This is a genomic window from Pseudomonas sp. P5_A12, assembly GCF_056400685.1.
The window spans coordinates 1-52262 of sequence record NZ_JBFUKU010000014.1 but is presented as its reverse complement, the minus strand read 5'-3'; the positions used below and the strand labels follow the sequence as shown (position 1 = coordinate 52262).

The following is a 52262-nucleotide window of genomic DNA, read 5'->3' as shown; positions in this document are numbered from 1 at the left end:
ATTCAGGCCATGGCGCTGAAGATCCAATCCCGTAGGAATGTTATGAAACTCGATAAAAAGCAGGCCATTGCCCGCAGAAACCAGGAACTTGGCGGTGCCGTGCTTGGCGTCAACAACTGCCATTTCACCGAATTGAACCGCAACCGCAACATCTGGTGGTTCGATATCCCGGTCGCGCGCCTGGCCGTTGGTCAGTACGAATGGATTCACTTGCTTATGCACACGCCGGACACCGACGAACTGCTGCACCTGAAAGTGCCAACCGTGTTCCTGCGTGAAAAGCTTGAAGGTCTGGTGGTGCGTAATGAAGGCAAGCGCAAGGCAGCATTGAGCCTGGAACTGAGTGCCGACAAGGACTCGTACCTGCAAGACATGCGCCCGGCGGGCACCAACGTCAACTTCGCGCCGTTTCGCCTGTAACAGCAAAAGCTAAAAGCTTCGCGAGCAGGCTCGCTCCCACATTTTTGACCGAGTTCCTTCAGAAGGAATGCAATCAACTGTGGGAGCGAGACCGGCTTGCCGGCGAAGGCGGTCTGATAGGCGACGAAGACCTGCCAGAAGCCCAAAAAAAAGCCCCGCATCCGCGGGGCTTTTGTTTGTTACGCGCCGACTTTTTTCGCGGCGATTTTCTTCAGCTCTTCGTCGCGCAGTTCGCGGCGCAGAATCTTGCCGACGTTGGTGGTCGGCAGTGCATCGCGGAACTCGACAGCACGCGGCACCTTGTAGCCGGTGACATTCGCACGCATGTGCTCCATCACTTGCTCTTTGGTCAGCGTCACGCCTGGTTTGGCAACGATGAAGATCTTGATCGCCTCGCCCGATTTTTCGTCCGGCACGCCAATGGCCGCGCATTGCAGCACGCCCGGCAGGGTCGCGAGCACGTCTTCCAGTTCGTTCGGGTACACGTTGAAACCAGAAACCAGGATCATGTCTTTCTTGCGATCGACAATGCGCAGGTAGCCATCCGGCTGGATCAGCGCGATGTCACCGGTCTTCAACCAGCCTTCGCTGTCGAGCATTTCATCAGTGGCATCCTGGCGCTGCCAGTAGCCCTTCATGACCTGCGGGCCTTTCACGCACAGTTCGCCGATATCACCCAGCGGCTGCTCCACGCCGGCATCGTCAATGATTTTGCAGCGGGTCGATGGAACCGGGATACCGATGGTGCCGATCTGGATGTTCTGGATAGGGTTGACGGTGGCCACCGGGCTGGTTTCGGTCATGCCGTAACCTTCGCAGATGGCGCAACCGGTGACCGCTTTCCAGCGTTCGGCGGCGGCCAATTGCAGGGCCATGCCACCGGACAGGGTGACTTTCAGCGCCGAGAAGTCGAGCTTGCGGAAGCCTTCGTTATTGCACAGGGCCACAAACAAGGTGTTGAGGCCGACGAAACCGCTGAACTTCCACTTCGACAGTTCCTTGACCATTGCCGGCAGGTCTCGCGGGTTGCTGATCAGGATGTTGTGGTTGCCGATCAGCATCATCGCCATGCAATGAAAGGTGAATGCATAGATGTGGTACAGCGGCAGCGGCGTGATCAGGATCTCGCAACCTTCATTAAGGTTGGCGCCCATCAGGGCCTTGCATTGCAGCATGTTCGCCACGAGGTTGCGGTGGGTCAGCATCGCACCTTTCGCCACGCCAGTGGTTCCACCGGTGTATTGCAGCACGGCGACATCACTGCTGGCCGGGTTGGCTTCAGCCACTGGCTGGCCATGGCCCTTGCTCAGCACGTCGTTGAACTTGATGGCTTTGGGCAAGTGATACGCCGGGACCATTTTCTTCACATACTTGATGACGCTGTTGACCAACAGACGCTTGAGTGGCGGCAACAGGTCGGCCACTTCCGTGACGATCACGTGCTTGACGCCGGTTTTCGGCACGACGATCTCGGCCAGATGGGCCATGTTGGCCAGGCAGACCAGGGCTTTGGCACCGGAGTCGTTGAACTGGTGTTCCATTTCCCGCGCGGTGTACAGCGGGTTGGTGTTGACCACGATCAGACCGGCGCGGATGGCACCGAAGACCGCAACCGGGTACTGCAGCACGTTAGGCAATTGCACGGCGATTCGATCGCCTGGCTGCAAGTCAGTATGCTGTTGCAGGTAAGCGGCAAACGCACCGGACAATTCGTACAATTCACCGTAGGTGATTGTTCTGCCCAGGTTGCTGAATGCCGGCTTGTTGGCGAAGCGTTGGCAGGATTGCTTCAACACTGCCTGAATATTCGGGTACTCGTCTGGATTGATCTCAGCAGCAACCCCAGCTGGGTACTTATCYTTCCAAAAGTCTTCAATCATGGAAGCCCACTCCTCAGCAACGCGAATTCAGTACCGCATTTGATGCGATTATTATTGGTGTGTGTTTTTTATTGGTGAGTCTGGCTGTTTACTAGGCCGAGAAGTCCCAAAGCGCGCCGAGAGTAGCAGCTTTGCCAAGGGTCGACCAGAGCCAAAAGCGGCCTCTACGGTCACAAATGTGACTCAAGAACCTCTAGCGGTCATTTTAGAGCAAAAATTCTATACACCCTTGAAAGCCCCTGAATCCGGGGCTTCTACAAAAAAAATCGCGAGCAGGCTCGCTCCCACAGGATCACCGAAAACCCTGTGGGAGCGAGCCTGCTCGCGATCGCGCGAAGCGCGGCCATTCAACGATTAAGCAATATCACGCAATTCCCTCCGCAAAATCTTCCCGACCGGCGTCATCGGCAACGACTCACGCAACACGATGTGCTTGGGCACTTTGTACGCCGTGAAGTTTTCCTTGCAGTAGGCCTTCAGCTCTTCAAGGCTGACCCCGGCTTCACGGGCCACGACAAACAACTTCACCGCCTCGCCCGAACGCTCGTCCGGCACACCGATGACCGCGCAATTGGCGACGTTCGGGTGAGCCATGACCACGTCCTCGATCTCGTTCGGGTACACGTTGAAACCCGACACGATGATCATGTCTTTCTTGCGATCGACGATGCGCACAAAACCGTCCGGGTCGATCACCGCAATGTCGCCGGATTTGAACCAGCCCTCGGCATCCAGCACTTCAGCGGTGGCCTCGGGCTTGTTCCAGTAGCCCTTCATGATCTGCGGGCCTTTGATGCACAGTTCGCCGCGCTCGCCCAATGGCTGCTCGACGCCTTCATCGTTGATCACTTTCAGCGTTGTGCCCGGCACCGGCAGGCCGACCGTGCCGATCCGCGATTGGTCCCCGTAAGGGTTGGTGCACGCCACCGGCGACGTTTCGGTCAGGCCGTAACCTTCGGTGATGCGGCAACCGGTCATTTTCTCCCAGCGCTCGGCGGTGGCCTTGACCAACGCAGTGCCGCCGGAGTTGGTGAGCTTGAGACTGGAGAAATCCAGGGTCTTGAAGTCCGGGTGATCCATCAACGCAACGAACAGCGTGTTGAGCCCCAGCAACGCCGAGAAACGCCAGTTCTTAAGCTCCTTGATGAAGCCGCCAATGTCCCGCGGATTGGTGATCAGCACGTTGTGATTGCCGGTCACCATCATGCACATGCAGTTAGCCGTGAAGGCATAGATGTGGTACAGCGGCAGCGGCGCGATCATCACCTCCTGCCCTTCACGCAGCAGTGACTGGCCGTCAGCGCCGAATTGCCCCAGGCACGCCCGCGCCTGTTGCATGTTCGCCACCAGGTTGCCGTGGGTCAGCATGGCACCCTTGGCCAAACCGGTGGTGCCGCCGGTGTACTGCAGGACGGCGATGTCGTCGAGGCCGACTTTCAGCGGCTTGATGCCCAGACCTCGCCCCATGCCCAGCGCGTTCTTGAACGAAATGGCCTGCGGCAACGAATACGCCGGGACCATTTTCTTGACCTTGCTGACCATGGTATTGACCAGCCAGCCCTTGGCGGCCGGCATCAGGTCGCCCATTTTCGCTTCGATCAGGTACTGGATGTCGGTGTCGGGCAGCACTTCCTGGACTTTCTGCCCGAACATGTTCAGGTACACCAGCGCCCGGGCGCCGGAATCCTTGAACTGATGACGCATCTCCCGCGCGGTGTACAACGGGTTGGTGTTGACCACAATCAGCCCGGCGCGCAAGGCACCAAAGACGGCAATCGGATAATGCAGGACGTTGGGCATCTGCACTGCGATGCGATCCCCCGGCACCAGGTCGGTGTGGGCTTGCAGATAAGCGGCGAATGCCAGGCTCTGGCGTTCCAGTTCGGCGTAGGTCAGGGTCACGCCCATGTTGCTGAATGCCGGGCGGTCAGCAAATTTCTTGCAGGAACGCTCGAACACCTCAATCACCGACTTATAGGCCCCTAGGTCTATGTTCAGGGGCACGCCGGCCGGGCGTTTGTCATTCCAGAAATCAGGTTGCATTATTCTTGTCCTCTTTACCTGAGCCTATCCGGGCCGCTTTTCTGTCACTTCTGAAAAAAGCGGGCTTCACGGACACTAGCAGTTATGGCGATTCAGGCAAATACAGCCACTGCCGTCATTGACCGCGTGAATCTTCCTGCCGTGGCGTGGCCTGATCAGACGGCGAGCACGGGATGCGCTATACAATGCGACCACGCCCATGCCACATGCAGCCCCATGCACAGGAATCGCCATGATCCACGACACGTTCTGGCTGACCGCGATGGACCACAGCCGCCTTTTCGTCAACCAGTGGTTGCCCTCCTCGCCTTTAAAAGCCGTGATCCTGCTGGCCCATGGCATGGCCGAGCACAGCGCTCGTTACGCCCGACTGGCTGAAAAATTCTGCGAACAGGGTTACGGCGTGTACGCACCGGATTTGCGTGGACATGGCAAAACTGCCGAAAACGGGACCCTGGGCCATTTCGCTGACAACGACGGCTGGTGCAAGGTCGTCGGCGACCTCGCCTGCCTCAACCAACACATCGGCCAACAGCATCCTGGCGTGCCGATCGTGTTGCTCGGTCACAGCATGGGCAGTTACATCGCGCAGGCCTATTTGCTGCATCACAGCGCCAGCCTGCACGGCGCGGTGCTCAGCGGCTCCAATTTTCAATCGGTGGCGCTCTATCGCGCGGCGCGACAGATCGCCCGAGTCGAAAAGTTGCGTCAGGGCCCCAAGGGGCGCAGTGCACTGATTGAATGGCTGTCCTTCGGTTCGTTCAACAAACAGTTCAAACCGGCACGCACCCGGTTCGACTGGCTCAGCCGCGACCCGGCGGAGGTGGATTTGTACGCCAACGACCCGCTCTGCGGCTTTCGTTGCACCAACCAGATGTGGATCGATTTGCTGGGTGGGTTGCAGCAAATCAGCAAAGCGTCCAATCTCGCGCAGATCGATCCGGGCCTGCCACTGCTGGTGATTGGCGGCGAATGTGATCCGGTGAGCGAAGGCAAACGTCTGAAAGATCTGGCCAACGCCTTGCGCACGGCAGGCAGCCAGAACCTGCACCTGACGATTTACCCGCAGGCGCGTCATGAATTGTTCAATGAGAGCAACCGAGATGAAGTGGTCAACGACGTGTTGCACTGGATCGCCGACGCACTCAGCCACCGCCGGCCACCCCGGTCGGAATAGTTTTTTTGTGGATTTATTTATTCGTCACAGGAACCGAGACAGATGACCCAGGTTACCAACACCCCTTACGATGCCCTCGAAGTCGGCCAGACCGCCAGCTACAGCAAGACTGTCGAAGAGCGCGACATTCAACTGTTCGCCGCCATGTCCGGCGACCACAACCCGGTACACCTGGACGCCGAATTCGCGGCAGGCACCATGTTCAAGGAGCGAATCGCGCACGGCATGTTCAGTGGCGCACTGATCAGTGCAGCTGTTGCTTGCGAGCTGCCTGGGCCGGGGACTATTTATATTGGCCAGCAGATGAGCTTTCAGAAGCCGGTGAAGATTGGCGATACCCTGACCGTGCGTCTGGAAATTCTCGAAAAAATGCCGAAGTTTCGTGTGCGCATTGCCACGCGCGTGTTCAACCAGCGTGATGAGTTAGTTGTGGACGGCGAAGCGGAGATCCTGGCACCGCGCAAGCAGCTGACCGTGACGCTGCCGACACTACCTGCGATCAGCATCGGCTAATCAACAGATCGAGTAGGAGGCGGATTTACATCCGCCGTCCTCTCACACCACCGTACGTACGGATCCGTATACGGCGGTTCAAGCTATGCGGCTAAGCCGGTTTATCGTATCCAGTACCGAGACCAACCCAAGTTGATCCCATAGCTTCTTCGGCAGCACCTGATTCATATGAGATGCTCCCGAGCTCCACCATGGGCCTCGGCCATTGAAGGCTGATTTGCAGGCGCGAGCTTCGCTAAGCCCCAGGCGCATCAAGTTACGTGCCCTCGTTGAGGGCCGCTTCCATTGACGCCAGACGACGCAGCGAAGTTTGCGCCGCACCCAGCCGTCAATTTCCTCAAGTGGCCGTTTGCTCTGACTGAGCTTGAAGTAGCCTGCCCACCCGCGCAGCACAGGGTTTATCCGTTCGATGACATTCGCCATCTTGTGGCCCCGCGCCCCGCGCAGCAGGTCTCTTAACCGGTCGTGCAAGCGACCCAGACTCATCGTCGCCACTCTCAGCCTCGGTTGCTGATGCCAGCTCATCCCATAACCCAGATAGTCGCAGACCCAAGGCCGTGCTACGTGGCTCTTTTCCCGGTTCAGCGTCAGTTTCAGGCGCTGATTCAGGAAACGCTCAACACCGGTCATCACCCGCGTGCCAGCTCGCTGACTGCACACATAGATGTTCGCGTCGTCGGCATAACGCACGAAGCGATGGCCTCGCCGTTCCAGTTCGCGGTCGAGTTCGAGTTCGAGTTCGTTGAGCAGGATGTTCGACAGCAACGGCGAGAGCGGGCCGCCTTGCGGCGTCCCTTCCTGCCGTCGGCTGACGAGTCCGCCCGACATCGTTCCCGCTTCGAGGTAACGACGGATCAGCGTGAGCACACGCTTGTCTTCGATTTGACGCACCACGTAGGCCATCAGGACATCGTGGTTGACCCGATCAAAGAACTTCTCGAGATCAAGTTCCACGCACCRGCGGTGACCCGCTGCCACGTGGCCGCGAGCGGTTTCGATGGCTTGGTGAGCGCTTCTACCCGGACGAAAGCCGTAGCTGTAGTCCGAGAACAGAGGATCGAAGATTGGCGTGAGCTGTTGCAGCAGTGCCTGTTGGATCAAGCGATCCACGACGCTGGGAATACCCAGTTGCCGTGTTCCGCCTTTGGGTTTGGGGATGTCGACGGCGCGTACACCCTGCGGGTGATACTCGCCGGCCAGCAACCTCACCTTGAGGGTCGGCCAATACTGTTTCACGTAGTCCGCCAAGTCGTCGACCGTCATGCCATCGGCACCCGGTGCGCCCTTGTTGCTGACCACACGTTGATACGCACGCCTAAGGTTGGCCGGTGCAAGCACCCGCTCCATCAGCGTGTCCGGCTCCGCGTTCGTCCACGTCACAGACGCCGCCGATACCTGTGCGCTGTCAGCCGTCATCCTCGGATACTGTCCGGGACTCGGAGTAACAGTCTTCTCTTGGAGAAATTTCTGCATTTCGGTATTCAACGAGACTTTGACGCCTACTGGCGGCATAACTTGTTCGGCCCTTGGTGACGGGGTTATTCGCCACTTACTACGGCCTCGGCTGACTTCTGCACGTTCATCCCGTCGCCTCTCGACGCTCGGTAGCACTGTGGCAAACGTGCAGATCTCCCAGGGTAATTCGCGCGACCTTCCTGCTTATGCCTGTCGGATCTACGTCGCAGCGTCCCGTGCAAGTATTGGGCTTTAGGGAAACACGCCCCTTTACCCCGCTGCGCCGCCTCTATCCGCTTGCTGTTCGTCAGGCCAGCATTTTGCCTCGGGCTTCCTTCAGATTCGCGGTCACCCGCGACACCCTTGCCTCTGGCTAACACTTCCCCTTGCCGGGTGTGTAGAGGACTTTCACCTCCAAGTCACCAGCGAGGCCACCACAGCCAAGCTGGTTGCGCTTGCGCGCAACGCGCCATGCCTGGCGCACGTATAAAAAAACGCCAGACTGGCTGGCGTTTTTGGCAGGCAACGAACGCTTACGAGCGTGCGCGAGCCTGGTTGCGCAGGGCTTTTACCTGATCGTGATTGCGTTGCACGCCGTGGTACTGGCGTTCAACCAGATCACGAATGCCCACCAGGTTGTGTTTGTTGATTTTTTCCATGGCCTCTCTGTAAGCCTTCAGCGCATGGTCTTCACCGCGTTCGGCTTCGTTCAGCACCGCTTCTTCGTCCTTGCCGGTAAACATTGCCTTTACGTCGACCCAGCGACGGTGCAAGTCACCGCTGACACTGGTAGACGTTTCCGGATCACCACCCATCGAACGCACGGCGGCTTGCAGTTCAGAAGCAGCAGTGGCGCAGTCGGCAGCACGCTGAACGAACAGCGTTTTCAGTTCTGGGTGTTTAATGTCTTCAGCGCATGTCTTGAACCCTTCCTGACCGTCTTTACTGGTTTCGATCAGGTCGTTGAGTACAGAGATCGCTTCTTTATTCATGTCGGTCATTTTCAATTCCTCGCGGGTTGATGAAAGATGTAATGACTATTGCACCCTGCATGCCAGCTTCGAATTGATAACTTATCCGTTAAATATCATACGGTTAGATTAAACAGCGAAATCTGTATCCGTTTTTTTTGCATGATCTGTCAATTGGCCTGCATGCAGAATGCCTGTATTTTCCAGACCGATAGAATCCAGACGACCAACTGATGAACCCTGAAAAACTCGAACTGCTGATCACCCGCGAAATGCCCTTCGGCAAATACAAAGGCCGGATCATTGCCGACTTGCCCGGCCAGTACCTGAACTGGTTCGCCCGGGAAGGATTTCCACATGGCGAACTGGGTGGTTTGTTGGCCCTGATGCAGGAAATCGATCACAACGGCTTATCGGAATTGCTTGAGCCCCTGCGCGCCAAACATGGCAAACCTGCCCCCCGCCATTGATCCCGACCGAGTAGCCCATGCCCGATAAAACCCGCCGCGCCCGTGATGAAACGTTCTGGCAGACTTTTGCCGATCGCTATGCTGTCGAACCCGGCCCGATAAACCTGGAGAACGGTTACTTCGGGCGCATGTCGCGCACGGTGGTCGAGGAATACCAGCGCCACGTCGAGTTCATCAACCGCAGTAACTCGGTGTATGTGCGTCAGCGATTCGAACAGGACGAAACGCTAAAGATCACCGCGCAGTTGGCCGAGCTGGTGGGTGTGCCTGCCGACTCTGTGGCCCTGACCCGTAACGCCTCGGACGGTTTGCAATCATTGATCCGCAACTACAACCGTCTCCAGCCGGGCGATCAGGTGCTGATCTGCGACCTGGAGTACGACACCGTCAAAGGGGCGATGCGCTGGCTGGCGCGCAATCGCGGCGTGGAGGTGATCGAAATCGACCACGCGCACCCCGCCACTTTCGACAGTTTGCTGGCCTGTTATCGCGAAGCGTTTGTGCGTTACCCCAAACTCAAGCTGATGGCCCTGACTCACGTCACCCACCGCACCGGTCTGGTCATGCCGGTGCAGGCGATTGCAGCCGCGGCCAAAGAACACGGGATCGATGTGATCCTCGACGGCGCCCATGCATTGGGGCAGATCGAATTCAGTCTCGATGAACTGGCTATCTCCTTTGCCGGCTACAACCTGCACAAATGGATCGGTGCACCGCTGACGCTGGGGTTCATCTACATCGCGCCCGAACGCCTGGCCGATATTGACCCGGACATGGGTGAGACGAGTTTCCCGGTCACCGACATTCGCGCACGCACGCCGCACAGCACCCCCAATATCCCGGCGCTGCTGACCTTGCCGCTGGTGTTTGAGGAACATCGCGTCATGGGCGGATCCGCCGCCAAGGGCGCCCGGCTCAATTACTTGCGTAATCTGTGGGTGCGCGCGGTGCGCGAACTTCCGGGGATCGAAGTGATGACGCCGGATGATCCTCGTCTATATTGCGGCATCACGTCGATGCGCTTTACGCGACAAGCCGATCAACAGTCCATGGTCGAGCGGCTGCTTCGCGACTACAACCTGTTTACCGTGATGCGCAGCGGCGCCGCGAGTGGCCCGTGCATTCGTATCACACCGGGCCTGACCACCAGCGCCGCGCACATGGAACTGCTGGCCCGGGCGCTGAACGAATTGCGCTGAGCTCACACGGTGTACTTGTCGAAGTCCTCAGGCTTGATGTGCGATGACACCGCGAAGGTGTCGATGCCGATGGTGGTGAAACCGAAAAAACCATCTTCATTCGAGTCCCGTCCGAGGTTGTGAACGCTTAAGGTCGAGGCTTCGCCTCCGTGCTGCTTGTAGTAAAGGTCTTCATCGTTGGTCAGCGCCAAGGCCTTTCGACCGCTGTATTCACGGCTGTTGAGCACCGATCGCGAAGCCACCTGCGGAAAGTAAAACTGACCGACCCAGGCAACATGCCGTTCTTCCAGATAATTGTTACCGGCCGTGATGCGCACAGCGACGTGAATGTGCAGCGCACGGCCCGCGTAGAATCCCGGATAGATCGTGGTAAACCGCACGACGCCTTTCCTGTCCGTGAATTGCCCGCCACGCAGGTAAGTGTCATCGTCGGTGCGCGGGATCGAGCCGATTTCATCGACATCGACTTCTTTGTCCGGATCGATCTTGCTCCAACCCGAATAAGCGCCACGCGCATTGCAATGCCAGATATCGACCAGCGCGCCCGTGACAGGCTGCCCAGTCATGGCATCGACGATGGCCAGGCGCAGCACCAGAGGAACGCCATCGACGCCTTCGCTGATGTTGCGCCTGATCAGTTTCGGATTGCGGAAATACGGGCCGGCGATCTGTTCGGGAGACAGCAGGTAAACCGGGTGTGAGGGTGCAACTGAGGGGGTGTCGTCCATGACGTTCTCTCTTCCATAAGATGAACGCAGGTTAGCATCGGCTGACAGTCGTCATGCGGTAACTATGTATCGCCTGCAGCCGACCTGTAGCAGCTGSCGAAGSCTGCGTCCGGCTGCGCAGCAGTCGTAAAATCTGCGTCCACGGTGCATCAGGTAGGCCGCGCTCGCTTGATTACGWCTGCTGCGCAGCCGGACGCAGGCTTCGCCAGCTGCTACAAGGGAACTCACCTGTCAGGTTGGTTTTCTTCAGGCAAAAAAAAACGGTGCACCGACCAAGTGCACCGTAAAGCCGTAGAACACACAACGAGGTGTCAGGTAAAGCGGATCAGTCCAGCAGCGCCAATGCCTCGGCGGTGCACTCCTGAATGCGGGCCCAGTCGCCGTTCTTGATCCACTCGGGATCAAGCATCCAGCTACCGCCCACGCACATGACGTTTTTCAACGCCATGTAGCTCTTGATGTTGGCCGGGCCGACGCCGCCCGTCGGGCAGAATTTCACTTCGCCGAACGGACCACCCAGGGCCTTGATGGCGGCGACGCCACCGCTCACTTCCGCCGGGAACAGCTTGAAGCGGCGATAGCCCAGGCCATAGCCTTCCATGATGCCGGAGGCGTTGCTGATGCCGGGCAACAGCGGGATCGGGCTGTTGACGCTGGCTTCGAGCAGATCACGGGTGATGCCCGGCGTGACGATGAACTGCGAGCCGGCCGCTTCGGCAGCGGCGAGCATGTGGCGATCCAGCACGGTGCCGGCACCGGTCATCAGCTCCGGGCGCTGTTCGCGCAGGATCTGGATGGCCTTGAGGCCGAACTGCGAACGCAGGGTCACTTCCAGGGCGGTCAGGCCACCGGCGGCCAGGGCGTCGGCCAGCGGCAGCACGTCCTGTTCGCGAGCGATGGTGATCACCGGCAGAATCCGCGCCTTGGCGCAGAGGCTGTCGATCAGGGCAACTTTGTCCGCCATGGAAACGGTCGGGGATGGGATTGTCATAGCGGCTGTTCCTTGGCTCATGGGCACCAGTAAATCTCTAACGTAGGTTGCAAAAACGCGCGAATCGGCATGGCGGCGACATCGTCACCGGCCAATGCGGTACGCAGGGTGGTCAGTTTCGATTGACCGGAAACCGATAGAACTTTGTGTTTGGCCGAGGCCAACAGCGCACGGCTCATGGTCAAACGCTGATGCGGCACGGTGGGCGCCAGCATCGGATAGCACCGACGTGTACCGTCGACTTTCAAGGCGTCAGCCAGGTTCGGGCTGTTCGGGAACAACGATGCGGTGTGGCCGTCATCGCCCATGCCCAGCACCAGCACGTCGATCACCGGCAGTTCGGACAGCAAACGGTCGGCCTGCTCGGCGGCCTGTTCAAGGTTGGTGCTGGCGCTGTACAAACTCAGAAACTGAGCCTTGGCCGCCGGGCCTTGCAACAGATAACGCTTGAGCAAACCGGCATTGCTGTCGGCGTGTTCTACCGGCACCCAACGCTCGTCGGCCAGGCTGACCACCACGTTCGACCAGTCCAGCGCCTGTTTGGCCAGATGCTGGAAAAACGCCACCGGACTGCGACCACCGGACACCACCAGCGTGGCGGTGCCTTGGGTATCGATCGCTTCGCTCAGTTGCTTGGCGACCGTCAGTGCCAAAGCTTCAGCCAGCAGCACCGGGCTCTTGAACCCATGGGCGCTGACGCCCTGAGGGAATTTCAGTTCAGATATCGCCATACCACGACCTCCCATCCCGCGTGATCAGAGCAATGGAGCTCATCGGTCCCCAGGACCCGGCCGCGTACGGCTTGGGCGCATCACCGGATTTTTTCCACCCGGCGATCAACTGGTCACACCACTTCCACGCGGCTTCGATTTCATCTTTACGGACAAACAGGTTCTGATTGCCGTTCATCACTTCCAGCAGTAACCGCTCGTAGGCGTCGGGAATCCGCGCGCTGCGATACGTGTCGGAAAAGTTCAGTTGCAACGGCCCGCTGCGCAGCTGCATGCCCTTGTCCAGGCCTTGTTCTTTGGTCATCACGCGCAAGGAAATGCCTTCGTCAGGTTGCAGGCGGATAATCAGCTTGTTGCTGATTTGCAGACGCTGCTCAGGGGCGAAGATGTAATGCGACGGTTCCTTGAAGTGTATGACGATCTGCGACAGTTTCTGTGGCATGCGCTTGCCGGTGCGCAGGTAAAACGGTACGCCGGCCCAACGCCAGTTGCGGATGTCGGCACGCAAGGCGACGAAGGTTTCGGTGTCGCTCTGGGTGTTCGAATTCGGCTCTTCCAGGTAACCCGGCACCGACTTGCCTTCGCTGTAGCCGGCGATGTACTGACCGCGCACCACCTGAGTGGTCAGGCCTTCGGCACTGATCGGCGCCAGCGCCTTGAGGACTTTGACTTTCTCGTCGCGGATGCTGTCGGCGGACAGGTCGGCCGGCGGGTCCATGGCGATCAGGCAAAGCAGTTGCAGCAGGTGATTCTGGATCATGTCCCGCAACTGCCCGGCCTTGTCGAAGTAACCCCAACGGCCTTCGATCCCGACCTTCTCGGCCACCGTGATTTCCACGTGGGAGATGTAGTTCTGGTTCCACTGGGTTTCGAACAGGCTGTTGGCGAAACGCAGCGCGATGAGGTTTTGAACCGTCTCTTTGCCCAGGTAATGGTCGATACGGTAGGTGCGGTTTTCCGGGAAGAACTGCGCCACGGCGTCGTTGACCTTGCGCGAGGATTCCAGGTCCGAGCCGATGGGTTTCTCCAACACCACACGGGTGCTTTCAGCCAGACCAACCTTGGCAAGGTTCTCGCAAATCGCGCCGTAAACCGCCGCGGGTGTCGCAAAGTAGGCAATCACTCGCTGAGCGCTGCCGGCCATTTCGGCCAGGGCGATGTAATCGTCAGCATTGAGAAAGTCGACGTGCAGGTAACTCAGTCGCGCCAGAAAGCGCTCGGCCACCGCTTCGTCCAGCTCTTTGGCACCCACATAACGACGTAACTCCGAGGCGATGAATGCCAGGTGCTGCTGCTCGGTGCCGGGCTCCCGGGCCAGCGCGATAACGCGCGTATCCTCGTGCAAGAGGCCTGCGCCATCGAGTTGATAGAGGGCAGGAAACAGCTTGCGCAAGGCCAAATCGCCGAGGGCGCCGAACAAGGCAAAGGTGCACGGTTCAACCGTAATCGAAGGCATGATGTTTGTTCTTTTATCAAGTTAAGCTACAAATACCTTTTTTCAAGGCATCGCTCAAGAGAAAATGTAGTAATAACCACAACATTTTCGCAAAATACAGATTCCGAGTGGTGGTCGGTCGGGGCCATCAGTAGGATAGGCCACCGTTTGGGGCCGCATCCAAGGCCCTTTTGGCATAGCCGAACTCTAATTTGCGCAGCTGACCCAAGGAACATATATGGACCGCATGCGAAATTTACTGGAACAGATCCAGAATCGCCTTGAAGACCTGAACAAGGCTGAACGTAAAGTCGCCGAAGTAATCCTGCTCAACCCACAGCAGGCCACCCGGTTCAGCATCGCCGCGCTCGCCCAGGCCTCAAAGGTCAGCGAGCCGACGGTCAATCGCTTCTGCCGTTCGTTCGGCGTCAGCGGCTATCCGGAACTCAAACTTCAGTTGGCCCAGAGCCTGGCCAGTGGCGCGGCGTATGTCAGCCGTGCGGTCGAAGCCGATGACAATCCTGAAGCGTATACAAAAAAGATTTTCGGCAGCGCCATCGCCTCTCTGGACAGTGCCTTGCAGGCGCTGGACCCGAACCTGATCAGCCGCGCCGTCGATCTGTTGATTCAGGCCCGGCAGATCCACTTCTTCGGCCTAGGCGCCTCGGCCCCGGTGGCGCTGGATGCGCAGCACAAATTCTTCCGTTTCAATCTGGCCGTCACCGCCCATGCCGACGTGCTGATGCAACGCATGATTGCGTCCGTGGCGCACACCGGCGAACTGTTTGTGATCATTTCCTACACCGGCCGCACCCGCGAACTGGTGGAAGTGGCGCGCATCGCCCGTGAAAACGGTGCATCGGTGCTGGGCCTCACTGCCGAGGGATCGCCCTTGGCCAAGGCCAGTACACTGAGCCTGAACATTCCATTGCCGGAAGACACCGACATCTACWTGCCGATGACCTCGCGCATCATCCAGCTGACGGTGCTGGACGTGCTGGCGACCGGCATGACCTTGCGTCGCGGCGTGGATTTCCAGCCACATTTGCGCAAGATCAAAGAAAGCCTGAATGCGAGCCGGTATCCGATTGGGGATGAATTTAATTAATTGAAGACCGATCGTTCCCACGCTCTGCGTGGGCATGCAGCCCGTGACGCTCCGTGTCACTGGACGCGGAGCGTCCCTTGAGGCATCCCCACGCAGAGCGTGGGAACGATCACCCCACCCGCGCCTGCAAACTCAAATGCGCCCTCTGCCCCGGCGCCAGGCTCAGGCTGTCGGTGCCGCCGCTGGCCGCCTCCACACACACAAACTCTGAAATCTCATTCCAACTCACACCCAGCAATGGCCGCGAGCCCGGATGCCAGACCACCGTGTCCGCACAGTCACCGGTATCGATGCATAACTCACGCTGCCAAGCGTGGTCCTTTAACTGCAATTCGCCGTCGTGCTGGAACACTCGCTGACACCCGCCATCGACCCGCAATTCACCTTCCTGCTGACAAATTTCGCGATTCAAGTGGTCATAACCCTGCGCGCCTTCCAGCCCGGACAGCGCTATCTCACCCACATCACCAATACGCCAGTAAGCGTGCAACGCCTGACTCAATTGGCACGGCAGGCTGTCCTGATGCTCGGTGCTCAGGCGCAAATCCATGCGCTCGCCAAGGTGGGCATGCAAGTCCACTTGCCAGTCGCACAGCTGGAGTTGCCAGTGCAATCGCACGCCATCGTCGTCATGGCTGCTGTCGAGCAGCTTCCAGTCGATCAACCGCGCCCAACCATGGGAAGGCCAGGCATTTTCGCTCGGATGACGGCCGTACCACGGCCAGCACACCGGCACACCGCCACGAATCGCGCCGACCTGTGGCCACCTCGCTGCACACCAGAGCCAGGGTTTTTGACCCGTTGGCTGGAAGTGCAGCAACTGCGCGCCCTGGCGACTGAACACCGCCTGACACAGCGGATGGTCGATCACCAACACGTCGCGCTTCTGATAGCGCTCCCACGCAAACACCGGACGTTCACGCAGGGATTTGAAGAAGCGTTGTAGCGGATGCTCATGCATGTGCCGCAGTCCTGAAATCATCTGTCACCCGGGGTGCGCCACCCCAAAAAAAACGGACAGCCTGGGCTGTCCGCAAATATGCGCACATAGAGAGGAGCTTATCGCAACAACGTTAGAACACCGACTGAATTTTCAGGCCGGCCACCAGCGCGTTATCAACCTCATCCACACCGCCTGGATGAGTGACGTATTGCAGGTTGGGACGCACGGTCAGCCAGTTGGTAACGTGGAAGCCGTAGTTGATTTCGTAGTTGTACTCGGTGGTCTGCAGCGGCGTGAACAGTGGGTTTTCGTATTCTGTGACACCGTTGGCAGCGTTGATCGCTTCTTCGTTTTTCTTCACGTCATCGTTGACATGGATACGGGCGAAACCAATACCCATGTCATCTTTAGGACGCGCATCGAACGGCCCCTTGTACACAAACATCAGCGACTGGTAGTTGTCGACGATGTTGGTTTCCTTGTCGTGGAAAGTGGCGTTGGCCGCGACGTTCAGACCGCGAGACTTGTCACCGTTGTGGCTGGTGAGTTGTTGTTGTGCAACGAACCAGTAGCCGTGCTTGCTGCTGTGTTCGCGATAAGGTTGGCCGGTCGTTGCCGCATCCGTACCGCTGGCGTCTTTAAGGACGTCATTGGCCTCGGCCGTGCTCTTGTAGTAACCGACACGGTATTCGCCCGGCAGGTTGTTAGGGTTCGGCAACCAGACCAGCTCGACAGGCAACACGGTACCGGCGGTGCCACTGCCGCTCAACTTGAAGCCGTTACCGTGTTCCAGTTGCGACGGGTTCTGGTTGTACGCGCCGATCTGCGCATAGAACTCAGGCGAGATGTTGTACTTCACGCGGATCGCGGCCTGCATGATCGGCCAGTTGTACCAGATGTTGGTGGCCCAGTTACCCACTTGGGAACCGCAGAACGCCAGGTTCTGGAACTCGCACGGGAAGGTGTTGAAGTCTTCGCCTTCGCCGAAGTAACCGGCCTTGATGTCCAGTTTATTGTCGAGGAACTGGTGCTTGATCCACAGTTGGGTCAGACGGACCATATGGCCACGACCGTAGACTTCCTGGGAGGAGCTCAATGTGCCAGTACGCGGATCGCCGACACGGTCATTGGAGATGTTTTCGCCATTACGGTTGGTGAACTGGACTTTGGCCTGGGTGTTATCCCAACCAAACAGTTTCTGCAGGTCCAGCGCGGCCCCCAGGCCGAACTGATCGGCGTAACGAGCCGTGGTGTTGTCGTTGAAGCCGCCGTGAAGGTTGCTGCCGACTTCACCGACGTAGTCCATTTTGATGTCGATGCCTTGCTCGATCAGCCTGGTCCGCTCGCCACCCCAATCGCCGGTCATCCATTCGGAGTCGGCGCTGAACGCGTCAGCTGCATGCACACTACCGGCCARCATCATGGCTGCAACTGCTGACAACTGGCAGATAAGCTGAGCGTTGTTGTTCTTCTTCATCCCTACTTCCTCGTTTTATTGTTTTTACTTTTTCTTTTTGCTAACGCGACGACATCGGTCGCAGCGGACAACAGGCCACCCGCCGGACATCCCCCTGTGGGAGCAAGGCTCTCCCCCCACACATGTGTTCTTTAGCGGCCTTTGAATTGGGCCACGTTGGCGCTGTGTGTCTCGGCTACAGGCTGACCGGCAACACCAAGACGCTCCCCGGTCTTGGCATCGAACAGCAGCACTTTCGACGGATCGAATTGCAGGGTCAGGGTTTCGCCCGGAGCCGGTGCGACGTCCGGTGCCAGACGGCAGCAGACTTTGGTTTCGTTGAGATTGACGAACACCAGGGTGTCGGGACCGGTCGGCTCGGTGACCTGAACTTCCGCGCGAATGGTCGGCAATCCGTTCGGCTCGCCGTTCGCCAACACGATTTGCTCAGGGCGCATGCCGAGAATCACTTCGCGGTCTTCGAGGCCGGCATCCTGCATGCCCAGCGGCAATTCACAGCGTGCCTGACCGCTGTCGAGCAGTGCGACCAGACGACCGTCCTTGCGCTGCAAACGCAGGGGGATGAAGTTCATCGGCGGCGAACCGATGAAGCTCGCCACAAACAGGTTGGCCGGGTTGTTGTAGATGTCTTTCGGCGTGCCGAACTGCTGAATGATTCCGTCCTTCATCACCGCCACTTTGTCGCCCAGCGTCATTGCTTCGATCTGGTCGTGGGTCACGTAGACCGTGGTGGTTTTCAGACGCTGGTGCATCAGCTTCATTTCGGTACGCATCTCGACTCGCAGCTTGGCGTCGAGGTTGGACAGCGGTTCGTCGAACAGGTAAATCTTCGGCCGACGCGCCAGGGCACGGCCCATGGCCACGCGCTGTTGCTGACCACCGGAGAGCTGACCCGGCTTGCGGCTCAGCAGATGTTCGATCTGCAGCAATTTGGCGACGCGAGCGACTTCTTCGTCGATTTCGGCGGTCGGCATTTTGCGAATCTTCAAACCGAAAGCGATGTTGTCGCGCACGCTCATGGTCGGGTACAGCGCATAGGACTGGAACACCATGGCGATGTCGCGATCTTTCGGACTCATGCCGCTGATGTCGGCATCGTCCACCAGAATGGCGCCGCCGCTGATGTTTTCCAGACCGGCAATGCAGTTCATCAGCGTGGATTTACCGCAGCCCGAAGGACCGACCAGGATCAGGAACTCACCGTCATTGATCTTCAGTTCGATGTTTTTCAGGGTGTCCGGCAAACCGGCACCGTAAGTCTTGTTGACGTTGCGTAATTCGAGAGTTGCCATGTTCTACCCCTTGACCGCGCCGGACGTCAGCCCACGCAGGAAATACTTGCCAGCGAATATGTAGACCAGCAGTGTCGGCAGCCCGGCGATCATCGCGGCGGCCATATCAACGTTGTATTCCTTGGCCCCGGTGCTGGTGTTGACCAGGTTGTTCAGGGCCACGGTGATTGGCTGGGCATCGCCACTGGCGAAGACCACGCCGAACAGAAAGTCATTCCAGATCTGGGTGAACTGCCAGATCAGGCAGACCATCACGATCGGGATCGACATCGGCAGCAGGATCTTCCAGAAAATCGTGAAGAAGCCTGCACCATCCAGGCGTGCCGCCTTGACCAGTGCATCCGGGATGCTCACGTAGTAGTTGCGAAAGAACAGCGTGGTGAACGCCAGGCCGTAGACCACATGCACCAACACCAAACCGGTGGTGGTGTTGGCCAGGCCCATCTTGCCGAGGGTGAACGAGGCCGGCAGCAGCACGGTCTGGAACGGCAGGAAGCAGCCGAACAGCAGCAGGCCGAAGAACAGTTGCGAGCCCCGGAAGCGCCACATCGACAGCACATAGCCGTTCATGGCACCGATGAAGGTGGAGATCAGAACCGCCGGTATAGTGATTTTCACCGAGTTCCAGAAATACCCGCCGACAACGTCCCAGGCCTTGATCCAGCCGATACCGTCAATCACGGTCGGCCAGCTCAGCAGGTTGCCGGTGCGGATGTCTTCCGGGGATTTGAAACTGGTCAGCAGCATCACCACCAGCGGGATCAGATAGACCGCAGCCGCCAGCAACAGCGTTGCGTAGATCGCGATACGGCTGAAGCTCAAGGCTGGTTTGCCAAGTTGATTACTCATGGCGTTTGCCTCGCAATTCGGAGTACAGGTACGGCACCAGAATCGCCAGGATCGCGCCCAGCATCATCATGGCGCTGGCCGAACCAATGCCCATCTGGCCACGGCTGAAGGTGAAGGAATACATGAACATCGCCGGCAGGTCGGACGAGTAGCCAGGACCGCCAGCGGTCATCGCCGCCACCAGGTCGAAGCTCTTGATCGCAATGTGCGCGAGGATCATGAAGGCACTGAAAAACACCGGGCGCAGGCTCGGCAGGACGATCTTCATATAGATGGTCGGCAGATTTGCGCCGTCGACTTGCGCGGCACGGATGATCGATTGATCGACACCCCGCAGGCCGGCCAGGAACATCGCCATCACAAACCCGGAGGCTTGCCACACGGCGGCGATCACCAGGCAATACACCACGCGATCCTGATCCACCAGCCAGTCGAGACGGAAGCCTTCCCAGCCCCAGTCACGCAGCATCTTGTCCAGGCCCAGGCCCGGGTTGAGCAGCCATTTCCATGCCGTACCGGTGACGATCATCGAGAGCGCCATCGGGTACAGGTAAACGGTGCGAATGAAGCCTTCCTTGYGAATTCGTTGGTCTAGCAGCACGGCGAGGAACACGCCGAGCACCAGGCTGATACCGATGAACATGCCACCGAAGACCGCGAGATTTTTGCTCGCGACCCACCAGCGATCGTTGTCCAGCAAACGGGTGTACTGCTGCAGGCCGACCCACTTGTAGCTCGGCATGAAGCTGGAACTGGTAAAGGACAGTACAAATGTCCAGATGATGTAACCGTAGAAACCAACCAACACGATCAGCATGCTCGGCGCCAGTACCAACTTGGGTAACCAGCGTTGCAGCGCATCGAACGGTGAGGCTTTGCTGAAAACCGCCACAGAGCTCATCGGGATAATCCAGGTGTAGAGAAATGAAGTCCCACGCAGATCCCTTGTGGGAGCGGCTTTTTGTGGGAGCCGGGCTTGCCCGCGATGCTGACGACGAGGTTTAACGTCGAACCGCGTTGATGCCATCGCAGGCAAGCCAGCTCCCACAAAAGCCCGCCCCCAACAGGGTCAGGCTGTGTGAGGGATTACTGGGCCGCTTTGACAGCCGATGCCAGTTGGGCGCTGGCCTTGGCCGGGTCAGCGTTTTTGTCGTTCATGAAGTTGGTGACCACATCGAAGATCGCGCCCTGCACGGCCAGGGAAGTGGCCATGTTGTGCGCCATGCTCGGTTGCAGGCCGCCGTTCTTGTCGTCTGCCAGGAAGTCCTTGGCCGACGCTTGAGCGCAGGAATCGAAGCCCAGTTTTTCCATGTTGTTCAGCATGTCCGTCCGCACAGGGATCGAGCCTTTGTTGATGCTGAATACTTTCTGGAAGTTTTCACCCAAGGCGACCTTGGCCAGGTCTTGTTGAGCAGCGATAGTGCCCTTGTCCTTGACGTTGAACACGGCCAGGGAGTCGATGTTGTAGGTGAAGGCTTTTTCGGTGCCTGGGAACGGCACGCACAGGTAATCGGTGCCAGCTACTTTCTTGGCGGCAGTCCATTCGCTTTTCGCCCAGTCGCCCATCATCTGCATGCCGGCCTTGCCGTTGATCACGTCGGCAGCAGCGATGTTCCAGTCACGACCGGCGCGGTTCGGGTCCATGTAGCCGGTGAGTTTTTTCAGCTCGGTGAACGCCTTGGTCATCTCAGGACCGGAGAGGGTTTTCTGATCCAGGTCTACCAGGGCTTTTTTGTAACCGTCGGCGCCCATGACCGAGAGCACCACGTCTTCAAACACGGTACTGTCCTGCCAAGGCTGGCCACCGTGGGCGAGCGCGATGAAGCCTGCGGCCTTCAACTTGTCGCCAGCGGCATAGAATTCTTCGAGGGTGGTCGGGGCTTTGTCGATGCCGGCTTTCTTGAAGACTTCCGGGTTGATCCACAGCCAGTTCACACGGTGAATGTTCACCGGAACGGCGACGTAGTCACCTTCGAACTTCACGGTGTCGGAAACTTTCTTCGACAGCAGGCCATCCCAGCCTTCGGATTTGGCAACGTCTTTCAAGGTGTCTGGAGCGAGCAAGCCAATGCTGCCCCACTCCTGAATGTCCGGTCCCTTGATCTGCGCAACACCCGGCGGGTTACCCGCCACGGCGCGACTTTTGAGTACGGTCATGGCTGTGGCACCGCCACCGCCGGCAACGGCACCGTCCTTCCAGGTGAAGCCGTCTTTTTCGACTTGAGCCTTGAGCACATCGACCGCTGCTTTTTCACCACCCGACGTCCACCAGTGAACGACTTCCACGGAACCTTTGGATTCGGCGGCAAGCACACTGAGAGGGAGCGCAGACAGGGAGGCGAGAGAAATGACAGTAGCGAGGCGAGAAATCGCATTCATCTAGAAGTACCTTTCTTGTTGTTATGCATGCAAGTCTGGTGCTTGCGCTGCATAGGATTTTAAACAGGAGTTATCCCCTCGCAGGTAACGAAGGGACGCGTGAATGTCACTGCATGGTTACACAGGAGTGCTCTGGGATAACCGCTCCAAAGCCGTGGCCATGCTTGGCGCCAAGGGTAAACGCGGGATCAGCACGGCTTGCCAGGCGTGGTACAGGTCAGGTTTACCGGCCCAGATATCGGCGCTTGGGCGGTTTTGCGGATCAAGTTCGTGGTGCCAACTGCCGTCGCAACGGTCAATGAAATGATGGTCACAGAATTCCCAGAATTGTCGGTACCAGTGCTCGTATTGCTCGTCGCCAGTGCGTTTAAGCAACGCGCTGGCGGCAGCGCTGGCTTCGCAATGGGTCCAGTGCAAGCGATGGCGAACCACCGCGCGGTTGTCCCAATCCAAGGTGTAGACAATCCCGGGTAGCCCGTCGACATCCCAGCCATGACGGCAGTTGTGGTCGAACAGTTTTTGCGCGTCGGTGGCCAGCCAGCCCGGCGTGAGCATCCCGGCCTGAACCCGCGCCGCTTCGAGGTGCAGCAACAGCCGCGCCCATTCAAAACCGTGACCGGGCGTGGTGCCGTAGGGGCGAAAACCGTCGGCCGGGTTGTCGAGGTTGTAGTCGCGCAGCGGTTGCCAGGCGCGGTCGAAGTGCTCGATCACCAAGTATTGGTTGGCGGCCGCATGACCATGGATCACCCGCTCGACAATGCGCTGGGCGCGGCACAACCAGCGGTTGTCTGCCGTGACATCGGCCAGGGCGAGGAAGGCTTCGGTGGCGTGCATGTTGCTGTTGGCGCCACGGTAGGCTTCTTCTTCGCTCCAGTCGCGATTGAAGGATTCGCGCATCGCGCCTTCCTCCTCACTCCAGAAATGCCTGTCGATGATGTTGATCGCATCATCGAGCAAGGCTTGTGCGCCGGGACGTCGGGCGACCACGGCGGAACTGGCGGCCAGGGCGACGAAGGCATGCAGATAAGCCGCCTTGCCAGTGTTGCCATCCAGTGCATGGGCCACTGCAAACCAGCCACCGGACTCGGCATCGCGCAACGGACCACTGAGCGCCTTGACCCCGTGATCCACCAACTCGGCAAACCCCGGCAAGCCCTGAATATGGGCCATGGCAAAACTGTGGGTCATGCGTGCGGTGTTCATGGTTTCGGCGTAGGCATTGGCCGGGAGTCGGCCTTTTTCATCCAGATTGCCAAAACCGTCGGCAAGCTTTGAAGCCTTGGCAAACGCCAGCAGGCGCAGGCCTTCAGCGGCGAGCCATTGCTGGTGGACAGGCGCGTTCAGCCAACTGCTGAAGTCCGGTTGGAAGGTGTCCATGGGGTGCCTTTTTTGTTGTTTTGACTGCGGGCAGTCTAAACAACGGGCGGTGGCGGGCTTGTAACGAAGGGGGCGAGTTGTGTCACCAGGCTGTGACATTCGACTTGATATATTTGTTTAATGGTCTGACGCCTTCGCGAGCAAGCCCGCTCCCACATTTAATCGCATTCCACGGGGATGAACTCGATCAAATGTGGGAGCGGGCTTGCTCGCGAAGAACGATAACGCAGTATTACTATTCAACACTGCGGGGCAATTGAAGCGTTACCCGCAACCCACCCTCACGCAGGTTTTGAAGGCTGACTTCCCCGCCATGGCTATGCGCAATATTGCGCGCAATCCCCAGACCCAACCCATACCCCTGCTGCTGCCCGGCCAGGCGGAAGTGCGGCTCGAACACTTGCTCCAGCCGTTGCTCCGGCACGCCCGGCCCTTCGTCATCGACGTGCAGGACGAACGCGCTGTCATCGTCATCGATGTGCAGGTGTGCGTTCTGCCCATACTTGAGGGCATTGTCGATCAGGTTGCCAATGCAGCGCTTGAGCGCCAGCGGTTTGCCAGGGTACGCCGCCATCGCCCGCCCCTGCTGAGTCACGCGACCATTGCCATGGGGCGCCAGATACGGCTCCACCAGGCAATCGAGTACGTGATTGAGGTCCACCGCTTCGATGTTTTCGTGAATGTCGGTGTCTTTCACACATTGCAGCGCACCTTTGACCAGCAGCTCCAGCTCATCCAGATCACGACCGAACTTGGCTTGCAGCTGCTCGTCTTCCAGCAATTCCACGCGCAATCGCAGCCGGGTAATTGGCGTGCGCAGGTCATGGGAAATCGCGCTGAACAACTGACTGCGCTCGGTCAGGTAGCGGCTGATGCGTTCGCGCATGGCATTGAACGCACGGCTCACTTCGACCACTTCACTGCCACCCACTTCGGCCACCGGCTCTACTTCCGCCCCCAGCGACATGTCCCGCGCAGCCCGCGCCAGCCGCTTGAGCGGCCGGCTCTGCCAGTGCACCAGCAGGCCGATGAACAACAGCAAAAAACCGCTTGTGAGGACGATGAACCAGACCTGCTGTGCCGGCAGACCTTGTTCTTCAAGGCTGGTGTAGGGTTCGGGCAACAGCGAGGCGATGTACAGCCATTCGCCCGGCGCCATCTGGATTTGCGTGACCAGCACGGGCGGGTTCACGGGCTCCAGCGTCAAGGCGTAGTGCGCCCAGGAGCGCGGCAATTCGTCGAGTTTCAAGCCGCCGTTAAAAATCCGCAGGTCGTCGGGGCTGACGAAAGTCACCGAGATATCGGTGTCCTGGCCCAGCGACTGGCGCAGCACTTCATCCACCGCTTTGAGCACAGCTTCCTTGCGCGGGGTGATCGGCAGCACTTCCATGCCCAAGGGTTTATCGTTGAGCGTCACCACGAATCGGGTGCCACCCATGCTGCGCAACTGGTCCAGGACCAACGGCCTGAAGGCCACCGGCAACGAGCGGAAGTAACTGACGCTGGCCGTCATCGAATGCGCCAGGCTGCGCGCACTGGTGACCAGGCCTTGAAGCTGCGTAGCACGCAGTTGCGAGACCCAGATCACGCTCGACAACGTCTGCGCAAACAACACCGCCAGCAATGTCAGAAGCAACATCCGCCCGAGCAGCGAACGGGGCACCGGCACGCGGTCGGCGAGCTTGCGCAGGAACTCAGTGGCCATTGCTGGCGACCACATTGGCGGCCAGTTGGTAGCCGCTGCCGCGTACGGTGCGGATCAGTCGCGGCGGTTTTTCCGTGTCACGCAGACGTTGGCGCAAGCGGCTGACGGCCATGTCGACGATGCGATCCAGCGGCATCAGATCGCGGCCACGGGTGGCGTTGCCGATGGTGTCGCGGTCGAGGATTTGTTGCGGGTGATCGAGGAACAGTTTCAGCAGCGCGAAGTCGGCGCCAGAAAGAATCACTTCTTCGCCATCGGTGTGGAACAGCCGATGGCTGACCATGTCCAGACGCCAGTCGTCAAAGGCCAGCACTTCACCGCCGCTTCGCTCCTGACCGAACTGCGCGCGGCGCAACAGGGCTTTGATGCGCGCCTGCAACTCACGTGGGCTGAAGGGTTTACCGAGGTAATCGTCAGCACCGAGCTCCAGGCCAATGACCCGGTCGGCCTCGTCGGAACTGGCGGTGAGCATGATGATCGGCACCTGAGCCTGACGCGGGTGCTGACGAACCCAGCGGCAGAGGCTGAAGCCGTCTTCGTCCGGGAGCATCACATCGAGGATCACCAGATCGCTCGGTGCCTCGTTCAACGCCTGGCGAAAACCGGCGCCATCGGGCGTGGTACGGACCTGGAAACCGGCGCGAGTCAGGTAGGTATCCAGCAACTCGCGTATCTCTTGATCGTCATCGACCAACAATATCGACTTGTTGACTGAGCTCACGGGGCGGCGTCCTTGTTGTTTGAATTGGGCGGATTATGCCTTAAGCGCGGAATCTACAAACACCACAGAAACAATGTGGGAGCGGGCTTGCTCGCGAAAGCGGTGGGTCAGTCGACATCAATGTTGAATGTCAGTCCGCATTCGCGAGCAAGCCCGCTCCCACATTTGATTGCATTTCAACTCGGGTGGGATTGTTCCAGCGCCACACCCGCGCCCATCAGGCCGGAATACGGCGCCGTCACCAGCCACACCGGGATGCCTTTGAAGTAATCGCTCATGCAGCCCTTGTCGGCAAAGCACCGGGCAAATCCGCTTTCGAGGAAGAAATCGGCAAACCGCGGGATCACGCCACCGACGATGTACACGCCACCGCGCGCCCCGGTGGTCAGCACGTTGTTGCCGGCCACGCGGCCGAGCCAGCAGCAGAACTGCTCCAGCACTTCCAGTGCAATCGGATCGCCCGCCAGCCCGGCAGCGGTGATCGCTTCCGGTGTTTCGAGCACTGGCGTGTGGCCGTCCACGGCACAAATCGCCCGGTAAACCCGTGGCAACCCGCCGCCGCTCAACGCGGTTTCAGCGCTGACATGGCCGATCTCATTGAAGATGTGCTGCCAAAGCTGCGTTTCCCGCGGGCTGCTCAGCGGCAGATCGACATGACCGCCCTCCCCCGGCAACGCGGCAAAACGCCCTTCACCGAGATCAAGCAATGTGCCGACGCCAAGGCCCGTACCCGGACCAATCACCACCGCCGGCCGCAACGGTTCCGGGGTGCCTTCGCAAACCACCCGAAACTCGCCCGGCTGCAAACGGGTCATGCCCAGTGCCATCGCCGAGAAATCGTTGACCAGCAACAGTTGCTCGACCTGCAAAGTCTTGCAGAACCCCTTGCGACTCAATCGCCAGTGATTGTTGGTGAACTTGAATTCATCGCCACTCACGGGACCTGCCACCGACAGGCACACCGATCCGATCGAACCCAACGCCAGATCGAGCCCGCTCAGATAGAGGGCGATCGCCTCCTCCGGGCTGGCGAAATCTGCCGTCGCCAGCACCTGGACTGATTCCAGTTGCTGGTTTTTCCACAACGCGAAACGAGCGTTGGTCCCACCGATGTCACCGACCAAAGCCAGTTTCAATTAAGCGTCTCCAGGGCAGAAGTAAAGGCGCTGGCGCCCTGCTCTGCGGAGCTGAAGGCCATGCGCATGAAACCAAACAGTTCGCGTCCGCTGCCAATGTTGTTGCCCAACAGGCCCTTGGCAGGTTCGCGCGCTGCAAATTCTTCGGCGTCCACCTTAAGCTCCAGGGTGCCTTTGACGCCATCGACGCGGATGATATCGCCCTCTTGCACCCGCGCCAAAGCGCCACCGACATAAGCTTCGGGGCTGACGTGAATCGCTGCCGGGATTTTCCCCGAGGCGCCGGACATGCGCCCGTCCGTCACCAGCGCCACTTTGAAGCCGCGATCCTGCAACACGCCGAGGAACGGCGTCATCTTGTGCAATTCCGGCATGCCATTGGAACGCGGGCCCTGGAAGCGCATCACCGCGACAAAATCCTTCTCCAGCAAACCGGCCTTGAACGCATCGGCCAGGTCCTGCTGATCCTGGAACACCATGGCCGGTGCTTCGACCACCTGGTTTTCCAGCGCCACGGCCGAGACTTTCATCACGCCACGACCGAGGTTGCCTTCCATCACCCGCAAGCCGCCCTCTGGCGAGAACGCACGGGAGACCGGGCGCAGGATGTTTTCGTCGAGGCTTTCGGTCGGTCCTTCGCGCCAGACCAGCTCGCCGTTATCGAGGAACGGTTCCTTGGTGTAACGGCTCAGGCCATGGCCCAGCACGGTGTTGACGTTTTCGTGCAACAGACCAGCTTCCAGCAGCTCGCGAATCAGGAACGACATGCCGCCCGCCGCCTGAAAGTGGTTGATGTCGGCTTTGCCATTGGGGTAGACGTGGCTCAGGGTCGGCACGACTTCGGAGAGGTCGGCCATGTCCTGCCAGGTCAGWTGAATGCCCGCCGCCATGGCGATGGCCGGCATGTGCAAGGTGTGGTTGGTCGAACCGCCGGTGGCGTGCAGGGCCACGATGGAATTGACCAGCGAGCGCTCGTCGACGATTTCGCCGATCGGCATGAAGTCGCCGCTCTGCTTGGTCAGACGTGTGACCTGATGCGCTGCTTCGCGGGTCAGGGCATCGCGCAATGGTGTGTTCGGATTGACGAAAGAAGCGCCCGGCAAGTGCAGGCCCATGACTTCCATCAGCAACTGGTTGGTATTGGCGGTGCCATAGAAGGTGCAGGTGCCAGGGCTGTGGTAGGACTTCATTTCCGATTCCAGCAGCTCTTCGCGACTGGCCTTGCCTTCGGCGTAGCGCTGGCGCACATCGGCTTTCTGCTTGTTGGAAATGCCCGAGACCATCGGCCCGCCCGGCACAAAAATCGTCGGCAGATGACCGAAACGCAACGCGCCCATCATCAGGCCCGGCACGATTTTGTCGCAGATGCCGAGCATCAGCGCGCCGTCGAACATGTTGTGGGACAACGCCACGGCGGTGGACAGGGCGATCACTTCACGGCTCGGCAGGCTCAGTTCCATGCCCGGTTCGCCCTGGGTCACGCCATCGCACATGGCCGGGGTGCCGCCGGCGAACTGGCCGACCGAACCGATCTCGCGCAGCGCTCTTTTGATCTGCTCCGGGAAGACTTCGTACGGCTGATGCGCCGAGAGCATGTCGTTATATGACGAAACTATTGCGATGTTGGCGGAGTTCATCATCCGCAGGCTGTTCTTGTCTTCGGTGCCGCAACCCGCCACGCCGTGGGCGAAGTTGGCGCATTGCAGCTGGCCGCGCATCGGACCGTCGCTGGCGGCACCGCGAATCAGTGCAAGGTAGGCCTCACGCGTAGCGCGGCTACGGGCGATAAGCCGTTCGGTGACCTCAAGGACGCGGGGATGCATGTGTAGAACTCCAGGCTAACGGATGTGGCGACCTGATTGTCTATGCTGAACAAGGACCGTTGTGATTGGGATGACAGACGGTTTTCTTGATCGGTCGGACCAGTTGATCAGGTCACTCGTTGTAGATTGAACAAAATATTGCCATTAAAAACGCTTGTTTTCTATTTTTATGCGAATAATCTTGTAATTCCAACAACAAAACGACGGCGGCGCTGTAAATGACTCTTCGAATCGCAATCAATGGTTTTGGCCGGATTGGCCGCAACGTCTTACGCGCACTGTATACCCAAGGCTATCGTCAGGATCTGCAGATCGTTGCCATCAATGATTTGGGTGACAGCGCAATCAACGCTCATCTGCTCAAGTTTGACACTGTTCACGGCACGTTCGATGCCGATGTTCAACACGACCGCGAGAGCCTGACGGTCAACGGCGACCGCATTGCCGTCAGCGCCATTCGCAACCCGGCCGACCTGCCCTGGGCTGCAGAAAAAATTGATGTGGTATTCGAATGCACCGGTCTGTTCACCGACCGTGCCAAAGCCGCCGCGCATATTACGGCCGGCGCACGCAAAGTGATTATTTCGGCCCCGGCCCAAGGCGCCGACGCCACGGTGGTATATGGGGTTAACCACGACATATTGCGCCAACACCACCAAATCATTTCCAACGCGTCGTGCACCACCAACTGCCTGGCCCCGGTCGCGCAGGTGCTGCACCGCGAACTGGGCATCGAGAGCGGTCTGATGACCACAATCCACGCCTACACCAACGATCAAAACCTCACCGACGTCTATCACACCGACCCGTACCGCGCCCGATCCGCCACCCAGAACATGATCCCGAGCAAGACCGGTGCGGCTGAAGCCGTCGGTCTGGTGCTACCGGAACTGGCGGGCAAACTGACCGGCATGGCCGTGCGCGTACCCGTAATCAATGTGTCGCTGGTGGACCTGACCGTGCAGCTCAAGCGCGAAGCGTCAGCCGATGAAGTGAATGCGTTGCTTAAAGAAGCCAGCCAGCACTCGAAAATTCTCGGTTACAACACCCTGCCGCTGGTTTCCAGCGACTTCAACCACAACCCACTGTCGTCGATCTTCGATGCCAACCACACCAAATCCAGCGGCAAGTTGCTCAAGGTGCTGGCCTGGTACGACAACGAATGGGGCTTCTCCAACCGCATGCTCGATAACTGCCTGGCGCTCTGTAACGCTGAATGACCCGCCGTGAAAAAGCAGGAGCAGCACCAATGATCGGTATCAGCTTTACGCAAAAGACCATGGCCGCGCGCAAGCGTATTGCCTTGGTCGCCCACGACCACTGCAAGGTGTTTTTGCTGGACTGGGCCGAGCGGCAGAAAGACAGGCTTGCACAGCATGAACTGGTCGCCACCGGCACTACGGGGTTGTTGTTGCAACAACGCCTGGATTTACCCGTGGAGAGCATGATCAGCGGTCCGTTGGGCGGCGACCAGCAACTGGGTGCGCAAATCGCCGAGCAGCGGGTCGACATGCTGGTGTTCTTCTGGGACCCGTTCGAACCACAGCCCCACGATCCGGACATCAAGGCGTTATTGCGGGTCGCGGCAGTCTGGAACATCCCGGTGGCCTGCAATGAATGCAGCGCCGATTACTTGCTGAGCAGCCCCTTGATGGATCAGGCACACGAACATCGAATCCCCGATTACGCGACCTATCTGCTCGGCCGCGCCTGACGTCACATCTGATTGCCGGAGTTCCGGGTGTAAGGGTGCACCGCCGCCTGTGAGAGCCTGCTCGCGATGACGATCTGACATTCACCGAATGTATTGAATGAAAGACCGCTATCGCGAGCAGGCTCGCTCCCACAGGTTTCATCTGGCGTGTCACTTGATTTGAACTATGATCGGGCTCTCGTTCCGGAGGGCCTTCGATGACTGATTTACTCTCGTCCATTCAAGCCGCGCTCGGCTTGCCCCACACCCCTATTTCCTTTACGTCGAACGGTGCCCTCCCCTCGGCGTTTGCCGTCACGGATCTTGCCTGCGCCAACATTGCCATCGCCGGACAAACTGTCAGCGAGCTGTTGCTGCAGCACACCGGTCGCCTGCCTGGTGTTGAAGTCGACCGTCGCCTCGCCTCTTTCTGGTTCTCCACCTCGATCCGTCCCGTTGGCTGGAGCGTCCCTCCCCTGTGGGACCCGATTGCCGGTGACTACGCGACCAAGGACGGCTGGATCCGCCTGCATACCAACGCGCCCCATCACCGCGCAGCGGCTGAAAGTGTGCTCGGCAGCTGTGTCGACCGCACGGCGATGGCGAGCAAGGTAGTGCAATGGGCCAAAGGCGATCTGGAACAGGCGGTGGTCGACGCCGGCGGTTGTGCCGCCGAAATGCGCACGTGGGCGCAATGGCAACAACATCCCCAGGGATTGGCCGTGAACGCCGAACCGTTGATTCAGTTCAGTGGCAACAGTGGTCAACCCGCAAAACCATGGACAGGCAACGTGGCCCGGCCGCTGACCGGGCTCAAGGTGCTGGATCTGACCCGCGTGCTGGCAGGTCCGGTCGCCAGCCGCTTTCTCGCCGGCCTCGGTGCGGATGTGTTGCGCATCGACCCACCCACCTGGAACGAACCCGGCGTGCTGCCGGAAGTCACCTTGGGTAAACGCTGCGCACGCCTGGATCTGCACAACAACGAGGAGCGCGCGGTGTTCGAAACCCTGCTCAAAGAGGCAGACATCCTCCTGCACGGTTACCGCGCCGATGCGCTGGAACGCTTGGGTTACGGCGTTGCCGAGCGCCAGAGACTGGCGCCAGGCCAGATTGATGTCAGCCTCAACGCTTACGGCTGGAGTGGCCCGTGGCACAACCGCCGTGGTTTCGACAGCCTGGTGCAGATGAGCAGCGGGATTGCCGACGCCGGGATGCACTGGAAGAACGCGGCCAAACCGACGCCTTTACCGGTGCAAGCACTCGATCACGCCACCGGGTATTTGATGGCGGCTGCGGCGATCAGGTTGTTGGGGCGTGGTGGCTCGGCGCGGCTATCGTTGGCGCGTACGGCGAAGTTGTTGATTGAAAATGGTGCGGGAACAGCCGAGGCGTTGCGGGCGGAGGATGAAAACGATCAGGGGTTAGTGGTTGAACAGACACCGTGGGGACCGGCGCATCGGCTTCATGTGCCGCTGAAAATTACCGGGACGCCGTTACAGTGGGCACTGCCGGCAACTGAATTGGGTTCCCATCGCGCACAGTGGTGGTGACAGGTCTGGCCCCATCGCCAGCAGACTGGCTCCCACTGGTGTTGTGAACGACGCATACCCACTGTGGGAGTCAGCCTGCTGACGATGAGGCCCGAACAGACAACTCAGTCTGACCGACTCACACTCTCACAACGACAACAAGCCGCTGTAYAACCCATACGCGGCCAGCCCGGCACCAATCAGGACAACGGTAAAAATGCCCTTCTCGATATGAGTGAACAATGGCTCGCCTTGCTCATGCTTGGCCTTGGCAAACAGAATCACCCCCGGCGCATACAGCAACGCCGACAGCAATAGATACTTGACCCCGCCGGCATACAGCAACCACACCGCATACCCCAGCGCGACACCGCCGATCATCAGGTCTTTGGTGCGCTCGGCGCTGGCGTGTTCGTAAGTTTCGCCGCGCCCGCTCAACAACACCGCATACGCCGCCGACCACAGGTACGGCACCAGAATCATCGACGACGCGAGGTAGATCAAACTGGTGTAAGTGCCGGCGGAAAACAGCGTGATCAGCAGAAAGATCTGAATCATCACGTTGGTCAGCCACAGCGCGTTGACCGGCACGTGATTGGCGTTTTCCTTTTTCAGGAAGGCGGGCATGGTCTTGTCTTTGGCCGTGGCAAACAGAATCTCGGCACACAGCAGTGCCCAGGACAGCAACGCGCCCAACAACGATATCGCCAGGCCAACGCTGATCAGCAACGCGCCCCAAGGCCCGACGATATGTTCCAGCACCGCCGCCAGCGACGGGTTCTGTAAATTGGCCAGTTCCGGCTGACTCATGATCCCCAGCGACAGCACGTTGACCAGTACCAACAACGCCAGCACCCCGATGAAACCGATGACCGTCGCCCGGCCCACGTCCGAACGCTTCTCCGCTCGGGCCGAATACACACTGGCGCCCTCAATGCCGATAAACACGAACACCGTCACCAGCATCATGTTGCGCACCTGATCCATTACCCCGCCGAACTCCGGGTTGCTTTGCCCCCAGATATCCCGGGTAAAAATGTCGGCTTTGAAGGCGACGGCGGCGATGACGATGAACATGATCAGCGGCACGATCTTGGCCACGGTGGTCACTTGGTTGATGAACGCYGCTTCCTTGATCCCGCGCAACACGAGGAAATGCACGGCCCACAACAACACCGAGGCGCATCCGATCGCAATGGGCGTGTTGCCCTGGCCAAAGACCGGAAAGAAATAACCAAGGGTGCTGAACAGCAACACGAAATAACCCACGTTGCCCAGCCAGGCGCTGATCCAGTACCCCCAGGCCGACGAAAATCCCATGTAGTCACCGAAGCCGGCCTTGGCGTAGGCATACACCCCGGAATCCAGTTCGGGTTTGCGATTGGCCAGGGTCTGGAAGACGAACGCCAGTGTCAGCATCCCCACGGCGGTGATGGCCCAGCCGATCAGCACTGCCCCCGCATCGGCCCGCGCAGCCATGTTCTGCGGCAACGAGAARATCCCGCCACCAATCATCGATCCCACCACCAGGGCGATTAGCGCGCTCAGGCGTAGCTTTTGCGTCGGTTGTGACATTCCTGCGTCTCCACTGATTCCTGATCCAGCCTGGGCGACGATGGTTATAAAACCGTCACATGGTTGGTTTTAACTAAATAGATACAGCGTAATAACGTTTATTAGATAGCGCCATGCCAGCCACTACTATTTATAACCGATCATTCTATGAACGTCATGAAATCGAGCAATTGCGTGGGTTAATCCTGACAAATCTGTTCTGTTCATGAAACAGGCGCCAAATATTTGCGGAAACGCCAAAACCAACTAGCTTAAAAACCGAAGCACGGATTGGTTATTCCTGCCTGTTCTGACCGAGGCCTCTGGATTGGGCTTTTCCAGCGCTCCTGACGGAAGACGGAAAAGTTTCGTAACTCTTTAATTAACAATGGAATGTGCTATGAACTGATCTAAGTCAGATTTTCAAACAGCCAGTAAAACTACTCTGTTGTCTCTTTTCTCCTGCACTGGAGTCATGCGATGTCTGAATCCCCCGGAAAACTGAAACTTGGCGCATTGGTTGCGCTGGTAGTCGGCTCAATGATTGGTGGCGGGATYTTCTCGTTGCCGCAAAACATGGCCGCCAGTGCCGATGTTGGCGCTGTACTGATCGGTTGGGCCATCACSGCCGTSGGSATGCTGACCCTGGCGTTCGTCTTCCAGACCCTSGCCAACCGCAAGCCTGATCTGGACGGCGGGGTTTACGCCTACGCCAAGGCCGGATTCGGCGACTACATGGGTTTCTCTTCCGCCTGGGGGTACTGGATCAGTGCCTGGCTGGGCAACGTTGGTTACTTCGTGCTTTTGTTCAGCACCCTCGGCTACTTCTTTCCCATTTTTGGCGAGGGCAATACGGTCGCAGCCATCATCGGTGCATCGGTACTGCTCTGGGGTGTGCATTTCCTCGTGTTGCGCGGGATCAAGGAAGCGGCGTTCATCAACATGGTGACCACGGTCGCCAAGATCGTGCCGCTGTTGCTATTTGTGTTGATCGCGATTTTCGCCTTCAAACTGGACATCTTCACCGCTGACATCTGGGGCTTGAAAAACCCGGACCTGGGCAGCGTGATGAACCAGGTGCGCAAAATGATGCTCGTCACCGTCTGGGTGTTCATCGGCATCGAGGGTGCGAGCATTTTCTCGGCCCGCGCCGAAAAACGCAGCGATGTGGGTAAAGCCACCGTCATCGGCTTCATCACCGTGCTGCTGTTCCTGGTGCTGGTGAACGTGCTGTCCCTCGGCATCATGACCCAACCGGAACTGGCCAAGTTGCAGAACCCGTCGATGGCGGCTGTACTGAAGCATGTGGTCGGTGAATGGGGCGCGKTGCTGATCAGCGTCGGCTTGATCATCTCGCTGCTTGGAGCCTTGCTGTCGTGGGTGCTGCTGTGTGCGGAGATCATGTTCGCCGCCGCCAAGGACCACACCATGCCGGAGTTCCTGCGCAAGGAAAACGCCAATCACGTGCCGGTCAACGCCCTGTGGCTGACCAACGCGATGGTGCAGCTGTTCCTGATCATCACACTGTTTTCGGCCAGTACTTACCTGTCGCTGATCTACCTCGCCACCTCGATGATCCTGGTGCCCTACCTGTGGTCGGCGGCGTACGCACTGTTGCTGGCGGTGCGCGGTGAGACTTACGAAAACGATGGCGGCGACCGCACCAARGACCTGMTGATCGGCGCCATCGCGGTGATCTACGCGGTGTGGCTGGTCTACGCAGGCGGCACCAAATACCTGCTGTTGTCGGCCTTGCTCTATGCGCCCGGCGTGATCCTGTTTGCCAAGGCCAAACGAGAACTCGGCAAACCTGTTTTCACCAACGTCGAGAAACTGATTTTTGCAGCCGTAATCGTGGGCGCCGTGGTGGCGGCCTACGGCCTATATGACGGTTTCCTGACCCTGTAACACCTGAATAATTTGTCATCTGGAGGATCACTGTAATGACCACGGAAAAAGTTAAGCTCGGTGTACATTCCGAAGCCGGCAAACTGCGCAAAGTCATGGTTTGCTCCCCCGGCCTGGCTCACCAGCGGCTGACCCCGAACAACTGTGACGAACTGCTGTTTGATGATGTGCTGTGGGTCGCCCAAGCCAAGCGTGACCATTTCGACTTCGTCACCAAGATGCGCGAACGCAACATCGACGTGCTGGAAATGCACAACCTGCTGACCGACATCGTCGCCATCCCGGCAGCGCTGGACTGGATTCTGGAGCGCAAGATCACCCCCAACTCGGTGGGTCTGGGCCTGATCAATGAAACCAACTCGTGGCTGCGTAGCCTGGAGCCGCGCAAAATCGCCGAGTTCCTGATCGGCGGTGTCTCCGCCGATGACCTGCCGGACAGTTTCGGCGGCAAAACCATCGAGATGTTTCGCGACTTCCTCGGCCACTCCAGCTTCATTCTGCCGCCACTGCCCAACACCCAGTTCACCCGCGACACCACTTGCTGGATCTACGGTGGCGTGACCCTGAACCCGATGTACTGGCCGGCACGCCGTCAGGAAACCCTACTGACCACTGCCATTTACAAATTCCATCCGGAATTCACCAACGCCGACTTCGAGATCTGGTACGGCGATCCGGATCAGGAACACGGCAGCTCCACCCTCGAAGGTGGCGACGTGATGCCAATCGGTAACGGCGTGGTGCTGATCGGCATGGGCGAACGTTCGTCCCGTCAGGCCATTGGCCTACTGGCGCAGAACCTGTTCAAAAACAAAGCGGTCGAAAAAGTCATCGTCGCCGGCCTGCCGAAGTCCCGCGCTGCGATGCACCTGGACACTGTCTTCAGCTTCTGTGACCGCGATCTGGTCACCGTTTTCCCTGAAGTCGTCAACCAGATTGTCGCCTTCACCCTGCGTCCGGACGAGAAGAAACCGGGCGGCATCGACATCCGACGCGAAGAAACCACCTTCCTCGACACGGTGGCCAAGGCCCTCAACCTGAAAGAATTGCGGGTGGTGGAAACCGGCGGCAACAGCTTCGCTGCCGAACGCGAACAATGGGACGACGGCAACAACGTGGTGGCCATGGAGCCAGGTGTGGTCATCGGTTATGACCGCAACACCTACACCAACACCCTGCTGCGCAAGGCGGGTATCGAAGTCATCACCATCAGCGCCGGCGAACTGGGGCGTGGACGTGGCGGCGGTCACTGCATGACCTGCCCGATCATTCGCGACCCTATCGACTACTAACCTTTGAGCCCTGGCCGCTGCTGCCCTCTACACGAAGGCATGCGCGGCCAGGGGGATAACCGACACCTAAGGAGATCCATCATGGCTTTCAACATTCACAACCGCAATTTGCTGAGCCYGGAACACCACACCCCTCGCGAATTGCGTTATCTGCTCGACCTGTCCCGCGACCTCAAGCGCGCCAAGTACACCGGCACCGAGCAGCAGCACCTCAAAGGCAACAACATCGCGCTGATCTTCGAAAAAACCTCGACCCGCACCCGTTGCGCTTTCGAAGTCGCTGCCTATGACCAAGGCGCCAACGTCACCTACATCGACCCGAACTCTTCGCAGATCGGCCACAAAGAAAGCATGAAGGACACCGCCCGTGTGCTGGGGCGCATGTACGACGCCATCGAGTACCGTGGCTTCAAGCAGGAAATTGTCGAGGAACTGGCCAAGTTTGCCGGCGTGCCCGTGTTCAACGGCCTGACCGATGAGTATCACCCAACCCAAATGATCGCCGACGTACTGACCATGCGTGAGAACGCCGACAAGCCTATCCACGAAATCAGCTACGTCTACCTGGGCGATGCCCGTAACAACATGGGTAACTCGCTGCTGCTGATCGGCGCCAAGCTGGGCATGGACGTGCGCATCTGCGCCCCGAAAGCGCTGTGGCCGCTCGACGATCTGGTTGCGCGCTGCAAGCAATACGCAGAAGAAAGCGGCGCCCGCATCACCCTGACCGAAGACCCGAAAGCCGCGGTCAAAGGCGTGGACTTCATCCATACCGACGTTTGGGTTTCGATGGGCGAACCGGTCGAAGCCTGGGCCGAACGTATCCAGCAACTGCTGCCTTATCAGGTCAAYGCCGAACTGATGAAAGCCACCGGCAACCCGCGCACCAAGTTCATGCACTGCCTGCCGGCCTTCCACAACAGTGACACCAAAATCGGCAAACAGATTGCCGAGCAGTACCCGAACCTGAAGAACGGCATCGAAGTGACCGATGACGTGTTCGAGTCGCCGGCCTGCATCGCCTTCGAGCAAGCGGAAAACCGCATGCACACCATCAAGGCGATCCTGGTGTCGACCCTGGCTGACCTCTAAAGAACGGAGCCCGATCAATGTAGGAGCGAGCCTGCTCGCGAAAGCGATCTGCCAGTCACCCTGGATGTCGACTGACACACCGCATTCGCGAGCAGGCTCGCTCCCACAGGGGACCGAGTTACCTGCTTACATCTCCTCTAAGAAGGACTGCATTATGCGTATCGTCGTTGCTCTGGGCGGTAACGCCCTGCTCCGCCGTGGTGAACCCATGACCGCGGACAACCAGCGCGCCAACATCCGGATCGCCACCGAACAAATTGCCAAGGTCCATGCCGGTAACCAACTGGTGATCGCCCACGGCAATGGTCCGCAGGTCGGCCTGTTGTCGCTGCAAGCCGCGGCCTACACCTCGGTTTCCCCTTACCCGCTGGACGTGCTTGGTGCCGAAACCGAAGGCATGATCGGCTACATCATCGAACAGGAACTGGGTAACCTGCTGGACTTCGAAGTACCCTTCGCCACCCTGCTCACCCAAGTTGAAGTCGACCCCAACGACCCGGCGTTCCAGAACCCCACCAAACCGATCGGCCCGGTGTACACCAAGGACGAAGCGGAAAAACTTGCCGCCGAGAAAGGCTGGGCGATTGCACCGGACGGGGACAAATATCGTCGCGTGGTGGCCAGCCCCAGGCCGAAACGCATTTTCGAAATCCGCCCGATCAAATGGCTGCTGGAAAAAAGCAGCATCGTGATCTGCGCCGGCGGTGGCGGCATCCCGACCATGTACACGTCTCCAGGCGTACTGGAAGGTGTCGAAGCGGTCATCGATAAAGACCTGTGCTCGGCGCTGCTGGCCGAACAACTTGAAGCCGATCTGCTGGTGATCGCCACCGACGTCAGTGCCGCCTTCATCGATTACGGCAAGCCGACTCAGAAAGCCATCGGCCAGGCTCACCCGGATGAAATGGAAAAACTCGGCTTCGCCGCAGGCTCCATGGGACCGAAGGTTCAGGCCGCCTGCGAGTTCGCTCGCCACACTGGAAAAGTCGCGGTAATCGGTTCACTCTCAGACATCGAAGCGATCGTCCAGGGCACGGCCGGTACGCGCATCAGCACGGCAGCACCTGGCATTACTTACTTATAAGGAAAGACGTCTATGGCACAGTTTGAGCCTGGTCACTTGCACATCGAGCGTCATGCGTTGACCAAGGATGATGTTAGCTACAACGTGCACCTCGACTACAAGGTCGCGCAGGATCCCAAGAAAGGCAAAGGGATCGAGTTCACCCTGCATGGCAGCATGCAGGGAAAGGACGTGAAAGAGACCTTCTTCCTGCCCAAGGAAGAGGCCTACAACTTTGCCAACAACGTGACAAAAATCGCCGAGAAGTACGGCATTCCAAAGACACACAGCCAGATCGGCTCGGTCCACAAGCATTACGATCTGATGTTTAAAGATATCCGGGAGAAACTGGATATGAAGTCCGGTGACCCGGTGAATATCGAACACTTCGAATAACCCACGGACCCTGTGGGAGCGGGCTTGCTCGCGAAAGCGGTCTGACAGTCGACATCGATAGCGACTGACACGCCGCCTTCGCAGGCAAGCCAGCTCCTACAGGGGTTCGGTGTAGTCCTGTATTCCTGTGCAGGATTTCAACATTCGCCCGCCCCAAGGCATACTTGCGCCCCTCCGCACCTCAGAATCAAAAACCGCCCCATGCGTATCCACGTCAGCTTCATCGACCGCGTCGGCATTACCCAGGAAGTCCTGGCCTTGCTCGGTGGGCGCAATCTCAATCTGGATGCGGTGGAAATGGTCCCGCCCAACGTTTACATCGACGCCCCGACCCTGAGCCCGCAAGTCCTCGAAGAGCTGCGCGATGCGCTGTTCAGCGTGCGTGGCGTGCAAGCGGTGACGGTGGTCGACATCCTTCCCGGCCAGCGCCGACACCTGCAACTCGACGCATTGCTCGCGGCCATGACCGACCCGGTACTGGCGCTGGACAGTGCCGGCAAAGTGTTGCTGGCCAACCCGGCACTGATTGCGTTGTACGGCCGTGAACCGGCCGGTGAAAGCATCGCCGAGCTGTTTGCCGACCCGGCGCTACTCGACGCCCTGCTTGAACACGGCTTTCGCTTGCCGCTGCGGGAAATCACGGTCAACGGTCAGACGTTGCTGCTGGACGCCACGCCGATCACCGACGCGGGCGCCCTGCTGACCTTGTACCAACCCAACCGCATCGGTGAACGCCTCTCGGCGCTGCACCATGACCACGCCGAAGGATTCGATGCGCTGCTCGGCGAGTCACCGGTCATCCGCACCCTCAAGGCTCGCGCCCAACGGGTCGCAGCCCTTGATGCGCCGCTGCTGATTCAGGGCGAAACCGGCACCGGGAAAGAACTGGTGGCGCGGGCCTGCCATGCCATCAGCGCTCGGCACAATTCGCCATTTCTTGCCTTGAACTGCGCGGCATTGCCAGAGAACCTCGCCGAAAGCGAACTGTTCGGCTACGCCCCCGGCGCCTTCACCGGGGCGCAACGCGGCGGCAAACCGGGGCTGATGGAACTGGCCAACCAGGGCACGGTGTTTCTCGATGAGATCGGTGAGATGTCGCCGTACTTGCAGGCGAAACTGCTGCGGTTCCTCAATGACGGCAGCTTCCGCCGAGTCGGTGGTGATCGTGAGGTGAAGGTCAATGTGCGGATCCTCAGCGCCACCCACCGCGATCTGGAAAAAATGGTCAGCGAAGGCAGCTTCCGCGAAGACCTGTTTTATCGCCTCAATGTGCTCAACGTTGAAGTCCCGCCGCTGCGCGAACGTGGCCAGGACATTCTGTTGCTCGCCCGCTACTTCATGCAGCAGGCCTGCGCGCAAATCCAGCGCCCGGTCTGTCGCCTGGCACCGGGCACCTACCCGGCGCTGCTGGGTAATCGCTGGCCGGGCAATGTGCGGCAATTGCAGAATGTGATCTTCCGCGCCGCGGCCATTTGCGAAAGCACCCTGGTCGACATCGGCGACCTCGACATCGCCGGCACTTCCGTGGCACGCCAAAGCGACAGCGACGTCGACAGCCTGGAACAGGCGATGGAAGAGTTCGAGAAAACCCTGCTGGAAAAACTCTACGTCAGCTACCCCTCGACCCGCCAACTGGCCAGCCGCCTGCAAACGTCCCACACGGCGATTGCCCATCGGTTGCGCAAGTACGGCATACCTAACAAGCCCTGAAATCCCCAGACACCACAGTACCCCTGTGGGAGCCAGCCTGCTGGCGATGGGGCCATGTCAGTCGACATCTTTATCGCCTGTAATACCGCAATCGCCAGCAGGCTGGCTCCCACAGGTTTTGTGTTGTGCCGGGAAATCCTGCTCAAAAACGACCCCCACCCGTACTGAAAGCGCTACAGCGGAACGATATCGCTACACCCCTCTTCAATCACGGCTGTACAAGGCTTTGATCCACCTCGGCTTTCTTCCCCGCCCCTGCCCGTATCGATTTCGCTACAGTGCACACGTTTCACCCGCCCACAAAACCCAATAAAACATTGATTAATAAGGACAAAACAAACATTGGCCGCGTTCTTGCTATGTAGTCCGTCATAACAGAGCTTTTTGCCCACGCATTCAATAGCGTCCACCAGACGAGTCTGGCCCCCTTAGGAGTTCCCATGAGCGAGTTGCGTTTTACTGAAGATCACGAATGGCTGCGCACCGAAGCTGACGGCAGCGTTACTGTCGGCATCACCGCTTTCGCACAGAACGCTTTGGGCGACGTGGTTTTCGTACAGCTGCCTGAGCTGCAGTCCTACGAAAAAGGCGCTGAAGCCGCCACCGTGGAATCGGTAAAAGCCGCCAGCGGCGTCTACATGCCACTGGACGGTGAAGTGCTGGAAGTCAACCCGGCACTCGACAGCAGCCCTGAACTGGTCAACGAAGATCCGCTGGGCGAAGGCTGGTTCTTCCGCTTCCAGCCAAGCGACGCCTTGGCGGTCGCCAAACTGCTGGACCAGGACGCCTACGACCGTCTGATCAAAGCCAACGCCGAAGCCTGAGGAGCGCTGACATGACCCAAGTGAATCTGACCACCGCCAACGAATTCATCGCCCGTCACATCGGCCCGCGTGCCGGCGACGAGCAAGCCATGCTCAACAGCCTCGGCTTCGACTCGCTGGAAGCCCTGAGCGCCAGCGTGATCCCGGACAGCATCAAAGGCACCAGCGTCCTGGGCCTGGAAGACGGTTTGAGCGAAGCCGAGGCCCTGGCTTCGATCAAAGCCATCGCCGGTAAAAACCAGCTGTTCAAGACCTTCATTGGTCAGGGCTACTACGGCACCCACACGCCGTCACCGATCCTGCGCAACCTGCTGGAAAACCCGGCCTGGTACACCGCCTACACCCCGTACCAGCCGGAAATCTCCCAGGGCCGTCTCGAAGCGCTGCTGAACTTCCAGACCCTGATCAGCGACCTGACCGGCCTGCCGATCGCCAACGCCTCCTTGCTCGACGAAGCCACCGCTGCTGCCGAAGCCATGACCTTCTGCAAACGCCTGAGCAAGAACAAGGGCAGCCACGCCTTCTTCGCCTCCGTGCATTGCCACCCGCAAACCCTCGACGTGCTGCGCACCCGTGCCGAGCCGTTGGGCATCGACGTCGTGGTCGGCGACGAGCTCGAACTGACTGACGTGACGCCGTTCTTCGGCGCCCTGCTGCAATACCCGGCCAGCAACGGTGACGTATTCGATTACCGCGAACTGACTGAACGCTTCCACGCCGCCAACGCCCTGGTAGCCGTGGCCGCTGACCTGCTGGCCCTGACCGTGCTGACGCCTCCGGGCGAATTCGGTGCCGACGTGGCCATCGGCAGCGCCCAACGCTTCGGCGTACCGCTGGGCTTCGGTGGCCCGCACGCTGCGTACTTCTCTACCAAAGATGCGTTCAAGCGCGACATGCCTGGCCGTCTGGTCGGTGTCTCGGTAGATCGTTTCGGCAAGCCGGCCCTGCGCCTGGCCATGCAAACCCGCGAGCAACACATCCGTCGCGAGAAGGCCACGAGCAACATCTGCACCGCCCAAGTGCTGTTGGCCAACATCGCCAGCATGTACGCCGTGTACCACGGTCCGAAAGGACTGACCCAGATCGCCAACCGCGTGCATCACCTGACCGCCATTCTGGCCAAAGGCTTGAGCGCACTGGGCCTGACCGTCGAGCAAGCCAGCTTCTTCGACACCCTGACCCTGAACACCGGCGCCAACACCGCCAAGCTGCACGAGCAGGCACGCGCCCAGCGCATCAACCTGCGTGTAGTCGACGCTGAACGCCTGGGTGTGTCCCTCGACGAAACCACCACCCAGGCCGACGTCGAAACCCTGTGGAGCGTGCTGGCTGACGGCAAAGCCCTGCCAGATTTCGCTGCCCTTGCCGCTTCGGTGGTCAGCGCCATTCCGGCCGCACTGGTTCGTCAATCGCCGATCCTCAGCCACCCGGTGTTCAACCGTTATCACTCGGAAACCGAGCTGATGCGCTACCTGCGCAAGCTGGCCGACAAGGACCTGGCGCTGGACCGCACCATGATCCCGCTGGGTTCGTGCACCATGAAACTCAACGCCGCCAGCGAAATGATCCCGGTGACCTGGGCTGAATTCGGTGCCCTGCACCCTTTCGCCCCGGCCGAGCAAAGCGCTGGCTACCAGCAACTGACTGACGAACTGGAAGCGATGCTCTGCGCCGCTACTGGCTACGACTCGATCTCGCTGCAACCGAACGCTGGTTCACAAGGTGAATACGCTGGCCTGCTGGCGATTCGCGCCTATCACCAGAGCCGTGGCGAAGACCGCCGCGACATCTGCCTGATCCCGTCGTCCGCCCACGGCACCAACCCGGCTACCGCCAACATGGCCGGCATGCGTGTGGTCGTGACCGCTTGCGATGCCCGCGGCAACGTCGACATCGAAGACCTGCGCGCCAAGGCCATCGAGCACCGCGAACACCTCGCCGCGCTGATGATCACCTACCCGTCGACCCACGGCGTATTCGAAGAAGGCATCCGCGAAATCTGCGGCATCATTCATGACAACGGCGGCCAGGTGTACATCGACGGCGCCAACATGAACGCGATGGTCGGCCTCTGCGCACCGGGCAAGTTCGGCGGCGACGTGTCGCACTTGAACCTGCACAAAACTTTCTGCATCCCGCACGGCGGTGGCGGCCCGGGCGTCGGCCCGATTGGCGTGAAATCGCACCTGACCCCATTCCTGCCGGGCCACGCCCAGATGGAACGCAAGGAAGGCGCCGTTTGCGCAGCACCGTTCGGCAGCGCAAGCATTCTGCCGATCACCTGGATGTACATTCGCATGATGGGCGGTGCAGGCCTCAAGCGCGCTTCGCAGCTGGCGATCCTCAACGCCAACTACATTTCCCGTCGCCTCGAAGAGCACTACCCAGTGCTGTACACCGGCAGCAACGGCCTGGTGGCGCACGAATGCATCCTCGACCTGCGTCCACTGAAAGACAGCAGCGGCATCAGTGTCGATGACGTCGCCAAGCGCCTGATCGATTTCGGCTTCCACGCCCCGACCATGTCGTTCCCGGTCGCCGGCACGCTGATGATCGAGCCGACCGAAAGCGAATCCAAGGAAGAACTGGACCGCTTCTGCGACGCCATGATCCGCATCCGCGAAGAAATCCGCGCGGTGGAAAACGGCACGCTGGACAAGGACGACAACCCGCTGAAAAACGCTCCGCACACCGCTGCGGAAATCGTCGGCGAGTGGACGCATCCGTACAGCCGTGAGCAAGCGGTGTACCCGGTTGCATCGTTGATCGAAGGCAAATACTGGCCACCGGTCGGTCGCGTCGACAACGTGTTTGGCGATCGCAACCTGATCTGCGCCTGCCCGTCGATCGAAAGCTACGCTTAAGAAAAGCAGCTTTAAGTTTCAAGCTTCAAGCTGCAAGAAAGAGCGCATCTGCTTTTAACTTGTGGCTTGTGGCTTGCTGCTTGCCGCTGCGCCACCGGAGCTTCACATGTCGTTAAGCGTGTTCGACCTGTTCAAGATTGGCATCGGCCCCTCCTCCTCCCACACCGTCGGTCCGATGCGCGCAGCCGCGCGTTTCGCCGAAGGTTTGCGCCGTGAAGGGCTGCTGACAGCCACCACCTGCGCCAAAGTCGAGCTCTACGGCTCGCTCGGCGCCACTGGCAAGGGGCACGGCAGCGACAAGGCTGTGTTGCTCGGACTGGAAGGTGAACACCCGGACACCGTGAATACCGAAACCGTMGCCGCCCGTCTGCAAGACATCCGCGGCAACGGACGCTTGAACCTGCTCGGCGAACACAGCATTGCGTTCAATGAGAAAGAACACCTGGCGATGATTCGCAAACCGTTGGCCTATCACCCCAACGGCATGATCTTTCGCGCATTCGACGCCGCCGGCCTGCAGATCCGCAGCCGCGAGTACTACTCGGTTGGCGGTGGTTTTGTGGTCGACGAAGACGCCGCCGGCGCCGACCGCATTGTCGAAGACGCCACACCGCTGACCTTCCCGTTCAAAAGCGCCAAGGATCTGCTCAGTCATTGCACCACCTACGGTCTGTCCATCAGCCAGGTCATGCTGACCAACGAAAGCGCCTGGCGTCCGGAAGCGGAAACCCGCGCCGGCCTGCTGAAGATCTGGCAAGTGATGCAAGACTGCGTCGATGCCGGTTGCCGCAAAGAAGGCATTCTGCCCGGCGGGTTGAAGGTCAAGCGTCGCGCCGCAGCCCTGCATCGACAACTGTGCAAAAACCCGGAATCGTCGTTGCGCGATCCGCTGTCGGTGCTGGATTGGGTCAACTTGTACGCGCTGGCAGTCAACGAAGAAAACGCCAACGGCGGACGCGTCGTGACCGCACCCACAAACGGTGCGGCAGGCATTGTCCCGGCTGTGTTGCATTACTACATGCGCTTTATCCCTGGCGCGACCGAAGACGGCGTCGTGCGCTTTCTGCTGACCGCGGCGGCCATTGGCATTCTCTATAAAGAAAACGCCTCGATTTCTGGTGCCGAAGTCGGGTGCCAAGGCGAGGTCGGCGTGGCCTGTTCCATGGCGGCCGGCGCCTTGTGCGAGGTCCTTGGCGGCACCGTGCAGCAAGTGGAAAACGCCGCGGAAATTGGCATGGAACACAACCTCGGCCTGACCTGTGATCCGATTGGCGGGCTGGTGCAAGTGCCTTGCATCGAGCGCAACGCCATGGGCTCGGTGAAGGCGATCAACGCGGTACGCATGGCCCTGCGCGGCGACGGTCAGCACTTCGTCTCCCTCGACAAGGTCATCCGCACCATGCGCCAGACCGGCGCCGACATGAAAAGTAAATACAAGGAAACCGCCCGTGGCGGTTTGGCGGTCAACATTATCGAGTGCTGATGCTCACGCGCATTTGCACACTTTTTCAGGAGCTGAATATGTCCACCGAACAATTGCTGAAAACCCCGTTGCACGCCCTGCACATCGAACTCGGTGCGCGCATGGTGCCCTTCGCCGGCTATGACATGCCCGTGCAATACCCGCTCGGCGTGATGAAAGAACACCAGCACACCCGTGATCAGGCCGGGTTGTTCGATGTTTCGCACATGGGCCAGATCCGCCTGACCGGCGCCAATGCCGCCAAGGCCCTGGAAACCCTGGTGCCGGTGGACATCATCGACCTGCCGGTGGGCATGCAGCGCTACGCGATGTTCACCAATGAAACCGGTGGCATCCTCGACGACCTGATGGTCGCCAACCTCGGTAACGACGAACTGTTCCTGGTGGTCAACGCGGCCTGCAAGGATCAGGACCTGGCGCACCTGCGCAAGCACATCGGCGACGAATGCACCATCGAACCCTTGTTCGAAGAACGCGCGCTGCTGGCCCTGCAAGGCCCGGCCGCGGTCAGCGTGCTCGCGCGCCTGGCACCCGAAGTGACGAAGATGACCTTCATGCAGTTCGCCCGCGTGAAACTGCTGGGCGTTGACTGCTTTGTCAGCCGTTCGGGGTACACCGGTGAAGACGGTTTCGAAATCTCGGTACCGGCCGCCAACGCTGAAGCCCTTGCCCGTTCGCTGCTGGCTGAAGTTGAAGTTGAGGCCATCGGACTCGGCGCTCGCGACTCGCTGCGTCTGGAAGCCGGCCTGTGCCTCTATGGCCATGATATGAACACCGACACCAGCCCCATCGAAGCCAGCCTGCTGTGGGCCATCTCCAAGCCTCGTCGTGCCGATGGCGCGCGGGCTGGCGGCTTCCCAGGCGCTGAAACCGTGTTCGCGCAGCAACAAGGTGGCGTCAGCCGCAAGCGCGTCGGCCTGCTGCCCCAGGAACGCACGCCAGTGCGTGAAGGCGCGGAAATCGTCAACGAAGCCGGCGATATCATCGGTACTGTTTGCAGCGGTGGCTTCGGCCCGACGCTCGGCGCCCCATTGGCCATGGGTTATGTCGACAGCGCCTATATCGCTATCGATACCCCCGTATGGGCGATTGTCCGTGGGAAAAAGGTGCCTTTGCTTGTAAGCAAAATGCCATTTGTTCCACAACGCTACTATCGCGGCTGATTGACTGTTTCTATAAGTAACGCGGTTGTGTTAACAATGCACTAATGTGTAACGCAACCGCCATAAAATAGTGCGCATCATTAGCTGTAAGCTTCGTTTATGAACGCGGCTTATAACGTTCGAAAACAATTGAACAGCAACAAAGAATAAGAACACATTAGTGGATCGACTAGTGCCCTCAACCTGAGCAAAACCGGGCCTCTGACGGGGCTTGTTTTTTCTCCCGTAGTTGGCGTAGAGTTTGTCCACTGTGTTTGCAAGGGTCGCTTGGAATCGTGACCTGGGCAGTAGCCTACAAGTTAGCTACATCCCGTTCGACGTCTTCTTACTCTCCTGCAACCAGCCCCAGTACTCTTTCATGAGAAGGAGACTGTCATTAATTTTAGCGTCAAAGGAAATAAGAAATGTCCCAACGTCAGAGCGGTACCGTCAAGTGGTTTAACGACGAGAAAGGTTTTGGTTTTATCACTCCTGAAAGCGGTCCGGATCTGTTCGTGCATTTCCGTGCCATCCAGGGCAACGGCTTCAAGAGCCTGAAAGAAGGCCAGAAAGTGACTTTCGTTGCTGTGCAAGGCCAGAAAGGCATGCAGGCTGACGAAGTACAAGCAGAAGCCTAATCTTCTGTAACGAAAAAGCCCCTGATGCTGACATCAGGGGCTTTTTTGTGCGCGTAAATCCGTAAAATGGCTTCTTTTTTATGACCAGAGGCTGCCATGTCGAAACACCTGCTCAACCCCCAGGGCGACTTTCCCGCCGTCACCCTGGGTCGTCGCCTGGCAGCGATGTTCTATGACTTCCTGTTGTGTACCGCCCTGCTGATCGTCACCAGCGGCCTATACAAGATGATCCAGATGGCGATCCTCGGCGAAGACAAAATGCGCACCCTCACCGAAGCCGGCGCGCTGGACGGTGATCCACTGCTCTCAACCGTGCTGCTGTTTGTGCTGTTCGGCTTCTTCGCCAAGTTCTGGACCTGGTCGGGCCAGACCCTTGGCATGCAGGTGTGGTGCATCCGCGTACAGAACGCCGATGGCTCGTCCATCAGCCTGTGGCAGGCGCTGTTGCGGTTTGTGGTGTCGATTGCGTCTTGGCTATGCCTGGGGTTGGGATTCTTCTGGTCACTGTTCGACAAGCAGAAGCGCAGCTGGCATGACATGTACTCGAACACGCAGTTGGTGCGCATCCCGAAGAAAACCAAGTAAGTTCGCACTGCAAAAACCACTGTGGGAGCGAGCCTGCTCGCGATAGCGTTCTGTCAGTCACATCTGTGCTGACTGAAACACTGCTATCGCCGGCAAGCCGGTCTCGCTCCCACAGTTTTTTGTTTTTGCGGAACTCAGGCGTTGCCGGCCAGTTTCATCCGCGCGGCCTGAGTGAAGTCGAGCATGCGCTTCAACGGCCGAATCGCTTGAGGGATCAACGCTGGATCAACAAAAATCTCATTCGTCCCCTCTTTCAAGCTCTTGAGCGTGCGCTCAAGGGTATTCATCGCCATCCACGGGCAGTGCGCACAACTACGGCACGCGGCACCGTTACCGGCCGTTGGCGCCTCGATGAAGACCTTGTCCGGACACAGCTGCTGCATTTTGTAGAAAATACCGCGATCAGTGGCGACGATCAGCGTTTTGTTCGGCAACCTCTGGGCCGCTGCGATCAGCTGACTGGTGGAGCCGACGGCATCCGCCAACTCGATCACCGCGGTTGGCGACTCTGGGTGCACCAGAATTGCAGCATCCGGGTACAGCGCCTTCATGTCTTCAAGCTGCTTGGACTTGAATTCTTCGTGAACGATGCAGGCACCGTCCCACAGCAGCATGTCTGCACCGGTCTGGCGCTGAATGTAGGTGCCCAGGTGTTTGTCCGGACCCCAGATGATGGTCTCGCCGTTATCCATCAGGCTTTCGACGATCTCCAGCGCACAGCTGGACGTCACCACCCAATCCGCTCGCGCTTTGACCGCCGCCGAGGTATTGGCATACACCACTACCGTGCGTTCAGGGTGCTGATCGCAAAACGCCGAAAACTCATCTACCGGGCAACCCAGGTCCAGCGAGCAGGTCGCCTCGAGGGTTGGCATCAGCACGCGCTTTTCAGGGTTGAGGATTTTTGCGGTTTCGCCCATGAACTTCACCCCGGCGACCACCACGGTCTTGGCCGGGTGTGCATTGCCGAAGCGGGCCATCTCCAGCGAGTCGGAGACGCAACCACCGGTTTCTTCGGCCAGGGCCTGAATCACCGGATCGCAATAGAAGTGGGCAACCAGCACCGCGTCCTGAGCTTTGAGCTCGGCGGCGATGGCGGTACGGTAATAGGCTTCTTCCTCGGCGGTCAGCGGCTTGGGCTGCTTGGCGTCGAGGTGAGCCTGAACTAGAAGGCGTTCGGAAATCTGCGTCATGTTCGCAAGACCTGCAGGCGCATTTGCGCGAAAGTCGAGTATACACCCGGCTCCGGACCSTTCAGGGTACCGCCGGGAGAGTGAGTATTCATCAGGCACGGACAGCRTTGAAGCYGCGCAAGGCTACAGAATATCCCGCGGATGCAAAAGATGATTCTGGTCTGCGTCACGCGGTGCAGCCCAGAACCTGGGCGACCTTAAATCGCGGGCAAAAAAAAATCCGGAAATCCTCACTTGCGTGGGCCTTCCAGACTTTTAAAACTGCTACAAAAATGGTGGGTCGTGTGGGATTCGAACCTACGACCAATTGGTTAAAAGCCAACTGCTCTACCAACTGAGCTAACGACCCGCTGTGTGGTGGCGCGTATAATACTGATTTTTAAGGACTATTCAACACCTAATTTGAAATAAATCAAAAATAAGGTGTTGGGTCACTGATTCCGGCCGCCGCAAAGCCTTCTGCACGCAGTCGGCAGCTATCGCATTTGCCGCACGCACGGCCGTTATCGTCGGCCTGATAGCAGGAAACCGTCAGTCCGTAATTGACCCCAAGCTTCACGCCCGCCTCGACGATCTGCGTCTTGCTCAGGTTCTGCAGAGGTGCCTGGATACGGAAACCATTGCCCTCTACACCGGCCTTGGTGGCGAGATTAGCCATGCGCTCGAAGGACTCGATGAATTCGGGACGGCAGTCCGGGTAACCGGAGTAATCCACCGCGTTGACACCGATAAAGATGTCACGCGCACCGAGCACTTCTGCCCAGCCCAACGCCAGCGACAGGAATACCGTGTTGCGCGCCGGCACATAAGTGACTGGAATGCCCTCCCCCAACTCCTCCGGAATGTCGATACTTCTGTCGGTCAGTGCCGAGCCGCCCATACCGTTCAGGTTGAGGCCGATCACCWTGTGCTCGACCACACCCAGGTCTCGGGCGACGCGCTCAGCGGCGTGCAACTCGGCATGAGAGCGCTGACCATAATCGAAGCTCATGGTGTAGCAGCTGTAACCTTCGGCGCGAGCCATGGCCACGACTGTCGCCGAGTCCAGGCCACCGGAAAGCAGGATGACTGCACGTTTTTCAGCTGTGTTCAGTTGTTCCGTCATTTCAGCGCCCCGGCTCGTCATTCCAAAGATATTTATGCAGCTGCAATTGCAGACGCACTGGCAGGTTGTCAGCCACTACCCAATCCGCCAGGTCCCGAGCATTCAGGTCATGGTGACTGGGCGAGAACAGGACTTCACCGGCGCGACGATCAAGACCGTACTGGATCAGCTTGGACACAGCCCAGTCATAGTCTTCCCGCGAGCAGATGACAAACTTCACCTGATCGTTAGACGTGAGCAGCTCGATATTTTCGTAGCGGTTGCGGTGTGCTTCCTTCGAACCCGGGGTTTTCAGGTCGACAACGCGACTGACCCGAGAATCTACTGCCGAGATATCGATCGAACCACTGGTTTCCAGTGACACTTCGTAACCGGCGTCGCACAACTGCTTGAGCAATGGGATGGCGTTAGGTTGGGCCAGCGGTTCGCCACCGGTGACACACACATAACGCGGGCGGAAACCGGCCACTTGCTCGAGGATGTCGTCGAGCGGGCGAATGGTGCCGCCAGTGAACGCGTAGGCGCTGTCGCAGTATTGGCAACGCAATGGGCAACCGGTGAGGCGCACAAATACTGTGGGCAGCCCGGCAGTCCGCGTTTCACCCTGCAACGAGTAAAAAACTTCGGTAATTCTCAATGTGTCTTGCATAGTCGCCACGGGCATAACAGCTAAACAGGCTGTCCGCCTCCGTCAGGCACTTCAAGGAACCCCGCCACCGCGCAGATCCCAAAAAGCGTGTTTCATAAAAAGGGGGTGAATTCTAACGAAAAAACCCGCGATAAGCGCGGGTTTCTTCAAAACAGGGCCTGACAGCCTTACATGCGCTGCAAGTCTCGTTGGGCCAACTGAGCAGCGGAAGTGCCCGGGTATTGCGACACAACCTGCTGCAGAATGCCTTTGACCTTGTCAGTGTGACCGAGGCGGCGTTCTACATCAGCCAGTTTGTACAGCGAGTCAGGCACTTTTGGGTGCTTGGGGTACAGTTGCGAAACCTTGGCAAACGCCTGACCCGCGCCTTGCAGATCGCCTTTGGCCAGGTTCACTTCGCCCAGCCAGTACTGAGCATTGCCCGCGTATTGGCTGCTCGGGTATTTGCGCAGGAAGGCAGCAAAAGCCTGGCTGGCCTTGTCGAAATCCTTGGCTTTGATCAGGTCGAAAGCTGCGTCGTAATACAGCTTTTCCTTCGCCGGATCAGCCGGTTCGCTACCTGCGGCAGGTGCATGAGCGGCAGCCGCTCCTGCACTTGCGCCAGCAGCTGCTGCACCGGGGGCGTTCAAATCACCACCGGTGGAAGAATTTTCAGGAGTCGCGGCAGGTGCAACGCCGGTTCCTATGCGCCGATCAAGATCCTGATATCGCTCCAGGTT

Annotated in this window: 45 protein-coding genes and 1 tRNA gene; 21 read left to right on the top strand and 25 right to left on the bottom strand. The window is 59.0% G+C overall.

All coding sequences use genetic code 11. From position 1 onward, the window contains the following. The first annotated feature begins 42 nt into the window (after window positions 1-42). On the top strand, window positions 43-420 hold the full coding sequence (locus AC1DSG_RS03970) for a hypothetical protein (RefSeq protein WP_116261953.1): 378 nt from the start codon (window positions 43-45) through the stop codon (window positions 418-420). A 179-nt stretch (window positions 421-599) separates the two neighbouring features. Here the strand turns inward: AC1DSG_RS03970 and fadD1 are convergent, their stop codons facing one another. Then, entirely contained in the window at window positions 600-2300 is a 1701-nt protein-coding gene (fadD1, locus tag AC1DSG_RS03965) for a long-chain-fatty-acid--CoA ligase FadD1 (protein WP_477789691.1), read from the bottom strand. 354 nt (window positions 2301-2654) lie between these two features. Further along, complete coding sequence (fadD2, locus tag AC1DSG_RS03960) at window positions 2655-4343, bottom strand: long-chain-fatty-acid--CoA ligase FadD2 (RefSeq protein WP_477789690.1); 1689 nt, start codon at window positions 4341-4343, stop codon at window positions 2655-2657. Window positions 4344-4575: 232 nt separating this feature from the next. On the opposite strand from fadD2, the gene AC1DSG_RS03955 reads away from it, so the two are divergent. After that, a complete protein-coding gene (locus AC1DSG_RS03955; protein ID WP_477789689.1) occupies window positions 4576-5520 on the top strand; it encodes a lysophospholipase in 945 nt (314 codons plus the stop codon). Between the two features lie 42 nt (window positions 5521-5562). Then, the gene (locus AC1DSG_RS03950) at window positions 5563-6033 is read left to right on the top strand and encodes a MaoC family dehydratase (protein WP_007949458.1); all 471 of its coding nucleotides are present in this window, start codon (window positions 5563-5565) and stop codon (window positions 6031-6033) included. Window positions 6034-6111: 78 nt separating this feature from the next. Here AC1DSG_RS03950 and ltrA read toward each other — a convergent pair whose 3' ends face one another. Further along, window positions 6112-7545, bottom strand: coding sequence for a group II intron reverse transcriptase/maturase (gene ltrA / locus AC1DSG_RS03945; RefSeq protein ID WP_477789688.1), 1434 nt, complete (start codon window positions 7543-7545; stop codon window positions 6112-6114). Between the two features lie 476 nt (window positions 7546-8021). Then, entirely contained in the window at window positions 8022-8489 is a 468-nt protein-coding gene (locus AC1DSG_RS03940) for a ferritin-like domain-containing protein (protein ID WP_477789687.1), read from the bottom strand. 203 nt (window positions 8490-8692) lie between these two features. On the opposite strand from AC1DSG_RS03940, the gene AC1DSG_RS03935 reads away from it, so the two are divergent. Together AC1DSG_RS03935 and AC1DSG_RS03930 are read left to right on the top strand one after the other, a co-directional pair. After that, window positions 8693-8929 (top strand): DUF3820 family protein, encoded by a 237-nt coding sequence (locus tag AC1DSG_RS03935; protein ID WP_007949456.1) that lies wholly within the window; start codon window positions 8693-8695, stop codon window positions 8927-8929. Between the two features lie 17 nt (window positions 8930-8946). Then, a complete protein-coding gene (locus AC1DSG_RS03930) occupies window positions 8947-10128 on the top strand; it encodes an aminotransferase class V-fold PLP-dependent enzyme (RefSeq protein ID WP_477789686.1) in 1182 nt (393 codons plus the stop codon). A 2-nt stretch (window positions 10129-10130) separates the two neighbouring features. On the opposite strand, the gene AC1DSG_RS03925 is transcribed toward AC1DSG_RS03930, so the two are convergent. The 4 genes from AC1DSG_RS03925 to zwf form a co-directional block, all read right to left on the bottom strand. Continuing rightward, complete coding sequence (locus tag AC1DSG_RS03925) at window positions 10131-10856, bottom strand: intradiol ring-cleavage dioxygenase (protein WP_477789685.1); 726 nt, start codon at window positions 10854-10856, stop codon at window positions 10131-10133. A gap of 325 nt (window positions 10857-11181) precedes the next feature. Next, the gene (locus AC1DSG_RS03920; RefSeq protein WP_477789684.1) at window positions 11182-11847 is read right to left on the bottom strand and encodes a bifunctional 4-hydroxy-2-oxoglutarate aldolase/2-dehydro-3-deoxy-phosphogluconate aldolase; all 666 of its coding nucleotides are present in this window, start codon (window positions 11845-11847) and stop codon (window positions 11182-11184) included. A gap of 17 nt (window positions 11848-11864) precedes the next feature. Continuing rightward, on the bottom strand, window positions 11865-12578 hold the full coding sequence (gene pgl, locus AC1DSG_RS03915; protein WP_477789683.1) for a 6-phosphogluconolactonase: 714 nt from the start codon (window positions 12576-12578) through the stop codon (window positions 11865-11867). After that, complete coding sequence (zwf, locus tag AC1DSG_RS03910; RefSeq protein WP_477789682.1) at window positions 12565-14034, bottom strand: glucose-6-phosphate dehydrogenase; 1470 nt, start codon at window positions 14032-14034, stop codon at window positions 12565-12567. Before zwf ends, pgl begins: the two co-directional genes overlap by 14 nt. 226 nt (window positions 14035-14260) lie before the next feature. Here zwf and AC1DSG_RS03905 point away from each other — a divergent pair, with 226 nt between their 5' ends. Next, on the top strand, window positions 14261-15121 hold the full coding sequence (locus AC1DSG_RS03905; protein WP_477789692.1) for a MurR/RpiR family transcriptional regulator: 861 nt from the start codon (window positions 14261-14263) through the stop codon (window positions 15119-15121). A gap of 109 nt (window positions 15122-15230) precedes the next feature. On the opposite strand, the gene AC1DSG_RS03900 is transcribed toward AC1DSG_RS03905, so the two are convergent. From AC1DSG_RS03900 to edd, 11 genes are all read right to left on the bottom strand, one after another. Beyond that, a complete protein-coding gene (locus tag AC1DSG_RS03900) occupies window positions 15231-16082 on the bottom strand; it encodes a D-hexose-6-phosphate mutarotase (RefSeq protein WP_477789681.1) in 852 nt (283 codons plus the stop codon). Between the two features lie 112 nt (window positions 16083-16194). Then, window positions 16195-17541: a carbohydrate porin gene (locus tag AC1DSG_RS03895; protein WP_477789680.1), complete on the bottom strand. Its 1347-nt coding sequence runs from the start codon at window positions 17539-17541 to the stop codon at window positions 16195-16197. 131 nt (window positions 17542-17672) lie between these two features. Next, a complete protein-coding gene (locus AC1DSG_RS03890) occupies window positions 17673-18833 on the bottom strand; it encodes an ABC transporter ATP-binding protein (RefSeq protein WP_477789679.1) in 1161 nt (386 codons plus the stop codon). A gap of 3 nt (window positions 18834-18836) precedes the next feature. Then, window positions 18837-19682, bottom strand: a complete 846-nt coding sequence (locus AC1DSG_RS03885; protein ID WP_477789678.1) for a carbohydrate ABC transporter permease — start codon at window positions 19680-19682, stop codon at window positions 18837-18839. Next, the gene (locus tag AC1DSG_RS03880) at window positions 19675-20583 is read right to left on the bottom strand and encodes a carbohydrate ABC transporter permease (protein ID WP_477789677.1); all 909 of its coding nucleotides are present in this window, start codon (window positions 20581-20583) and stop codon (window positions 19675-19677) included. The genes AC1DSG_RS03885 and AC1DSG_RS03880 overlap by 8 nt, the downstream gene beginning before the upstream one ends. Before the next feature lie 185 nt (window positions 20584-20768). Then, window positions 20769-22061, bottom strand: a complete 1293-nt coding sequence (locus AC1DSG_RS03875; RefSeq protein ID WP_477789676.1) for an ABC transporter substrate-binding protein — start codon at window positions 22059-22061, stop codon at window positions 20769-20771. Window positions 22062-22178: 117 nt separating this feature from the next. Then, the gene (locus tag AC1DSG_RS03870) at window positions 22179-23438 is read right to left on the bottom strand and encodes a D-mannose isomerase (protein WP_477789675.1); all 1260 of its coding nucleotides are present in this window, start codon (window positions 23436-23438) and stop codon (window positions 22179-22181) included. A 235-nt stretch (window positions 23439-23673) separates the two neighbouring features. Next, window positions 23674-25143 carry an ATP-binding protein gene (locus AC1DSG_RS03865; RefSeq protein ID WP_477789674.1) on the bottom strand — a complete coding sequence of 490 codons (1470 nt, stop codon included), beginning with the start codon at window positions 25141-25143 and terminating at the stop codon, window positions 23674-23676. Continuing rightward, a complete protein-coding gene (locus AC1DSG_RS03860) occupies window positions 25133-25864 on the bottom strand; it encodes a response regulator (RefSeq protein WP_477789673.1) in 732 nt (243 codons plus the stop codon). The genes AC1DSG_RS03865 and AC1DSG_RS03860 overlap by 11 nt, the downstream gene beginning before the upstream one ends. A gap of 176 nt (window positions 25865-26040) precedes the next feature. Beyond that, entirely contained in the window at window positions 26041-27000 is a 960-nt protein-coding gene (locus AC1DSG_RS03855) for a glucokinase (RefSeq protein ID WP_477789672.1), read from the bottom strand. Beyond that, window positions 26997-28823, bottom strand: coding sequence for a phosphogluconate dehydratase (edd, locus tag AC1DSG_RS03850; RefSeq protein ID WP_477789671.1), 1827 nt, complete (start codon window positions 28821-28823; stop codon window positions 26997-26999). The genes AC1DSG_RS03855 and edd overlap by 4 nt, the downstream gene beginning before the upstream one ends. A gap of 218 nt (window positions 28824-29041) precedes the next feature. Between edd and gap the strand changes: the two genes are divergently transcribed. From gap to AC1DSG_RS03835, 3 genes are all read left to right on the top strand, one after another. Beyond that, window positions 29042-30043: a type I glyceraldehyde-3-phosphate dehydrogenase gene (gene gap / locus AC1DSG_RS03845; RefSeq protein ID WP_007949435.1), complete on the top strand. Its 1002-nt coding sequence runs from the start codon at window positions 29042-29044 to the stop codon at window positions 30041-30043. A gap of 29 nt (window positions 30044-30072) precedes the next feature. Beyond that, complete coding sequence (locus AC1DSG_RS03840; RefSeq protein ID WP_223511871.1) at window positions 30073-30537, top strand: methylglyoxal synthase; 465 nt, start codon at window positions 30073-30075, stop codon at window positions 30535-30537. A 197-nt stretch (window positions 30538-30734) separates the two neighbouring features. Then, a complete protein-coding gene (locus AC1DSG_RS03835; RefSeq protein WP_477789670.1) occupies window positions 30735-32066 on the top strand; it encodes a CoA transferase in 1332 nt (443 codons plus the stop codon). 126 nt (window positions 32067-32192) lie between these two features. Here AC1DSG_RS03835 and arcD (AC1DSG_RS03830) read toward each other — a convergent pair whose 3' ends face one another. Next, complete coding sequence (gene arcD / locus AC1DSG_RS03830) at window positions 32193-33620, bottom strand: arginine-ornithine antiporter (protein WP_477789669.1); 1428 nt, start codon at window positions 33618-33620, stop codon at window positions 32193-32195. A gap of 459 nt (window positions 33621-34079) precedes the next feature. Here arcD (AC1DSG_RS03830) and arcD (AC1DSG_RS03825) point away from each other — a divergent pair, with 459 nt between their 5' ends. From arcD (AC1DSG_RS03825) to AC1DSG_RS03770, 12 genes are all read left to right on the top strand, one after another. After that, a complete protein-coding gene (gene arcD / locus AC1DSG_RS03825; RefSeq protein WP_477789668.1) occupies window positions 34080-35507 on the top strand; it encodes an arginine-ornithine antiporter in 1428 nt (475 codons plus the stop codon). Between the two features lie 35 nt (window positions 35508-35542). Continuing rightward, window positions 35543-36799 carry an arginine deiminase gene (gene arcA, locus AC1DSG_RS03820; protein ID WP_477789667.1) on the top strand — a complete coding sequence of 419 codons (1257 nt, stop codon included), beginning with the start codon at window positions 35543-35545 and terminating at the stop codon, window positions 36797-36799. 81 nt (window positions 36800-36880) lie between these two features. Then, window positions 36881-37891 (top strand): ornithine carbamoyltransferase, encoded by a 1011-nt coding sequence (locus AC1DSG_RS03815; protein WP_477789666.1) that lies wholly within the window; start codon window positions 36881-36883, stop codon window positions 37889-37891. 154 nt (window positions 37892-38045) lie between these two features. Further along, window positions 38046-38975, top strand: a complete 930-nt coding sequence (gene arcC / locus AC1DSG_RS03810) for a carbamate kinase (protein ID WP_477789665.1) — start codon at window positions 38046-38048, stop codon at window positions 38973-38975. A 12-nt stretch (window positions 38976-38987) separates the two neighbouring features. Further along, window positions 38988-39350, top strand: a complete 363-nt coding sequence (locus AC1DSG_RS03805; protein ID WP_007949426.1) for a DUF5064 family protein — start codon at window positions 38988-38990, stop codon at window positions 39348-39350. A gap of 201 nt (window positions 39351-39551) precedes the next feature. Then, a complete protein-coding gene (locus AC1DSG_RS03800) occupies window positions 39552-41060 on the top strand; it encodes a sigma-54-dependent transcriptional regulator (RefSeq protein ID WP_477789664.1) in 1509 nt (502 codons plus the stop codon). A 440-nt stretch (window positions 41061-41500) separates the two neighbouring features. After that, window positions 41501-41884 carry a glycine cleavage system protein GcvH gene (gene gcvH / locus AC1DSG_RS03795; protein ID WP_477789663.1) on the top strand — a complete coding sequence of 128 codons (384 nt, stop codon included), beginning with the start codon at window positions 41501-41503 and terminating at the stop codon, window positions 41882-41884. Between the two features lie 11 nt (window positions 41885-41895). Beyond that, entirely contained in the window at window positions 41896-44748 is a 2853-nt protein-coding gene (gcvP, locus tag AC1DSG_RS03790; RefSeq protein ID WP_477789662.1) for an aminomethyl-transferring glycine dehydrogenase, read from the top strand. Window positions 44749-44854: 106 nt separating this feature from the next. After that, on the top strand, window positions 44855-46231 hold the full coding sequence (locus AC1DSG_RS03785; RefSeq protein WP_477789661.1) for an L-serine ammonia-lyase: 1377 nt from the start codon (window positions 44855-44857) through the stop codon (window positions 46229-46231). 38 nt (window positions 46232-46269) lie between these two features. After that, the gene (gene gcvT / locus AC1DSG_RS03780) at window positions 46270-47394 is read left to right on the top strand and encodes a glycine cleavage system aminomethyltransferase GcvT (RefSeq protein WP_477789660.1); all 1125 of its coding nucleotides are present in this window, start codon (window positions 46270-46272) and stop codon (window positions 47392-47394) included. Between the two features lie 404 nt (window positions 47395-47798). After that, the gene (locus AC1DSG_RS03775) at window positions 47799-48011 is read left to right on the top strand and encodes a cold-shock protein (protein WP_003175786.1); all 213 of its coding nucleotides are present in this window, start codon (window positions 47799-47801) and stop codon (window positions 48009-48011) included. A 96-nt stretch (window positions 48012-48107) separates the two neighbouring features. Further along, on the top strand, window positions 48108-48596 hold the full coding sequence (locus AC1DSG_RS03770; RefSeq protein WP_477789659.1) for an RDD family protein: 489 nt from the start codon (window positions 48108-48110) through the stop codon (window positions 48594-48596). 134 nt (window positions 48597-48730) lie between these two features. Here the strand turns inward: AC1DSG_RS03770 and nadA are convergent, their stop codons facing one another. From nadA to ybgF, 5 genes are all read right to left on the bottom strand, one after another. Further along, a complete protein-coding gene (gene nadA / locus AC1DSG_RS03765; protein WP_477789658.1) occupies window positions 48731-49789 on the bottom strand; it encodes a quinolinate synthase NadA in 1059 nt (352 codons plus the stop codon). A gap of 273 nt (window positions 49790-50062) precedes the next feature. Then, window positions 50063-50138, bottom strand: a tRNA-Lys gene (locus AC1DSG_RS03760). A 63-nt stretch (window positions 50139-50201) separates the two neighbouring features. Then, the gene (queC, locus tag AC1DSG_RS03755) at window positions 50202-50894 is read right to left on the bottom strand and encodes a 7-cyano-7-deazaguanine synthase QueC (protein ID WP_477789657.1); all 693 of its coding nucleotides are present in this window, start codon (window positions 50892-50894) and stop codon (window positions 50202-50204) included. 1 nt (window position 50895) lies between these two features. Further along, complete coding sequence (queE, locus tag AC1DSG_RS03750; RefSeq protein WP_477789656.1) at window positions 50896-51543, bottom strand: 7-carboxy-7-deazaguanine synthase QueE; 648 nt, start codon at window positions 51541-51543, stop codon at window positions 50896-50898. A 167-nt stretch (window positions 51544-51710) separates the two neighbouring features. After that, a partial coding sequence (ybgF, locus tag AC1DSG_RS03745; RefSeq protein WP_477789655.1) for a tol-pal system protein YbgF occupies window positions 51711-52262 on the bottom strand: 552 nt, incomplete at its 5' end.

Excerpts from the sequence above, each read along its gene's own strand:
- AC1DSG_RS03835 (WP_477789670.1), top strand. The coding sequence starts at position 30,735 with ATGACTGATTTACTCTCGTCCATTCAAGCCGCGCTCGGCTTGCCCCAC.
- AC1DSG_RS03875 (WP_477789676.1), bottom strand. The coding sequence starts at position 22,061 with ATGAATGCGATTTCTCGCCTCGCTACTGTCATTTCTCTCGCCTCCCTG.
- AC1DSG_RS03775 (WP_003175786.1), top strand. The coding sequence starts at position 47,799 with ATGTCCCAACGTCAGAGCGGTACCGTCAAGTGGTTTAACGACGAGAAA.
- AC1DSG_RS03890 (WP_477789679.1), bottom strand. The coding sequence starts at position 18,833 with ATGGCAACTCTCGAATTACGCAACGTCAACAAGACTTACGGTGCCGGT.
- AC1DSG_RS03865 (WP_477789674.1), bottom strand. The coding sequence starts at position 25,143 with ATGGCCACTGAGTTCCTGCGCAAGCTCGCCGACCGCGTGCCGGTGCCC.
- AC1DSG_RS03800 (WP_477789664.1), top strand. The coding sequence starts at position 39,552 with ATGCGTATCCACGTCAGCTTCATCGACCGCGTCGGCATTACCCAGGAA.
- AC1DSG_RS03955 (WP_477789689.1), top strand. The coding sequence starts at position 4,576 with ATGATCCACGACACGTTCTGGCTGACCGCGATGGACCACAGCCGCCTT.
- AC1DSG_RS03950 (WP_007949458.1), top strand. The coding sequence starts at position 5,563 with ATGACCCAGGTTACCAACACCCCTTACGATGCCCTCGAAGTCGGCCAG.
- AC1DSG_RS03920 (WP_477789684.1), bottom strand. The coding sequence starts at position 11,847 with ATGACAATCCCATCCCCGACCGTTTCCATGGCGGACAAAGTTGCCCTG.
- gcvP (WP_477789662.1), top strand. The coding sequence starts at position 41,896 with ATGACCCAAGTGAATCTGACCACCGCCAACGAATTCATCGCCCGTCAC.
- gcvT (WP_477789660.1), top strand. The coding sequence starts at position 46,270 with ATGTCCACCGAACAATTGCTGAAAACCCCGTTGCACGCCCTGCACATC.
- AC1DSG_RS03930 (WP_477789686.1), top strand. The coding sequence starts at position 8,947 with ATGCCCGATAAAACCCGCCGCGCCCGTGATGAAACGTTCTGGCAGACT.
- queE (WP_477789656.1), bottom strand. The coding sequence starts at position 51,543 with ATGCAAGACACATTGAGAATTACCGAAGTTTTTTACTCGTTGCAGGGT.
- zwf (WP_477789682.1), bottom strand. The coding sequence starts at position 14,034 with ATGCCTTCGATTACGGTTGAACCGTGCACCTTTGCCTTGTTCGGCGCC.
- AC1DSG_RS03935 (WP_007949456.1), top strand. The coding sequence starts at position 8,693 with ATGAACCCTGAAAAACTCGAACTGCTGATCACCCGCGAAATGCCCTTC.
- AC1DSG_RS03925 (WP_477789685.1), bottom strand. The coding sequence starts at position 10,856 with ATGGACGACACCCCCTCAGTTGCACCCTCACACCCGGTTTACCTGCTG.
- AC1DSG_RS03970 (WP_116261953.1), top strand. The coding sequence starts at position 43 with ATGAAACTCGATAAAAAGCAGGCCATTGCCCGCAGAAACCAGGAACTT.
- nadA (WP_477789658.1), bottom strand. The coding sequence starts at position 49,789 with ATGACGCAGATTTCCGAACGCCTTCTAGTTCAGGCTCACCTCGACGCC.
- AC1DSG_RS03770 (WP_477789659.1), top strand. The coding sequence starts at position 48,108 with ATGTCGAAACACCTGCTCAACCCCCAGGGCGACTTTCCCGCCGTCACC.
- AC1DSG_RS03900 (WP_477789681.1), bottom strand. The coding sequence starts at position 16,082 with ATGCATGAGCATCCGCTACAACGCTTCTTCAAATCCCTGCGTGAACGT.
- AC1DSG_RS03885 (WP_477789678.1), bottom strand. The coding sequence starts at position 19,682 with ATGAGTAATCAACTTGGCAAACCAGCCTTGAGCTTCAGCCGTATCGCG.
- AC1DSG_RS03805 (WP_007949426.1), top strand. The coding sequence starts at position 38,988 with ATGGCACAGTTTGAGCCTGGTCACTTGCACATCGAGCGTCATGCGTTG.
- AC1DSG_RS03940 (WP_477789687.1), bottom strand. The coding sequence starts at position 8,489 with ATGACCGACATGAATAAAGAAGCGATCTCTGTACTCAACGACCTGATC.
- AC1DSG_RS03870 (WP_477789675.1), bottom strand. The coding sequence starts at position 23,438 with ATGGACACCTTCCAACCGGACTTCAGCAGTTGGCTGAACGCGCCTGTC.
- gap (WP_007949435.1), top strand. The coding sequence starts at position 29,042 with ATGACTCTTCGAATCGCAATCAATGGTTTTGGCCGGATTGGCCGCAAC.
- arcA (WP_477789667.1), top strand. The coding sequence starts at position 35,543 with ATGACCACGGAAAAAGTTAAGCTCGGTGTACATTCCGAAGCCGGCAAA.
- AC1DSG_RS03840 (WP_223511871.1), top strand. The coding sequence starts at position 30,073 with ATGATCGGTATCAGCTTTACGCAAAAGACCATGGCCGCGCGCAAGCGT.
- pgl (WP_477789683.1), bottom strand. The coding sequence starts at position 12,578 with ATGGCGATATCTGAACTGAAATTCCCTCAGGGCGTCAGCGCCCATGGG.
- gcvH (WP_477789663.1), top strand. The coding sequence starts at position 41,501 with ATGAGCGAGTTGCGTTTTACTGAAGATCACGAATGGCTGCGCACCGAA.
- arcC (WP_477789665.1), top strand. The coding sequence starts at position 38,046 with ATGCGTATCGTCGTTGCTCTGGGCGGTAACGCCCTGCTCCGCCGTGGT.
- fadD2 (WP_477789690.1), bottom strand. The coding sequence starts at position 4,343 with ATGCAACCTGATTTCTGGAATGACAAACGCCCGGCCGGCGTGCCCCTG.